Origin of the sequence: Mycobacterium gastri (assembly GCF_002102175.1) — a bacterium.
Lineage (GTDB): Bacteria > Actinomycetota > Actinomycetes > Mycobacteriales > Mycobacteriaceae > Mycobacterium > Mycobacterium gastri.
The window spans coordinates 57,672-110,000 of sequence record NZ_LQOX01000112.1 but is presented as its reverse complement, the minus strand read 5'-3'; the positions used below and the strand labels follow the sequence as shown (position 1 = coordinate 110,000).

26 protein-coding genes (1 of these 26 cut by a window edge) are annotated in these 52,329 nt (G+C 67.8%); 8 read left to right on the top strand and 18 right to left on the bottom strand.

Annotated features, from left to right (window positions below; translation table 11 throughout):
* Positions 1-117 precede the first annotated feature (117 nt).
* Positions 118-537 (bottom strand): nuclear transport factor 2 family protein, encoded by a 420-nt coding sequence (locus AWC07_RS14420; RefSeq protein WP_036416084.1) that lies wholly within the window; start codon positions 535-537, stop codon positions 118-120.
* A 541-nt stretch (positions 538-1,078) separates the two neighbouring features.
* Between AWC07_RS14420 and AWC07_RS14415 the strand changes: the two genes are divergently transcribed.
* Complete coding sequence (locus tag AWC07_RS14415; RefSeq protein ID WP_036416069.1) at positions 1,079-1,963, top strand: D-alanyl-D-alanine carboxypeptidase family protein; 885 nt, start codon at positions 1,079-1,081, stop codon at positions 1,961-1,963.
* 75 nt (positions 1,964-2,038) lie between these two features.
* On the opposite strand, the gene AWC07_RS14410 is transcribed toward AWC07_RS14415, so the two are convergent.
* The 6 genes from AWC07_RS14410 to AWC07_RS29360 all read right to left on the bottom strand — a co-directional run bounded on the left by AWC07_RS14410 (position 2,039) and on the right by AWC07_RS29360 (position 10,875).
* Complete coding sequence (locus tag AWC07_RS14410) at positions 2,039-2,626, bottom strand: TetR/AcrR family transcriptional regulator (RefSeq protein ID WP_036416070.1); 588 nt, start codon at positions 2,624-2,626, stop codon at positions 2,039-2,041.
* A 1-nt stretch (position 2,627) separates the two neighbouring features.
* Positions 2,628-4,436, bottom strand: coding sequence for an N-acyl-D-amino-acid deacylase family protein (locus tag AWC07_RS14405; protein WP_208622420.1), 1,809 nt, complete (start codon positions 4,434-4,436; stop codon positions 2,628-2,630).
* Between the two features lie 76 nt (positions 4,437-4,512).
* Positions 4,513-6,204, bottom strand: coding sequence for a serine/threonine-protein kinase (locus tag AWC07_RS14400; RefSeq protein ID WP_036416073.1), 1,692 nt, complete (start codon positions 6,202-6,204; stop codon positions 4,513-4,515).
* Between the two features lie 59 nt (positions 6,205-6,263).
* Positions 6,264-7,352: a metal-dependent hydrolase family protein gene (locus tag AWC07_RS14395; protein WP_036416074.1), complete on the bottom strand. Its 1,089-nt coding sequence runs from the start codon at positions 7,350-7,352 to the stop codon at positions 6,264-6,266.
* Between the two features lie 7 nt (positions 7,353-7,359).
* Positions 7,360-8,946: a signal recognition particle protein gene (gene ffh / locus AWC07_RS14390; protein ID WP_036416075.1), complete on the bottom strand. Its 1,587-nt coding sequence runs from the start codon at positions 8,944-8,946 to the stop codon at positions 7,360-7,362.
* A gap of 201 nt (positions 8,947-9,147) precedes the next feature.
* Entirely contained in the window at positions 9,148-10,875 is a 1,728-nt protein-coding gene (locus AWC07_RS29360) for a PE family protein (protein WP_085105115.1), read from the bottom strand.
* 1,494 nt (positions 10,876-12,369) lie between these two features.
* Here AWC07_RS29360 and AWC07_RS14375 point away from each other — a divergent pair.
* Positions 12,370-14,091, top strand: coding sequence for a DEAD/DEAH box helicase (locus AWC07_RS14375; protein ID WP_036416080.1), 1,722 nt, complete (start codon positions 12,370-12,372; stop codon positions 14,089-14,091).
* 12 nt (positions 14,092-14,103) lie between these two features.
* On the opposite strand, the gene AWC07_RS14370 is transcribed toward AWC07_RS14375, so the two are convergent.
* The 11 genes from AWC07_RS14370 to sepIVA form a co-directional block, all read right to left on the bottom strand.
* Positions 14,104-16,551, bottom strand: a complete 2,448-nt coding sequence (locus AWC07_RS14370; RefSeq protein WP_051508110.1) for a [protein-PII] uridylyltransferase — start codon at positions 16,549-16,551, stop codon at positions 14,104-14,106.
* A gap of 57 nt (positions 16,552-16,608) precedes the next feature.
* Positions 16,609-16,947: a nitrogen regulatory protein P-II gene (glnB, locus tag AWC07_RS14365; protein WP_036416082.1), complete on the bottom strand. Its 339-nt coding sequence runs from the start codon at positions 16,945-16,947 to the stop codon at positions 16,609-16,611.
* Complete coding sequence (locus tag AWC07_RS14360; RefSeq protein WP_139829702.1) at positions 16,944-18,377, bottom strand: ammonium transporter; 1,434 nt, start codon at positions 18,375-18,377, stop codon at positions 16,944-16,946. Before AWC07_RS14360 ends, glnB begins: the two co-directional genes overlap by 4 nt.
* A gap of 142 nt (positions 18,378-18,519) precedes the next feature.
* Positions 18,520-19,821, bottom strand: a complete 1,302-nt coding sequence (ftsY, locus tag AWC07_RS14355) for a signal recognition particle-docking protein FtsY (protein WP_036419660.1) — start codon at positions 19,819-19,821, stop codon at positions 18,520-18,522.
* A gap of 57 nt (positions 19,822-19,878) precedes the next feature.
* The gene (gene smc / locus AWC07_RS14350) at positions 19,879-23,493 is read right to left on the bottom strand and encodes a chromosome segregation protein SMC (RefSeq protein WP_036419658.1); all 3,615 of its coding nucleotides are present in this window, start codon (positions 23,491-23,493) and stop codon (positions 19,879-19,881) included.
* Between the two features lie 11 nt (positions 23,494-23,504).
* Positions 23,505-23,786, bottom strand: a complete 282-nt coding sequence (locus tag AWC07_RS14345; RefSeq protein ID WP_036419655.1) for an acylphosphatase — start codon at positions 23,784-23,786, stop codon at positions 23,505-23,507.
* Complete coding sequence (locus tag AWC07_RS14340) at positions 23,773-24,186, bottom strand: OsmC family protein (protein ID WP_036419653.1); 414 nt, start codon at positions 24,184-24,186, stop codon at positions 23,773-23,775. The genes AWC07_RS14345 and AWC07_RS14340 overlap by 14 nt, the downstream gene beginning before the upstream one ends.
* 62 nt (positions 24,187-24,248) lie before the next feature.
* The gene (gene mutM, locus AWC07_RS14335) at positions 24,249-25,109 is read right to left on the bottom strand and encodes a DNA-formamidopyrimidine glycosylase (protein WP_036419651.1); all 861 of its coding nucleotides are present in this window, start codon (positions 25,107-25,109) and stop codon (positions 24,249-24,251) included.
* Positions 25,110-25,835 (bottom strand): ribonuclease III, encoded by a 726-nt coding sequence (rnc, locus tag AWC07_RS14330; RefSeq protein WP_036419650.1) that lies wholly within the window; start codon positions 25,833-25,835, stop codon positions 25,110-25,112. It abuts the gene before it with no gap.
* On the bottom strand, positions 25,832-26,425 hold the full coding sequence (locus tag AWC07_RS14325; RefSeq protein ID WP_051508273.1) for a YceD family protein: 594 nt from the start codon (positions 26,423-26,425) through the stop codon (positions 25,832-25,834). Before AWC07_RS14325 ends, rnc begins: the two co-directional genes overlap by 4 nt.
* A gap of 101 nt (positions 26,426-26,526) precedes the next feature.
* Positions 26,527-27,264: a cell division protein SepIVA gene (gene sepIVA / locus AWC07_RS14320; protein WP_036419666.1), complete on the bottom strand. Its 738-nt coding sequence runs from the start codon at positions 27,262-27,264 to the stop codon at positions 26,527-26,529.
* Between the two features lie 323 nt (positions 27,265-27,587).
* On the opposite strand from sepIVA, the gene AWC07_RS14315 reads away from it, so the two are divergent.
* The 6 genes from AWC07_RS14315 to AWC07_RS14290 form a co-directional block, all read left to right on the top strand.
* The gene (locus AWC07_RS14315) at positions 27,588-28,319 is read left to right on the top strand and encodes a thioesterase II family protein (protein ID WP_051508272.1); all 732 of its coding nucleotides are present in this window, start codon (positions 27,588-27,590) and stop codon (positions 28,317-28,319) included.
* A gap of 667 nt (positions 28,320-28,986) precedes the next feature.
* Entirely contained in the window at positions 28,987-30,738 is a 1,752-nt protein-coding gene (gene fadD26 / locus AWC07_RS14310) for a long-chain-fatty-acid--AMP ligase FAAL26/FadD26 (protein WP_036419648.1), read from the top strand.
* The gene (locus AWC07_RS14305) at positions 30,735-36,287 is read left to right on the top strand and encodes a type I polyketide synthase (protein WP_085105114.1); all 5,553 of its coding nucleotides are present in this window, start codon (positions 30,735-30,737) and stop codon (positions 36,285-36,287) included. The genes fadD26 and AWC07_RS14305 overlap by 4 nt, the downstream gene beginning before the upstream one ends.
* Positions 36,284-40,903 (top strand): type I polyketide synthase, encoded by a 4,620-nt coding sequence (locus AWC07_RS14300; RefSeq protein ID WP_139829701.1) that lies wholly within the window; start codon positions 36,284-36,286, stop codon positions 40,901-40,903. The genes AWC07_RS14305 and AWC07_RS14300 overlap by 4 nt, the downstream gene beginning before the upstream one ends.
* Complete coding sequence (locus AWC07_RS14295; protein ID WP_036418270.1) at positions 40,900-47,469, top strand: type I polyketide synthase; 6,570 nt, start codon at positions 40,900-40,902, stop codon at positions 47,467-47,469. The genes AWC07_RS14300 and AWC07_RS14295 overlap by 4 nt, the downstream gene beginning before the upstream one ends.
* Positions 47,466-52,329 carry the 5' portion of a type I polyketide synthase gene (locus AWC07_RS14290; RefSeq protein ID WP_085105113.1) on the top strand. It continues 599 nt past the right edge of the window, so only the first 4,864 of its 5,463 coding nucleotides appear in the window; its start codon is at positions 47,466-47,468; its stop codon lies off the right edge, out of view. Before AWC07_RS14295 ends, AWC07_RS14290 begins: the two co-directional genes overlap by 4 nt.

The following is a 52,329-nucleotide window of genomic DNA, read 5'->3' as shown; positions in this document are numbered from 1 at the left end:
CGTAATCCCTTGCACCACAACATCATCACACGCCACACCGCGCACAGCCGTCAGACACGACCAACAATGGACAGGTTATTCAGCGCGTTCCTAGCCGGGCGCAGCGGGTCGCCACGGTCACAGCACCTTCTGGAATACCTTCGATTCGACGCGGCGCGTCATCCGCCAGCCCTCGGGCGTGCGCACGAATTCGTCGTCGTACCACAGCCCGCAGAACAGCACCTGCTGCTGGTCGCCCGGCAGCACCATCGGATTGAAACAGATCACCCGCGACGACGCGGTGTCGGCGTCGATGCGCACCGAGAGGTTGCCCAGCATGTGGGCGTACACGGGAAAATTCGGCAGCACCTCAGCCAGCCACTTCTTCACCTCGGGATAGCGGCCGTCGATACCGCCCAGCGCGCGGTAGTCGATGTACGCGTCAGCAGTGAACACCTTGTCGAGATCGTCGAATCGGCGCAAGTCGATCGCTGTGGAGTAGTCCACCAACAGTTGCTGGATCTCCAACCGGTCAGAAATTTCGGCCAGGCTCAACACGGTTTGATTCAACACCGCCGACCTGACCGATTTTTCAGCCGGTAGCGATCCACCGCGTCATGGAGTCGGCGAAAGTGGAGATCGGTATCGCCGCGGCGGGTGTCCACTTGCGAAAGAACCGCCTGGCGCTGCAGAGAAGTCAACGTGACCGTAGGTCGCGATCACGGTATTTTCCCAGCACGCGCCGTATTGCCGGGGAGATTATCCGGGCATTACGAAATCAGCGATCGCGGGACTGGCAACGACACTGCTGCTGAGCGGTGTGGCGCTGGCAGCACCTTCAGCCCACGCCGCTTCCGGTGGATGCCCGAGCACCAAGTCGTACCAACAATGGCGCCCGGGTGACCCCGATCCGGAGGGCAGACCCGTGCCCTGGCACGGGAGTGTCCGCCGCGACTATTAGCCTTGGGTGTCCATGACGTTGGCACCGGAGCTTTCTGCTCTTGGCGTGACATGCCGTGGCCGTAGGCATCCCCGCCGACGCGCCGGGGCGCCCGCCGCAGTGGGCGTCGCGCAACACTGGACGATAAACTTTGCGCCCATGCGGAAGCTCATGGCTGCGGCCGCAGCGTTGCTCGCGGTCGCCACCGTCAACGCGGCCGCCACCTCCCCGGTCTCAAGGGCAGATACCGACGTCCAGCCTGCCGGCTCGGTACCGATCCCTGACGGTCCGGCCCAGACCTGGATCGTGGCCGATCTCGACAGCGGACAGGTATTGGCCGAACGCGACCAGAATGTCGCCCACCCGCCCGCGAGCACGATCAAGGTGCTGCTGGCGTTGGTTGCGCTGGACGAACTCGATCTGAACTCGACCGTCGTCGCCGATGTCGCCGACACCGAGGTCGAATGCAATTGTGTCGGCATCAAGCCGGGCCGCACGTATACCGCGCGGCAGCTGCTCGACGCGCTCCTGCTGGTTTCGGGTAATGACGCCGCCAACACACTGGCGCACATGCTGGGCGGCCAGAACGTCACCGTGGCCAAGATGAACGCCAAAGCCGCTGCCCTCGGTGCGGGAAGCACCCATGCGGCCACTCCGTCCGGCTTGGACGGACCCGGCGGCTCCGGCGCCTCGACGGCGCACGACCTCGCCGTCATCTTCCGGGCCGCCATGGCCAATCCGGTGTTTGCTCAGATCACTGCCGAACCCTCGGCGATGTTCCCCGGCGATAACGGTGACCAACCGATCGTCAACCAGGACGAGCTGCTGCAGCGCTATCCGGGCGCGATCGGCGGCAAGACCGGGTTCACCAACGCCGCGCGCAAGACATTCGTCGGCGCCGCTGCCCGAAACGGCCGCCGCCTGGTGATCGCCATGATGTACGGGACGGTCAAACAGGGCGGCCCCACCTATTGGGATCAGGCCGCCAGCCTGTTCGACTGGGGATTTGCCCTCGGCCCGCAAGCCAGCATCGGCGCCCTCTAGGACCGCCGGCCCCGCGAGCAGACACAAAATCGCCCCTCGCTCAGCGAAAAGGGGCGATTTTGCGTCTGCTCGCGGTCACAAGGCGCCGGTCAGCAGCGCGGTGAGCACCGGGATCCGCCGCTCCTCGATCTCCGGCTGTGGCAGAACCCCCTGCACCACGGCGGCTCCGTCGAACACGTTCGTCAGCAGTGCCACGATGACGGGAAACGTCTCCTCCGGGAAGCTCTCAGCACCGGGCAGCGCCCGGGCCGCCTCGTAGATCTTGGCTGAATACTGGCCGAGTTCCTGCTGCAATGTCTCTCTGAGCTTGTCGTCGGTGCGCGCGGCGATCAGCAGTTCGTACAGTACGGCGTTGGTCGGACCGCTGGTGATGTCCCGCAGGATTGCCAGCGCCGATTCTAGCGCCGGCCGGTCGGCCGGTATCTCGGCGACGCGCTTGGTGAACGTCTCGAGCTGACGGCGCAACACCTCCGAAGCCGTGGCCGCCATGAAGTCGCCCATCGTGTCGAAGTGGCGAAACAGTGCGCCTACCGACACCCCGGCCCGCTTGGTGATCACGGCCGCGGACGCCCGGGCGTAGCCCACCTCGATGATGGTGGCGATGCAGGCGTCGAGAAGCCGTCCAACGGTTTCCTCGCGGCGTTGCTGCTGGGTGCGCGCCATCTCAGGCGCCGACCCTGATGGCATTGCGTTCACCCGCTCGCAAGTACCGTCCCGACTGCACGGTCTGCCCGTAACCGTCCCGGAACTGACCCCCGCGGAAGACGACGGCGCCGTTGACCCCGGTTGCGACGACGGTCGCGTCGTTGCGGTTGACCATGCGCCGCAAGCCGCCGTAGAAGGAGGCCTCCGCCTCGTGGTACCCGTCCACCGATTCGTCGAGATGGGCCGGGTCGATCACCACGAAGTCAGCGCGGTCGCCCTGGCGCAGCGTGCCGGCGTTGATGCCGAACCACTCGGCCACTTCACCGGTCAGGCGATGCACCGCGCGCTGGATGGACAGGAATGGCTTGCCGGCCCGGTCGGCGTCGCGCGTCCGCTTGAGCAGCCGAAGCGGGAAGTTGTAGAAGGCCATGTTGCGCAGGTGCGCACCGGCGTCGGAGAAGCCCATGTGGACGCTCGGCTCGGCGGCGAGCTTGTTGAGCTCGTTGGGCCGGTGGTTGGCGACGGTGGTCGTCCAGCGCACGTTGCGTTCGCCGTTGTCCACCAGCACGTCGAGGAACGCGTCGAGCGGATGCAGTCCACGTTCGTCGGCGATCGCCCCAAAGCTCTTGCCGATCAACGATTTATCGGGGCACTCGACGATCACCGCGTCGTGGAAGTCGCGGTGCCACAACGTGGGCCCGAGCTTGATGCGGTCGAACTCGAGCCGGAACCGCCGGCGGTAGGACTTGTCGGCCAGCAATTCGTTGCGTTCCAGTTGTTCACGCAGATGCAGCGCCGCCGTGCCGGCGCCGAATTCTTCGAAGACCGGCAGATCGATTCCGTCGGAGTACAGCTCGAACGGGACCGGCAGGTGCTGGAAGCGCACGCTGGCGCCCAGCAGCTTGTTGAGGATGCGGGTGCCGAGGCCGAAGGTGTGCACGGCCAGCGGCATCGACTTGGCGTCGGCCGACACCAGCATGCTCATCCGAACTCCCTTGCGGCGATTGATGATTCGGCTGCTGGCCAGGAAGAACAGCAGTCCGGTCGCCGGCCTGTCGAGGTCGGGTGCGCTCTGCAGGATCCGGCCGCGCCTGCGCAACACCGAGATGAGCTTGCGCCGCTCACGCCAGGTCGCGAAGGTGGACGGCAGCGCGCGGGACCGGAAACGGTCGCCGTCGAGCTTGTCGATCGCCGCGTCCATCCCGGACATGCCGAGCATTCCGGCGTCAAGCGCCTCGTCGAGCAACCTCGCCATCGTCTCCAGTTCGGCATCGGTGGGCCGAACGGTGGCATCGGTGGCGCGGTCAAGCCCGAGCACCGCCGCCCGCAAATCCGAATGGCCAAGCAGCGAACCCACATTCGGGCCCAGCGGCAGGGTGTCGATGGCCTTGATGTATTCGGCTGCCGTGGACCACGTCCGATTAGTGTCCAGGGCACGGTAGACGAACTCGCGCGGCACCGCTTCGACGCGGCTGAAAAGGTCGGCGGCGTCCTCGGAGTTGGCGTACACCGTCGACAGCGAACAGTTGCCCAGCAGCACCGTGGTGACGCCATGGCGCACCGATTCGCGCAGTCCGGGATCGAGCAGCACCTCGGCGTCGTAATGGGTGTGCACGTCGATGAATCCGGGCACCACCCACTTCCCCGCCGCGTCGATCACCTCCGGGCAGCCGGTTTCGTCCAGCGGCTTGTGGGACACCGTGGCCACTACTCCGTCACGGATGCCCAGGCTTCGGGTCTGCGGCGCGGCGCCGGTGCCGTCGAACCACAGTCCGTCGCGAATGATTACGTCGTAGCTCACAGTTCCTCCGGTTCTTCGAGTTGCCACGAACGTAACATAGATAGTGATCGCTCGCAATCTTTCCGGGCGCGCGCGATTCCCCGCCAAAACGGCCGTCGTAGTCTCAGCGGCCCGGGCCGGACGGCGGCGTGGTCGGCGTTGTGGTTGCCGGCGGGTTTTCGGGAATGGTCACCGGATCCGGCACGTTGACCGCGGGCGGCAGATCACCGCTGCGGCTGGCCACCGCAGGGATGCGGATGACGGCTCCCTGTTGACCGCATTCGTTGCTGTGCACGGTGACCACCATCTCGCCCACGAGATCCCCGACCGGTTGTGGCCGCAACGACAGCACCTGGGTGGTGGCCTGGGTGCTGGCCGCGCCGTTGGGACCGATGCACGCGAACTGCACCGCCTCGGGCCGGGACTTCCACTGGCCTTGGCCGAACTCCAAGACCAGCGGGCGAACACTCGACTTTGCCTGCGTATGGTCGTTGTCGTCGAGCATGGTGGCCGCGGCCAGACAGCCCGTCGGCGTGCACGAAGACCGGATCGCCCACCAGCTGTTGACGTCCGGAGGCTGCGGACTCGGGGTGTAGTCGTAGGTCTGCTTCGAGCGTTGGAGCTCGATTTGGTAGGTGCCGTCAAGGGGGGCCGGCGGGGCGGCCGGGTCACCGGTCGCCGGCATGCTGGATGCAGCGGATGAACTGGTCTGCGGACCGGCAGCCTGAGGATGGTCGCTGGTCGTCTTGCGGCCGATCGCGATGCCGACGGCGAGCAGGCCGACGAGCAGGACGACGACGGCCGAGCCGAGCAGGATCCGGTGGCGTCTGCGCGTGCTTGGTTCTCGCGTTGATTGCGAGAACGCGTCGAGGCGCCGGGCCAGCGCCGCGGCCGCCGACTGCAGCGGGGTGCCGCGCCGTTGCCGTGTCACCGGTTGGGGCGGTGGGGACGGTGGTGCTGCTGGGCTCTGCGGCCAGTCGTAGACCGGGTAGTCGACGACATAGGCCGGTTCGGCAACGGTAGCCGCCGGCCAGGCCGTCGCTGCATCGCCAGCCTCGGGGCGTTGATCGACCGGCATGATCCCGGCCTGCTCGTTGAGCGCATCGGCGAATTCCCGGCAGCTCCCGAAACGGCCGGCGGGGTCGGCGTTGAGCGCCCTGGACAAGGCGGTATCGAGTCGTGCCAGGTCCGGGCGCAGGTCGCTGAGTTTGGCCGGTGCGTCGACCGGTGGTGTGCCGGTGAACAGCTGAAAAGCCGTAGCCGCCAGGGCATACTGGTCGGCGCGCCCGTCGGCCTCGGCCCCCGCCGCCTGAGCCGGCGCGGGCTGCGCTATCCCGAAGTCGCTCAACAGAATCCGCGGCTCACCTGGCCCCGGGCTGGTCACCAGGATGTTGGCGGGCTTGACGTCACCGTGCGACAGCCCCCGCTGATGGGCGTAGTCGAGAGCGGCGGCGGTGGCGCTGACCATGGCGAGCACCTCGCCGATTGGTAACACCGCCGGAAACCGCTCGCGCATCAGCTGCTCGGCGCTGATGCCGTCGATGTAGTCCATCGCGATCCACAGTCGGCCTTCGAACTCGCCGCGGTCGTGGACCTCGACGATGTTCGGGTGATAGAGGTTCGCGGCGACGGCGGTCTCCCGGTGGAATCGCCGGCGGAACTCGGGGTCCGACGACAGGGCGGGTGAGAGAACCTTCAGCGCCGCCCACTGCGCCGAGCGCGGATCCTCGACGAGATAGACCTCGCCCGTAGTGCCCGACCCCAGCGGTCGCACGATTGTGTAGGCGGCAAAGGTCGCGCCGCCGGCCAACGCCATTCCGCGATGGTAACCGCCGCCGCGCCAGCTCGCCCGGCAAGCGTCCGGCTAACAGTCGGTTAACACTTGGCCCGAAACATCTTGCCGCGCAGGATTATCACATCGGGCTGGTTCAGCACACCGGGGCCCTGCCGCGGGTCCTCGACGTAGCACAACAAATCAGCCGATGCGCCGTGGTCCAGGCCGGGCCGGCCCAACCAGCGCCGAGCGTCCCAGCACGCCGCGCCCAATGCATCGGTCGGGCTCATCCCGATCTTCGTGAGGGCCTCGACCTCGTCGGCAATACGTCCATGCCGGACCGTGCTGCCGGCATCGCTACCGGCATACACCGCGACTCCGGCCTCCCGCGCCGCGGCCACCCGTGGGTAGGTGCGGGTATAGAGGTCGCGCATGTGGGCGGCATAGGCCGGGTAGCGAGTCGCTGAATCCGCGATACCCGGGAAGTTTTCGACGTTGATCAGCGTGGGCACCAATGCGGTTTGGTGTTCGAGCATCAGCGCGATGGTGTCGTCGGTCAGCCCGGTACCGTGCTCGATACAGTCGATTCCGGCGGTGATCAGGCCCGGCAGTGCATCCTCACCGAAGACGTGTGCGGTGACCCGGGCCCCGTGCGTATGCGCGGCATCGATGGCGGCCTTGAGCACGTCGTCGGACCACAGCGGGGCGAGATCGCCGGCTTGGCGGTCGATCCAGTCGCCGACCAGCTTGACCCAACCGTCGCCGCGGCGGGCCTGCTCGGCCACCGCGGCCGGCAGCTGCGATTCGTCCTCGAGTTCGGCGCCGAAGCCGGGGATGTAGCGCTTGGGCCTGGCCAGATGCCTGCCGGCGCGGATGATGCGAGGCAGGTCGTGGCGGTCGTCGAGACTGCGGGTATCGGTCGGTGAGCCGCAATCGCGCAGCAGCAGTGCGCCCACGTCACGTTCGGTCTCGGCCTGGGTTGCCGCCTCGTCGAGGGCGATGGCACCGTGTTGCCCGAGCCCGACATGGCAGTGCGCGTCCACCAGGCCCGGCAGGATCCAGCCGGCCCCAGAGGCACCGAAGACGGTGTCGGCGCCGGCGACGGGCTCGGTGCTGATGCAACCGTCGACGATCCACAGGTCGATCGGGGTCTCGTCGGGCAGCGCCAGGCCTCGCACGTGCAGGGGCACGGCGCGGCTACTTCTTGCCGGGGTTGCCCGGGAACTTCAGCTTGGATAGGTCGAAGTCGGCCAGTCCGGGCGGCAGCTCGTCGAGGCCTTCAGGCATGTGCGACAGGTCCGGGAATCCTGCCGGCATACCCGGCATACCCGGCATACCCGGCATACCGAAGGGGCTCTTGACCTTCGGCGGTGTCGGACCGCGGGCGCCCTTCTTGCCCTTCTTGCCGGCCTTTCCTCGGGCGGCCTTGGATTTGCGTGTCGCGGACTTGCGGCCCAGACCGGGGATACCCATGCCGCCGAGCATCGAGGACATCATCTTGCGGGCTTCGAAGAAGCGGTCGACGAGCTGGTTGACCTCCGACACCGTCACGCCCGAGCCGTTGGCGATGCGCAGCCGCCGCGACGCGTTGATGATCTTGGGGTCCGCCCGCTCTTCGGGCGTCATCCCGCGGATGATGGCCTGCACCCGGTCGAGCTGCTTGTCGTCGATCTCGGCCAGTGCTTCCTTCATCTGACCCGCGCCGGGCAGCATTCCCAGCAGCGTGCCGATGGGGCCCATCTTGCGGACGGCGAGCATCTGCTCGAGGAAGTCTTCCAGGGTCAGCTCGCCGGCGCCGATCTTGACCGCGGCTTCCTCGGCTCGCTGGGCGTCGAAGACCTGCTCGGCCTGTTCGATCAGGCTCAGCACATCGCCCATGCCCAGGATGCGGCTGGCCATCCGGTCCGGATGGAAGACGTCGAAATCCTCCAGCTTCTCCCCGGTGGAGGCGAAAAGGATTGGCACACCGGTCACTTCGCGGACCGACAGCGCCGCGCCGCCGCGGGCGTCGCCGTCCAGCTTGGTCAGCACCACACCGCTGAAGCCGACGCCCTCGCCGAACGCCTGCGCGGTAGTGACAGCGTCCTGGCCGACCATCGCGTCGAGTACGAAGAGCACCTCGTCGGGTTCGATGGCGTCCCGGATGGCGGCGGCCTGGGCCATCAGCTCCTCGTCGATGCCCAGCCGTCCGGCGGTGTCGACGATGACGACGTCGAAGTGTCTGGCCCTGGCCTCGGCAAGTCCCGCCGCGGCGACGGCGACCGGGTCGCCGGGTCCGGACTCAGGTGATGCGCCCGGGTGCGGGGCGAACACCGTCACCCCGGCGCGTTGGCCGACGACCTGCAGCTGATTGACCGCGGCGGGGCGCTGCAGGTCGCAGGCCACCAGCAGCGGGGTGTGCCCTTGGCTCTTGAGGCGCACGGCGAGCTTGCCGGCCAGCGTCGTCTTACCGGAGCCCTGCAGGCCGGCGAGCATGATGACGGTCGGCGGCGTCTTGGCGAACACCAGTTCGCGGGTCTGTCCACCGAGGATGCCGATGAGTTCGTCGTTGACGATCTTGACGACCTGTTGGGCCGGATTGAGTGCCCCGGACACTTCGGCGCCGCGGGCGCGTTCTTTGATCCGGTGGACGAACGCCCTGACCACGGGCAGCGAAACGTCGGCTTCCAGCAGCGCCAACCGGATTTCACGTGTCGTGGCATCGATATCGGCGTCGGTCAGGCGACCCTTGCCGCGTAGCCCCTGGAGGGCACTGGTCAACCGGTCGGACAGCGATTCAAACACGCTCGCCAGCCTAATGGTGGGTGGCAGTTGATCGAGGGCCTGGGGGCGGTGCCGCCGGCGTTGGGGCCACAGGCGTTGGTGCCCGACGACGAGGGCGCCAGGGCGTAACAGCCGTCAAGCCGTTCTTTGCGTCAGGGTCCCGGCGCGAACTGTGCGACCCGCGGGCTCGATGGTAGGGGCCGGATCGCCGGCCGGTACTAGCTAGACGGACTGGCCGGCGCTGCCGCGCGCGGGGCCTGCGGCATAAGTGGACCCGCCACCACCGCCGGCGCCGGCGACGCCGCCGTCGCCTCCGCCGTTATCATTGGCATTGCCGGCGGCGCCGTTGCCGCCTGTCCCGCCAGCCGCGCCATCGGCGCCGGGGTCTCCGGCGCCGTCCACGGAGGTACCGGCATTGGCGCCGCCACCGCCACCGCCGCCGGTGCCGGCGCTGATGGCGTTGCCGCCGGCGCCCCCGGCGCCGCCACCGCCGCCGCCACCGCCGTAGATGGTGTTGTTGGTGCCCTTGCCGGTCGCGTTGGCGCCCCCGCCGCCCCCGTCGCCGCCGGTGCCGCCAGCGCCGCCGATGCCGTTGGTTCCGGCGCCTAGGACGTTGCCACCGGCACCGCCTGCGCCGCCCTGGCCGCCGTTGCCGCCGCCCCCGCCGAAGCTGCCGCCACCGCCGGAACCCGCACCGCCGGAGCCGCCCTTTTGGCCGTTGCCCCCGGTGCCGCCCTGGCCGCCTTGGCCGCCGTCGGTGGCGGTGCCACCGGCGCCGCCGGCCCCGCCGTTGCCGCCGCCGCCGCCCTGGCCGCCGTTGTTGCCGTAGGGGGCGCCGTCGCCGCCGACGCCACCGCCGCCGCCATCACCGCCAGCCCCGCCGTTGCCGCCACCGACGCCGCCCACGCCGGCGCCGCCCGGACCGCCCACGCCGCCCTGTCCGCCGTTGGCGCCGGGGCCGCCATTACCGCCGCCGGCGTATACGCCGCCACCGCCGGTGCCGCCGTTACCGCCGGCTCCTCCGTCACCGCCGTGGCCGTTGATCCCCGTGCTGCCCGCACCCGCGGCGCCACCGGCGCCGCCATTGCCACCGAGGCCGCCCTGGCCACTCGCGCCGCCGTCGCCACCCAGACCGCCGACGCCACCACCACCGCCCGTGCCCGCAGGACCGTGCGCCCCTACGAACCCGAATAATCCGCCCGAGCCCCCGGCGCCACTCGCGCCGCCGGCACCGCCGGCTCCGCCGTCACCGCCGTTCCCCCCGGCCGGGTTTTGCCATGGCCATATCCCGGCCCCACCAGCTCCGCCACCGCCGCCTACACCTCCGTGGCCACCTGCGCCGCCGTTCCCGCCCGAGCCCAAAAGACCCGAGACGGCACCGCCGGACCCGCCGTTCCCGCCCATACCACCGGCAAATCCGTTTTGGCCGGCCCCGCCGGCACCACCGGCACCGAACAGACCCGAACTCCCGCCCTGTCCACCGGCCTGCCCGGCTGCCCCGGCCGCACCGTCACCGCCGTTGCCGACCAAGAACCCGCCCGGCGCACCCGACTGCCCTGGCGCTGCGCCATTGGCGCCGTTGCCGATCAACGGGCGCTGGAACAAATAAAGGGTGGGCGCATTGATTGCGGCGAGAAGGTCTTGCTCGAGGACCTGCAGCGGCGACGCATTAGCCGCCTCGGTCATCGCGTACAACAAACCCCCGCCGCTCAACAGCTGGACGAATTGCTCATGAAACAGCGCGGTCTGCGCGCTGACCGCCTGAAACCCTTGCCCCAAATCGCTAAACACCGCCGCGATCGCCACCGACACCTCATCGCCGGCCGCGGGCAGCAGCTGCGTCGTCCCGACCGCTGCCGCAGCGTTAGCCGCTCTGAGTGCCGAGCCAAGGCTGTTCAGATCCGCGGCCGCCGCCGCTGTCGTCTCGGGGGCTATTGCTACGTACGACATCGGCGGACTTCCTTTACCTCAGCAATATCATCCGCACCATTACGGTGGGGCAAGCACACTTTGGGCGTAGCGTACAACGGCCTATCGAAATTTGGGAAGGCTTTGCTATTTACTTTTTCGCGAAGATTTAAGCCGCCATCGATGCTGTTGGGTCACACGGACCAGGTGACGGATACATGGCGGCGACAGCAAACTCCGGTGCGTGCCGACCGCAGTGAGCTGATCACTGTGATGACAACGAACTGCCCTTTGTCACAAGACCTTTCGGGTGTTACCTGTGTGGGATCACCATGTGCTTCTCCGACCTACACTTTATTGCGCAACAGCATATGTCGACTGCGGTACGGACGTGGGCACTTTGTTAACATCAATGACAACGACCACCAGTCATAAAGGGCCCATCATGCAATGTAAAGTACTTTTACGGCGCTCATTAAAGCTGAACGCTTGTACTATTTCTCTACGTACGGCGCTCTACTTGACATCGTCCCGTAGCTCGTAAATACGCCAGAATTAGTTGTTAGCTACTAGCCGGGCTATCAAGCCTAGTCGGGCGACAATACTGGCCTCACCATCGAGCCCCGTGGAGAGCGCCAGCCCCGCGAAGCGGGGCGCAGCAGCTCACCACCATCGAGTCCCGCGCCGCGATATCTAAAACACCGCGGCGACACGCGCGAGCAGATCGCGGTGACGTAAATCTCGGTGAGCGCGTCCGGCCCAATCGAGGTGGCCGAGCTCAGCCGGGCGGCTCAGGAAAGAAGCGCTCTGGTCCGGCCGTCGTTGCGCGAGCCAACTCCCAGCCTTTCCTGCGGGATGTGAATCGCTCTTTGGGCATTTCTTATCCCCGACAACGACGGAGCCTTCAGCGCCGTCGCTGGGTAACCAAACGCCAAGCGTGGCCCCGTCGAGGCCAGCAGGTAAAACTCACGATGCCGTAGGGGCATCCCCAGCGGTTCGCTGCGGGTTAGTCCCAAAGGCTCGGGACTGCTGCCGTCGGGGTGATTAACGCGGAATCCGCGGCGGCCGGCGGTATCGCCCCGACGGCAACGGCCGCGACGACCGCCGCGACGGACAACGCGCGCATCATGGAGGCCGATTTTCGCCGGTTATTCGTCTTCGCACCAGGATCTTCGGACGGGGCCCGGGTGCCCGGCAACCGTACGCCCGCCAACCTTCACACCGACACACGCTTCACAGATGTGGAAGCGAAATCTCTCACCAGCGCAGCGGTCGGCCCGAGGAACACGGCGAGCTGATCCGGAAGTGACACCATGTCGCGACTGCACCGAAAAGCGTTGCCATGCTAGATTTCACACTCGCCGCCCAGCCGCATTGACCCGACCCGGAAGACTTTCGTCGCGCCCGCCGGTGTGCCGACAACGGCTCCCCGCGTGTTGTGCCGCAACATGCCACCACGTCGGGTGGGCGTGCGGAGCCATGTGACGGCGTGAACGTGAACCACCACGCGCGGGTGAGCATCGGGGGGAGTGTTCGATGCAGCAGGTCAGTCACTCCGACGGCGAAAGCAGTCGGCCGTTGCGGGGCTGGCAGCGCCGGGCAATCGTGAAGTACCTGGCCGCCGAGCCGCGGGATTTTCTGGCCGTGGCCACCCCCGGATCGGGCAAGACGACGTTCGCCCTGCGGATCGCGGCCGAATTGCTGAGCCATCGGGCGGTGGAGCAGCTCACCGTCGTGGTGCCCACCGAACATCTGAAGATCCAGTGGGCACGGGCCGCGGGACGGCACGGGCTGGCCCTGGATCCCAGGTTCACCAACTCCAACCCCCGGACCTCATCGGAGTACCACGGCGTCGTCGTCACCTACGCCCAGGTCGCTGCACATCCGACGCTGCACCGGGTGCGCACCGAACAACGCAAGACCCTGGTCGTTTTCGACGAGATCCACCACGGCGGCGACGCCAAGACCTGGGGCGACGCCATCCGGGAAGCGTTCGGCGACGCCACGCGCCGTCTCGGCCTGACGGGCACACCGTTCCGCAGTGACGACAGCCCTATCCCGTTCGTCAGCTACGCGCCCGACGCTGATGGCGTGCTACGTTCGCAAGCCGACCACACCTACGGCTATGCCGAAGCCCTTGCCGACGGCGTGGTCCGGCCGGTGGTGTTCCTTGCCTACTCCGGGCAGGCGCGCTGGCGCGACGGCGCCGGCGACGAGCATGAGGCGCGCCTGGGTGAGCCGTTGTCGGCCGAGCAGACCGCACGGGCCTGGCGCACGGCGCTGGACCCTGCCGGCGAGTGGATGCCGGCGGTCATCATGGCCGCCGATCAGCGGCTGCGTCAGCTGCGCGCCCAGGTGCCCGACGCCGGCGGCATGATCATCGCCTCGGACCGGACGGCGGCCCGAGCCTATGCCGGGTTGCTGACCAAGCTGACGTCCGAAGCGCCCACCGTCGTCTTGTCCGACGATCCCGGATCCTCTTCCCGCATTGCGGAATTCGCCTCCAACACCAGCCGGTGGCTGGTCGCCGTGCGGATGGTTTCCGAAGGTGTCGACGTGCCTCGCCTGTCGGTGGGCATCTATGCCACCGGCGCCTCGACGCCGCTGTTCTTCGCGCAGGCGGTTGGCCGGTTCGTGCGGTCACGTCGACCCGGCGAAACCGCGAGCATCTTCTTGCCGTCGGTTCCCAGCCTGCTGCAGCTGGCCAGCGAGCTGGAGGCCCAGCGCAACCACGTGCTGGGCAAGCCGCACCGGGAATCCGGCGACGATCCGCTCACCGGTGATCCCGCCACCAGGAAACAAACCGAACCGGGCGAAGCCGGCTTCACCGCACTGGGAGCCGACGCCGAATTGGATCAGGTCATCTTCGACGGATCGTCGTTCGGCACCGCCACTCCGGCGGGAAGCGACGAGGAGGCCGACTACCTCGGCATCCCCGGGCTGCTCGACGCGGAGCAGATGCGCGCCCTGCTGCACCGCCGCCAGGACGAGCAGCTGAAAAAGCGCGCCCGGCTTCAGCACGGGGCCTCGCCATCAGTCCCCGCCCAGCCAACCACCACCCACGGCCAACTCCGCGAGCTGCGCCGCGAGCTCAACAGCCTGGTGGCGATAGCTCATCACCGCACCGGCCGGCCGCACGGCTGGATCCACAACGAACTTCGCCGCCGCTGCGGCGGCCCGCCGATCGCCGCGGCAACCCGCGAGCAGCTCAAGGCGCGCATCGACACCTTGCGCCAGTTGAACTCCGAGCGGGCTTGACCGGGGGGCGGGTCAATCGCCGACGGGCTCGTCGACCAGCACGTCGGCGGGGGTACCCAGCACCGCCGACAGCTGCTGCTCGACCGCGGCGGGTATGTCGGACTCTCCGGGAACCGTCACGCAGAAAACGTCGGCCGCGGTCGACCCGAACGTGTTGACCTTGGCCCACCGGATATCTGCGCCCGCGCGCTCCAGAGCGTGCGCGAGCAGCGCGAGCAATCCCGGTCTGTCCATGGCACGAACCTCCAGGATCAGCTGACGGGAGCTGGCAGATTCCAGCCACAGGATGCGCGGCGGCGCGGCCGAACGCGTGACCGGCACTCCGGCCACCACTTCACCGGCTCGCTCGGATGCGAAACTGCTGGCCTCGCTGTCCCGCTTTTCCACCATGGCCAGGACGTCGACGTCGCCGCCGAGGGCACCGACGAACTGCTGGCGCAACAGTTCGGCCGCCGGCGGCGAACCGAACAGCGGGGACACCACGAATTCAGTGATCGCAACGCCGTCGTGGCTGTTGACCGCCGCCGAATGGACGCCCAGCGAATTCAGCGCCAGCACGGCAGCGGCTTTGGAGACCAATCCCGGCTGGTCCGGGGCGACCATCACCACCTGGTACATCCGCGCGCTGTCACCGGGCGCGATCTCCACGTGCACGCCGTGATCGGTGGCCAGCGAAAGATAGTGCGGGGCAAGGGGCTTCGCCTGCGGCAGGGCCTCACCAGCCATCACCATCCGGCAGCGTGACACCAGTTTGTCGACCAGCGACGCCTTCCAGTCGCTCCACACCCCCGGGCCGGTGGCCTTCGAGTCGGCTTCCGTCAAAGCGTGGAGCACCTCGAGTAATTGCGGGTCCCCGCCCAGGGCCTCGGACACACCCTCGATGGTCTTCGGGTCGTTCAAGTCGCTGCGGGTGGCTACGACGGGTAGCAGCAGGTGATGACGGACCAGCTTCGAGAGCACATCGACGTCCGTGGACGGCAGACCCAGCCGCTCGCCGATCTGCATGACCATTTCGGATCCGAGGACACTGTGGTCGGCGCCCCTGCCCTTCCCGATGTCGTGCAGCAGTGCACCAAGCGCCAGCAAATCGGGTCGAGCCACTCGGGTGGCCAGCGGCGCGGCATGGATGGCGGTCTCGATCACATGACGGTCCACGGTCCATTTGTGGGCAACATCGCGGGGCGGGAGGTCGCGAATACTGCCCCATTCCGGCAACAATCGGCCCCACAACCCGGTGCGGTCGAGCGCTTCGATAGTCCCCACCGCGGTGGGGCCGGCCAGCAGCACCACCAGCAGGTCGTCCAATACCTCACGCGGCCAGGGCGTCGGCAGCTCCGGAGTGCAGGTGGCCAGTCGGCTCAAGGTCGCGGCGCCGATGGGCAGTCCGGTGTCGGCCGCGGCGGCGGCCACTCGCAGCGTCAGTCCGGCATCGCGTTCGGGTTGAGCGTCACGGGCGAGCACGATTTCGCTGGCGTACTCGACGACGCCCTCGTCCAGCGGTCGCCGCTTCGGCCGGTGCCGTAATGCCGAGATGCCCCGCCGCGGCAACGCGTTGGCGGCGGTGCGCAGCCCGGTTTCGGATTGGTAGGCGATGGTGCGGCCGGCGCCGGACAGCATCCGGGCCAGGTCGAAGCGGTCGCCGAAATGCAGGGCCGCGCTGATGTCGTCGGCGTGCTGGGCCAGCAGCAGATCGTGTCCGCGGCCCGATACCCGGTGCAGTTCGGTGCGCACGTTGAGCAGCGTGAGGTAGGCGTCGTCCAGCGAACCTACCGGCAGGCCCGGAGCGGCCATGCCGTGGCGGTCGATGAGCTGGGCTATCGCCAGCGCGTTGAGCAACTGCACGTCGCGAAGGCCACCGCGACCCGATTTGAGGTCGGGTTCGGCGCGGTGGGCGATGCGGCCGTAACGCAACCAACGGTCGTGCGTTATTTCGACGAGTTCGTCCATGCGCGAACGTATTCCGCTGCGCCATTGCCGGCGCACGCCTTCGATCAACCCGTCCGAAAGGCGCTTGTCACCGGCAATGTGACGGGCTTCCAGCATGCCCAGGGCGGCCACCAGGTCGGAATTGGCCACACCCAGCGCGTCGGGAACCGTACGCACACTGTGGTCGAGCCGAATGTTGGCGTCCCACAACGGGTACCACAGCTTGTCGGCGACCTCCCCCAGCATCTCGGCAGGCTTGCCGTCGTGCACCAGCAGCAGGTCCAGGTCGGAATGGGGCAGCAGCTCGCGTCGGCCGAGTCCGCCGACCCCGACGATCGCGAAGCCGCTGTCGTCGGTGACCCCGATTTCTGCGGCCTTGGCGGTCAGCCAGGACTCGTGCAGCTCCAGCCAGGCCTGCCGCAGCTCCGCAGGATGCGGTGCGCGCTGGTCGTCGGACAGCAACTGGCGCCGCGCGGCGACCAAATCGCTTGCCGGGCAGGCAGTTCCGAATTGGTCGCGCTGGTCGGGTGTCATCCCGGGCCGGGCCGGCGCCAGCCCGTCCCAAATCGGTTCAGCAACGCACGGCGACCCTCACAGCGCGTCGGACCCGCGTTCACCGGTGCGTACCCGCACGATGGTGTCCACGGGGCTGACCCACACCTTGCCGTCGCCGATCTTGCCGGTGCGCGCCGCCCGGACGATGCTGTCGACGACCTTGTCGACAATGGAATCGTCGACGACGACTTCCACCCGGACCTTGGGCACGAAATCGACGGAGTATTCGGCGCCCCGGTAGACCTCGGTGTGGCCCTTCTGCCGGCCGTAGCCCTGGATCTCGCTGACGGTCATCCCCAGGACTCCAGCGTCCTCGAGGCTGGCCTTGACGTCGTCGAGGGTGAACGGCTTGACGATCGCGGTGATCAGCTTCATCTCGGCTCCGCCTCCACTTTCTCGCTCACTCGCTCTTCCTGGCCGTTAGGCGAACCCAGCGCCGGGCCTGGACGGGGAAGAACCGAACCGCTGGTGACCGCGAAATCATAGCCGCTCTCGGCGTGCTCAGCCTCGTCGATGCCCGCATATTCTGCCTCCGCACCCAGCCGCAGTCCGATGGTGTACTTCAGGATAAGAGCCAAGATAAGCGTGACGACGCCAGAGTAGACCAGAACGCTGAACGCGCCGACCGCTTGCCGTTCCAACTGGGCGAACCCGCCGCCGTAGAGTAACCCCTTCGACACCCCGGCCACGCCGTTGATGGCCACGCTCTCGGGCGCGGCCAGCAGACCGATCAGCAACGTGCCCACCAGACCGCCGACCAGGTGTACCCCGACAACGTCCAGCGAGTCGTCGAAGCCCAGCTTGAATTTCAGGCCGACTGCCAGCGCACACAGCACACCGGCCACCGAACCGACCACCAATGCGCCCAGAACGTTGACCGACGAGCAGGACGGGGTGATGGCGACCAGTCCGGCGACGATGCCCGAGGCCGCGCCCAGCGTCGTGGCCTTGCCGTCGCGGATGCGTTCGGTCAGCAGCCAGCCCAGCATGGCCGCGGCGGTCGCGGCGGTGGTGGCGATGAATGTCGACCCGGCGGCGCCGTTGGAGCTGGTCGCCGACCCGGCGTTGAATCCGTACCAGCCGAACCACAGCAGCCCGGCCCCGAGCATCACGAACGGCAGGTTGTGCGGCCGGAACAGCGTCGTGGGCCAGCCCTTGCGCTTGCCCAGCACGATCGCCAGCATCAGGCCGGCCACACCGGCGTTGATATGGACCGCGGTGCCGCCGGCGAAGTCGATGGCGTGGAGCTTGTTGGCGATCCAGCCGCCGTGTGCGGAGGCGAACTTGTCGAACGCGAAAACCCAGTGCGCCACCGGAAAGTAGACGAACGTCGCCCAGAGCCCGGCGAACGCCAGCCAGGCACCGAACTTGAGCCGGTCAGCGACCGCACCCGAAATCAAGGCCACTGTGATGATCGCGAACATCAGCTGGAATGCGACGAACACGGTGGCCGGCAGGGTGCCGGCCAGCGGAATATTCACCGCCGCGGTTTGCGTCGCGGGATCGGCGGCCACCGCGTTGCCACCGATCAGGCCTTTCAGGCCCCAGTATTCGGTCGGGTTGCCGGCAATGTTGCCGACGTCGTTGCCGAAGGCCATCGAGTAGCCGTAGAGCACCCACAGCACGGTGACGACGCCCATCGCACTGACGCTCATCATGAGCATGTTCAGCACGCTCTTGGCGCGCACCATGCCGCCGTAAAAGAAAGCCAGGCCGGGCGTCATCAACAGCACGAGCGCGGAACTCGCCAGCATCCAGGCCGTATCGCCGGTGTTGGGAACACCCATGATCGGGAATTGGTCCACTCGCTATCACCTCCAGTCAGCGTTGGGAGGGCCCCAGGACTATGACTGGCGACCTGATCCAGAACCATGCGCAGTAGTTGTTGCGGCGATGGTGCGGTGATGTTTCGTGAGGATTAACGTAAAACTTGCTGTGTAAGAGCTGCTAGCCGAGCAGGGCGTCGACGAAGGCGGCCGGTTCGAACGGCGCCAGGTCGTCGGGGCCTTCGCCGAGCCCGACCAGCTTGACCGGCACGCCAAGCTCCTGTTGGACGCGGAAGACGATGCCACCCTTGGCCGTTCCGTCCAGTTTGGTGAGCACCACGCCGGTGATGTCGACGACTTCGGCGAAAACCCTGGCCTGCGCCAGTCCGTTCTGCCCGATCGTGGCGTCGAGCACCAGCAGCACCTCATCAACAGCAGCGCGGCGGGTGACCACGCGCTTGACCTTGCCGAGTTCGTCCATCAACCCGACCTTGGTGTGCAGCCGGCCGGCGGTGTCGATGAGCACGACGTCGGCACCGTGGGCGATGCCCTTGTCGACGGCATCGAAGGCCACCGATGCCGGGTCGGCGCCTTCGGCCCCACGCACCACCTCCGCACCCACCCGGGCCGCCCAGGTCTGCAGTTGATCGGCCGCCGCGGCCCGGAAGGTGTCGGCCGCGCCGAGCACGACGCGCCGGCCGTCGGCCACCAGCACCCGCGCCAACTTACCAACGGTGGTGGTCTTGCCGGTGCCGTTGACACCCACGACCAGCAGCACCGAAGGATGGTCGGCGTGCGGCAGCGCCCGGATCGAGCGGTCCATGGCCGGCTGCAGTTCTTTGACGAGGACGTCCCGTAGTACGGCCCGGGCATCGGCCTCGGAACTCACATTGGCGCTGGCCAGCCGGCTGCGCAGCTGCGACACCAGCGACGCCGTGACCACCGGGCCCAGATCGGCGACCAGCAAGGTGTCCTCGACGTCTTGCCAGGAGTCCTCGTCCAGGTCACCGCCGCCGAGCAAACCCAGCATGCTGCGCCCGAAGGCGTTCTGCGACTTGGCGAGCCGCCCGCGCAGCCGCTCCAACCGCCCTTCCGGCGGCTCGATGGCCTCAACTTCCGGCGCTGCGGGCGGCGCAAGGGTCGCCGGTTCGGGCTCAACTTCGGGCTCGACTTCGGGGAGATGGACATCGGAGATGGTGCGTTTGACCGCGTCGCGCGGGACGGTCGCATCGTCGCCGACTGCGGGCAGTCCGCTCGTGTCGATCCGATCGGCCGGTTCGACCGTCTCGACAGCCGACGGCGTCTGGCTAAAGATGATGCCGGACGACGCGGTGTAGCCACCCGAACGGTCGATTACGCCCGGTGTCGGCTGGGTCGACAGGCGGATTCGGCGACGGCGGTAGCGCACCAGGCCGATGACCAGCGCGGCGATGACGACCAGGGTGGCGACGACCGCAATGGCGATCCACAGACCTTCCGACACACTGACATCCTTCCAGGGGCATACCGGGGCGCCCGGACCCTACGCTACGGATCACCGTCAAGAAGAATTGGCGACCAGCTCATCGAGCTGCTGACCCCGCATTCGCTGCGAGATCACGGCGGTGATGCCATCACCTTGCATGGTCACGCCGTAGAGGGCATCCGCGACTTCCATCGTCGGCTTCTGGTGCGTGATGATGATGAGCTGAGAACGGTCGCGCAGTTGTTCGAACAGGCCGAGTAGCCGGCGCAGGTTGGTGTCGTCCAGGGCGGCCTCCACCTCGTCCATGATGTAGAACGGCGACGGTCGGGCCCGGAAGATCGCCACCAGCATCGCGACCGCGGTCAGCGCCTTCTCGCCACCCGATAGCAACGACAGCCGGGTGACCTTCTTGCCCGGCGGACGGGCTTCCACCTCGATGCCGGTGGTCAGCATGTCGTCGGGCGCAGTCAGGCGCAGCCGGCCTTCGCCGCCGGGGAAGAGCGAGCCGAACACGGCCCGGAATTCGCGTTCCACGTCGACGAACGCGTCGCTGAAAACCTGCAGGATGCGGGCGTCGACGTCGGCGACGACGTCAAGCAGGTCCTTGCGGGCGGCCTTGACGTCCTCGAGTTGGGTGGACAGGAAGTTGTAGCGCTCCTCCAGCGCCGCGAACTCCTCGAGGGCCAGCGGATTGACCCTGCCGAGTTCGGCCAGGTCACGCTCGGCGCGTTTGGCCCGACGCTCCTGGGTAGCGCGGTCGAACGGCATCGGCGCGGGCGCTACCACCTGCTCCCCGCGTTCGCGGGCCTGCTCGAACTCGGCCATCTCCAGCTCCGTGGGCGGCAGCGGAACCTCGGGACCATACTCGGCGATCAAGTCGGCCGGCGCCATCCCGAACTGCTCTAGCACCAGGTGTTCGAGCTGCTCGATCCGCATTGCCGCCTGGGCATCTGCCACCTCGTCGCGGTGCAGCGAATCGGTCAGCTTGGCCACTCGCGCACTCAAGGTGTTGGTCTCTTCGCGAACCGCCGCCATGGCCGCCGACCGCTCCCGGCGTTCGGCGGCGAGCTCGTCACGCAGTTGCGACGCCGCGTCGACCACTCGGTTCAACCGCGACGCCAACAGTCGCCCGGACTCGGCGACGGCCGCCGCCACCGTAGCCGAGCGCTGTCGCGCTTCCAGCGCCTGCTGGGCCCGCAGCCGCGCCTCCCGTTCGGCCGCAGCGGCGCGGCGCAGCGAATCTGCCTTTCCCCGAACGGCATTGGCGCGTTCCTCGGCGGTCCGCACCGCCAATCGCGCCTCCACTTCAACGGCTCGCGCACTTTCGGTCGCGGCCGCGATCGCCTGCCTGGCTTCGGCCGTGCTGGGCTCGGCCGCCTGCACGTGTTGGGTCTGTTGGGCGTTGCGCAGCCTGGTCTCGAGCTCAACGACCTCCTCGAGCGCCTGCGCCCGCCCGGCTTCCAGTTCCTCGCGCTGCCGCAGCAGCCTGGTCCACTCTTCCTCGGCCGCACGCGCGTCCTGACCGAGCCGGCCCAGCTGCTCGTAGGTCGCCGAAATGGTGGCGTCGGATTCGTTGAGCGCGGCCAACGCCTGGTCAGCCGAGTCCTGGCGAGCCGCTTGTTCGGTCAGTGCGCCGGACAGCACCGCACTCAGGTGAGCCACCTGCGCCTCGGCCGCGGCCAGCTCGCTGCCGGCCTTGTCGATCTCGGAGGTGATCTCCAGCGTGCTGGGCTTGCGGTCGGACCCGCCGCTCACCCAGCCGGCTCCGACCAGATCGCCGTCCAGGGTGACGGCTCGCAGCTGAGGCCGAACTGCCACCAGATCCAGCGCTTCGGCCAGGTCGTTGACCACCGCGACGCCCGCAAGCATCGCGGTGATCGCCCCGCGCAATCGCGGCGGCGCCTCGATCAGATCCAGTGCCCACCGCGCGCCGCCAGGTAGCTCCGGGGCCGGGTGGTCCGGAGCCGGCCAGTCACTCAACACCAGCGCCGCCCGGCCGCCGTCGGCTTGTTTGAGCGCGCTGACCGCGGCGCGGGCGGCGCCGAGGCCGTCGACGGCCAGCGCGTCGGCGGCTGCTCCCAGCACCGCTGCCAGCGCGGCCTCATAGCCCGGGCGGACCTTGACGAGCTGGGCGATCGGCCCGAGAACACCCGCCCCGCCGTGGTTGCGGGCAAGCCAGGCCGCGCCGTCCTTGCGGTCCAGCCCCACCGAGAGGGCGTCGATGCGGGCCCGCAGCGACGCCACCCGGCGTTCGGCGTCGCGCTCGGCCACCTGGAGTTCGGCCACGCGCTGGTCGGCGAGCCGCAACGCGGCCACCGTCCGCTCGTGCTGCTCGTCCAGGCCGACCTCGCCCTGGTCCAATTCGCCGACGCGGTTCTGCACGGCTTCGAATTCCGCGCGAGCCTGCTGAGCACGCGCGGCGGCCTCTTCGATCCGTTCGGACAGCCGCGCAACGCTGTCGTCGATCGACTCCACGCGTGCCCGCATGGTCTCCACCTGCCCGGCCAGCCGCGCCAGGCCCTCGCGCCGGTCGGCCTCGGCGCGAACTGCCGCCAGATGGGCGCGGTCGGCCTCGGCCGCTTGACGCTCCCGCTCGGCCAGCTCGGCGCGGGCGGCATCCAGCCGGGTGCGCGCGGCGGCCAGCTCCGCCACCAACCGCCGTTCGGCGGCGGCCACCTGCTCGGCCTCGGCTTCCAGCTCCTCGGGTTTTCCGGGGTCGGCGTCGGCGCTGGTCAACGGCTCGACGTCGAGATGCTGAGCGCGCTCCTTGGCGATGCGTACCGTCGCGCCCACCCGTTCGGCCAGGGCCGACAGGCCGAACCAGGTGTGCTGTACCGTCTCGGCCCGTTGGGAGAGCTCGGTCAGCGCGGCCTCGTGTGCGGCCAGCTCCTCGGCGGCCACCGACAGCCGCGCGGCGGCCTCGTCATGTTCGCGGCGCATCGCGTTCTCGGCGTCCAAGATCGCTGCGCGCTCGGCGCGCCGGCCGACCAGGTCGTCGGCGGCCAGCCGCAGCCGGGCGTCGCGCAGGTCGGCCTGGATGGTCGCCGCACGCCGGGCGACTTCGGCTTGGCGGCCCAGCGGCTTGAGCTGGCGCCGCAGCTCGGTGGTCAAGTCGGTGAGCCGCGCCAGGTTCGCCGCCATCGCGTCCAGTTTGCGCAGCGCCTTCTCTTTGCGCTTGCGATGTTTGAGCACGCCCGCGGCTTCTTCGATGAAGGCCCGGCGCTCCTCGGGCCGCGACTGCAGGATCTCGTCGAGCTTGCCCTGCCCGACGATCACATGCATCTCGCGGCCGATGCCGGAGTCGCTCAACAGCTCCTGCACGTCCATCAAACGGCAACTGCTGCCGTTGATTTCGTATTCGCTGGCGCCGTCGCGGAACATCCGCCGGGTGATCGACACCTCGGTGTACTCGATCGGCAGCGCGTTGTCGGAGTTGTCGATGGTGACGGTGACTTCGGCCCGGCCCAGCGGGGCCCGCGACGAGGTGCCGGCGAAGATGACGTCCTCCATCTTCCCGCCGCGCAGCGTCTTCGCGCCCTGCTCCCCCATCACCCACGCCAGCGCGTCGACGACGTTGGACTTGCCGGAGCCGTTGGGCCCGACGACGACGGTGATGCCCGGCTCGAACCGCAGAGTCGTCGCCGCGGCGAAGGATTTGAAGCCCTTCAGCGTCAGACTCTTGAGGTACACGAGCAGCCAGATTACCGCTCGCTGAACCCGGCGATCCGCTCCGACGCCTCCGACCAGTCGGCGACCACCTTGTCAACGCGCCCGGGGGTGGCGCCGCCCCGCAGCAGCCGCAGCAACTGCTCCCCCGACTCACGCGGCCCCTGGGCGACCACCAGCACGCGGCCGTCGGCCTGGTTGGCCACGTAACCGGTCAGGCCAAGCTCCAGCGCCCGGCAGCGGGTCCACCAGCGGAAACCGACGCCCTGGATCCGGCCGTGCACCCAGGCGGTCAGCCGCACGTCAGGAACCGACATCGGCGACCTCGACGTTGACGGTGGTACCCGACTTCAAGGTGCGCCCGACGGTGCATGCCAGGTCGATGGCCCGGTCGACGACCAACAACACGCGCTCCTTCTCCTCGGCAGCCAGTCCCGACAGGTCGAGCTCAAGGATTTCCTCGAGCAGCGGGTAGCGCTCCTGGTCGCGATCGGCCGCACCCGATACCTTGATCACCGCCTGGTAGTCGTCGCCGAGGCGACGGGCCAGCGGCTGATCACTGGACATGCCGCTGCACGCGGCGAGCGCGATCTTCATCAGCTCACCGGGGGTGAACACCCCGTCGACGTCTTCGGAGCCCACGAGCACCAGCGCGCCGCGCGAGCTGTATCCCGTATAGCGGCGAGTGCCCGTGCGTTCTACCCACAGTTCCGTCATGGCTTCTTTGTACCGGTTCGTGCCGGGGCGTCCTCGCGCCGAGTGACGCCGACCTCGATACGCTAACGCCGCGGCCGCGGCTGGCATCGCGGACAGTAGAACGACGAGCGGTTCATGAACTTTTCGCGGCGAATCACCGCACCGCAGCGCCGGCAGTTCTGGCCGTTGCGGCCGTAGGCGTCCAGCGATCGGTCGAAATAGCCCGACTCGCCGTTGACGTTGACGTACAGCGAATCGAACGACGTCCCGCCCTTGGCCAGCGCTTCGCGCATCACGTCGTCGGCGGCATCCAGCACGGCGCGCAGCTGCCGGCGGGTCAAGGTGGCGGCGATCCGGGCGCCATTCAGCCGGGCCCGCCACAGCGCTTCGTCGGCGTAGATGTTGCCGATTCCGGAGACCACCTGTTGGTCCAGCAGCTGGCGCTTGAGTTCAGAATGCTTGCGCTGCAAGACCTTCACAACGGCAGCGGCATCGAAGCGGGGGTCGAGCGGGTCGCGCGCCAGGTGGGTGAGCGGCGCCGGAACCACACTGCCGTCCACGGTTACCAGATCGGCAAGCAGCCATCCGCCGAAGGTGCGCTGGTCGGCAAAGCTCAGCACGGTTCCGTCGTCGAGCAGGGCGGAGATCCGGACGTGGTCGGAGCGCGGGACTGCCCCCAGCAACATCTGTCCGCTCATGCCCAGGTGCACCACGAGTGCGCTGTCGGGGTTACCCGGGCTATCCAGCGTCAACCACAAGTACTTGCCGCGCCGGTCGGTTCCGGTGATTCGCGCGCCCAGCAGCCGCGCCGTCAGGTCGGCGGGTCCGGCCTGGTGGCGGCGTACCGCCCGGGGGTGATGAACCCGAACCGCGGTCATCGTCTTGCCCGCCACATGGGCCGCTAAGCCACGCCGCACCACCTCGACCTCAGGTAGTTCGGGCATCTAGAGCGAAGGTTTCCCGGCGGGGTCCAGCACGTCCAAAGCCTCGAGTGTCTTATAGGCGGCTGACGCGGCTTTCTGCTCGGCTTCTTTCTTGGAGCGACCCATACCCGACCCGTACTCGGCGTCCATCACGACGACCACCGCGGTGAACTCCTTGTCGTGGTCCGGGCCGGTGGAGGTGACCAGGTAGGACGGGGTGCCCAGCCCGCGCGCCGCGGTCAGCTCCTGCAAGCTGGTCTTCCAGTCCAGCCCGGCACCCAGCGTCGCCGCCGCGTCCAGCAATGGTCCGAACAACTTCAGGATCACCTTGCGCGATACCTCGATACCGTGCTGCAGGTAGATCGCGCCCAGCAGCGATTCCATCCCGTCAGCCAGAATGCTGGACTTGTCGGCTCCACCGGTGTTGGCCTCGCCGCGGCCCAGCAGCATGTGCACACCGAGGCCGTTGTCCGACAGGTTGCGCGCGACGTCGGCCAGCGCTTGGGTATTGACCACGCTGGCCCGCAGTTTGGCCAGGTCGCCTTCGGAACGGTCGGGGTGGCGGTGGTAGAGCTCGTCGGTGATGGTCAGCCCGAGGACGGCGTCGCCGAGAAACTCCAGCCGCTCGTTGGTCGGTAGCCCGCCGTTCTCGTAGGCATAGCTGCGGTGCGTCAACGCCAGCGACAGCAGTTCATCGGAGAGGTCGACACCGAGCGCGTCGAGCAGACTCTGCCGTGACGCCGTCACCGCTCACCTCGATCCGCGGCATCGGGGCGTTGCGCCGTGACGATATCGGCCAGCTTCGCCCACCTGGGGTCGATCTGGTCGTGGTGATGGTCGGGGTCGGTGTCCAGCACGACACCGCACTGCGGGCATAACCCGGGGCAGTCGGGCCGGCAGACCGGGGAAAACGGCAGTTCCAGGCCGACCGCGTCGATGATCGACTGCTCGAGATCGATCTTCTCGTCGACGACGTGCCCGACCTCGTCCTCCTCGGTGGTGGCCGCGGTGGTGCTGCCGGGATAAGCGAAAAGTTCGGTCAGGGCAACCTGTACCCGGCCCTGAATCGCGGTCAGGCAGCGGGAGCACTCCCCGGTCGTGGGGGCGGTAACAGTCCCGGTGACCAACACTCCCTCCGATACCGACTCCACGCGCAGGTCCAGGGCCAACGGGGCACCTCGCTGGATGGCAATCAGCTCCACGCCGATGCGGGTGGGGCTGTCCACGGTGTCCTGCACGGTGAACATGGCCCCGGGGCGACGCCCCAGCCGAGCGATGTCAATCGCCAGCGGCGCGGTCAGACGCCCGTGGGCTGTCCGGCTGTGCTGCCTCGCCATAGGAGAGATCCTACGGCGCGCGCCGGGCTCTGGCGGGAATCCACCGCCTGTCGCGCCGAACCCCACCCCCCGCGGCGGACCCTGCTGCGGCGGGAACTCGACTAGCGCGTTGCGTAGTCGTGCGTGCCGGCAGCGGTGCGAAGCTGATGGCGGCCTCGTCCGACGGAGCGCAGTGTGCCGTTGAGCATTTCTTCGAATTCGGCAAGCTTGGTGTCCACATAGACGTCGCATTCGCCGCGCAGCCGGTCGGACTCGGCGTGCGCCGTGTCGATGAGGCGGGTGGCCTCCGCAGTGGCCGCCTGCACGACCTCGTTCTGCGACACCAGGCGCTGCTGTTCCTTGATGCCCTCTTGCACCGCCTTCTCGTAGGAGATGTTGCCGCTTTCGATCAGTCGATCGCATTCGGACTTGGCCCGGCTGATGCTGGCCTCGTACTCCCGTTTGGCTGAGGCGGCAATGCGCATCGCCTCCTCCCGGGCGTCCGCGACCATCCGCTCACTGTGCTGACGCGCTTCACCCACCATTCGATCGGCCTGGGATTTCGCATCGGACAGAATCCGGTCCGCCTCCGCGCGGGCATGGTTCAGCATCGAGTCCGCCTCGGTGGTCGCCGCGGAAACCATCGAGTCGGCATGCGCTTTTGCGTCGTGCAGCATCGAATCACGGGCGTCGAGCACGTCCTGCGCGTCATCGAGTTCGCCGGGGATCGCGTCCTTGATGTCGTCGATCAGCTCGAGCACGTCGCCGCGTGGTACCACGCAGCCCGCGGTCATCGGCACGCCGCGGGCTTCTTCGACAATTGCGCTCAATTCGTCGAGCGCTTCAAAGACTCGGTACACGACCATATCCTCCCGGCATCCCTGCATGACTTTGTTGTTACCAGTGTGCCTGTTGTTATCCCTGTGACGCCGGTGGTGACGTCGGTGTGTCGGCCTGTTTCCCGGCTTCAGCCGACACCGCGGGCGCCCGCCGATCCCCCGACGCAGCCCGGGCTGGCACGGTTTCCGTGCGCGACGGCCGCGATGTCATCGCTACCTCGGTGCCGTCGGTCATACGGGTTCCCGGCGCCGCCGTTGGTCGAGGTTGGGTGAGGTTGGGTGAGGTTGGGTGACGTTAACCGACGTCGATGTGCACGTTCGGTGGGCCACGGTAGGGTGGCGCCGTGCACGCCCGCTCGAACGACGGCAAAAACCCTACGCTGTATATCTTCCCGCATGCCGGTGGAACCGCAAAAGACTATGTCGCATTCTCTCGCGAGTTTTCCGGTGGCCTGAAGCGAATAGCTGTCCAGTACCCGGGACAGAACGACCGGTCGGGCCTGCCGCCGCTGGAAAGCATTCCTGGCCTCGCCGACGAGGTGTTCGCGATGATGAAGCCGACCGCCCCGATCGGCGATCCGGTCATCTTCTTCGGTCATAGCATGGGCGGAATGCTGGCCTTCGAAGTGGCATTGAGGTTTCAATCAGCCGGTTACCGCATCCTCGCACTGTTTGTGTCGGCCACGTCGGCACCGGGCCATATCAGATACAAACAACTCCAGGGTTTCTCGGATAACGAGATGCTGGATTTGGTAGCCCGGGCCACCGGCACTAATCCGGATTTCTTTGCCGATGAAGAATTTCGGGTGGGTGTGCTACCAACATTGAGAGCCGTCCGCGCCATTGCGGGTTATACCTGTCCGCCCGAGACAAAACTATCGTGCCCAATTTATGCATACATCGGGGACAAGGATTGGATTACGACCCGAGAAGACATGGAGCCGTGGCGTGACCGAACGACGGGCGAATTCGCGATCCGTGTCTTCCCAGGGGATCATTTCTATCTCAACAACAATTTGCCAGAGCTCGTAGGAGACATCGAGGACCGCGCACTCCAACAGCTCCACAAAGCTTAGCTGCGACAAACCTGGCCGGCACCGTACGCGCCAGCGGTGTCATTCCTGGCGCCTTGTTGCCGAAGTTCGCCCCCGCTCGGCGCCGGAGCCGGCCCGGATGCCGCGTCGCCGGCGTATGCCGACCCCCGGGCCGGCCGGCCGACCGACCGCCGCGCGCCCGCTGGCGCATCACACCGGGGCAAGGCTGTGAACTTTGTCACAACGAGACGCCGGTCCCAAAGTGCTGGCACCTGCGTGCCAGAATCGAGATACCAACTCTCACTGCACTAGTCATCTGTCACTGATGTACCAAATGTCACATCTACCACCCCAGCTCACGGCGGACTCCCTGGTACAAAGGCTTAATACAGGTCGGAACGGTGCGATAGCAGGCGGTAGCATTGGCGGTCGCTGTGGGGAAAGTGTGGATTTTCCAAATACTGCCCGTACCCGTCCCGAGAGGTGGTTACCTTACGTAGACCGACTAGTCGTATGGGGAACGGGGTCATTCCGGGGGCGGTCAGCATGGGCACGCCGGTGTGCTTCGACGGCAAAAGCTGCCTCCTCGTCATAGCGGACTAGTCAGCTCAGACCAGCGGGTTCCACGATGCTGGTCAGTCGCACTGTGCCAGTGATTCACAGGTGCAGCACACAATCAAAACCGACAAGCCGATGGGAGTTAAGTGCGATGCCGGTGATCGACTCTTCTGTCCCTGCTTTGCTGAAGCAGCGGGCGGATCAGCACGCTGACACCACTGCGTATACATTCATCGACTACGGATTGGATCCGAAGGGGTTCGCTGAGACTTTGACGTGGTCGCAGGTGTACGGCCGTGCCTGCACCATCGCTGAAGAGCTCAAATTGTATGGGTCACCGGGTGATCGCGTGGCTATTCTGGCGCCGCAGGGTCTGGAATATGTCATTGCATTTCTCGGCGCCCTGCAGGCCGGATTTATCGCAGTTCCGCTCTCCACGCCGCAATATGGTATTCATGACGATCGCGTGTCCGCGGTATTGCGTGACGCCAACCCGGTCGCGATTCTGACGACGTCGTCGGTCGTCGCCGACGTCACGAAATACGCGAACGCGCACGACGGACGGCCCGCGCCGTTCGTCATCGAGGTCGATCTGCTTGATCTGGACTCGCAACGTCAGCTCGCGACGCCACCGCAGCTGTCGACCGGGGCGGCTTACCTGCAATACACCTCCGGTTCGACTCGCACGCCGGCCGGTGTCATCGTGTCGCACAAGAATGTCATCGCCAACGTGACACAGAGCCTCTATGGCTATTTCGGCGGTCCCGAAATGCCGATCGACGCGGTGCTGCTGTCGTGGCTGCCCTTGTTTCATGACATGGGCCTGATTCTTGGAATATGCGCGCCACTGGTCGCGGGCCGAAGCGCGGTCTTAATCAGTCCGATGTCGTTCTTGCGCCGGCCGGCCCGCTGGATGCAATTGCTTGCCACCACCGGAAGCTGCTTCTCCGCGGCACCGAATTTCGCCTTTGAATTGGCTGTGCGGCGGACATCCGACGAGGACATGGAAGGGCTCGACCTCGGCAATGTGGTCGGAATCGTCAGCGGCAGCGAGCGCATCCACGTGGCCACCGTGAAGCGCTTCACCGAGCGTTTTGCCCGCTACAACCTCAGCCCCACGGCCGTGCGACCCTCCTACGGGCTCGCCGAAGCGACCCTCTACGTGGCGGCTCCCGAGCCGGGCACCGCGCCCAGGACCGTTCGTTTCGACTACGGACAGCTGACCGCCGGGCAGGCCAGGCGCAGCCGAACCGACGGGCCGGTCGGCACCGAACTCATCAGTTACGGTTCGCCGGACCCGTCGGCGGTGCGCATCGTCGACCCCGAGACCAAGATCGAAAACCCGCCGGGGACGGTCGGCGAGATCTGGCTGCACGGTGACCACGTCGCGTTGGGATATTGGCGCAAACCGGAGCAGACCACGCGCACGTTCAACGCCAAGTTGGTCGATCCCGCCCCGGGGGCGCCCGAGGGACCGTGGTTGCGGACCGGAGACCTGGGCGTCATCTCCGAGGGCGAACTGTTCATCATGGGCCGCATCAAAGACTTGCTGATCGTCGACGGCCGCAACCACTACCCCGACGACATCGAGGCGACGATCCAGGAGATCACCGGTGGCCGCGTCGCGGCGATATCCGTCCCGGACGACATCACCGAGCAACTGGTCGCAATCATCGAGCTGAAGCGGCGCGGAGCGTCGGCCGAAGAGGCCATGCGCAAGCTGCGTTCGGTCAAGCGCGATGTCACCTTTGCGATCTCGAGGTCCCACAGCTTGCGCGTGGCCGACCTGGTTCTGGTCTCCCCCGGCTCGATTCCGATCACCACCAGCGGCAAGATCCGCCGTTCGGCCTGCGTCGAAAGGTATCGCCGCGACGGCTTCAAACGCCTGGACGTGAGCGCATGACGGCGAGTATCAATGACGAAGCCGACCTTCGCCATTGGCTCGTCGACTACTTGGTGACCAATATCGGCTGTACCCCCGATGAGGTCGATCCCAATCTGTCGCTGGCCGATCTGGGCGTGAGTTCGCGTGACGCGGTGGTGCTGTCCGGAGAGTTGACCGAGTTATTAGGCAAAACCGTATCCCCGATCGACTTCTGGGAACACCCGACGATCAACGCCCTGGCCGCATATCTCACCGCGCCCGAGCCCGATTCCGAGTCCGACGCGGCGCTCAAGCGCCCCGGTCGAAGCTCGCTGGAAGAGCCGATCGCCGTGATCGGCATGGGGTGCCGGTTTCCCGGGGGGATCACCGGCCCAGATGCGTTGTGGGAGTTTCTTTGTGACCGCCGTTCGGCGATCGGGAAGGTCCCCGACGAACGGTGGGAACAGTTCGACGACGGCTCGCCGGAAGTGCGGGCACTGCTGGACCGCACCACGCGGTGGGGCTCATTCCTGCCCGACATCGACGCATTCGACACGGAATTCTTCGAGATATCCCCCAGCGAAGCCGACAAGATGGACCCCCAGCAACGACTGCTGCTGGAAGTGGCCTGGGAAGCGTTGGAACACGCCGGAATTGCGCCCAGCGCGCTGCGGCGCTCGCAGACGGGAGTATTCGCCGGGTCGTGCTTGAGCGAATACGGCGCTATTGCCTCCACCGATCTGTCGCAGGTCGACGGTTGGAGTAATACCGGCGGCGCGATGAGCATCATCGCCAACCGCCTCTCGTATTTCCTCGACCTGCGCGGCCCGTCCGTGGCGGTGGACACCGCATGCTCGTCGTCGCTAGTGGCGATCCACCTGGCCTGCCAGGGCCTGCGGACGCAGGACTGCAACCTGGCCATCGCCGCCGGAGTGAATTTGTTGTTGTCCCCGGCCGTATTTCGCGGCTTCGACCAAGTCGGTGCGTTGTCGCCCACCGGTCATTGCCGCGCCTTCGATGCGGCCGCCGACGGTTTTGTGCGCGGCGAAGGCGCCGGGGCGGTGGTGCTCAAGCGGTTGACCGACGCGCAACGCGACGGCGACCGCGTACTGGCGGTGATCTGCGGATCGGCGGTCAACCAGGACGGCCGCTCCAATGGGCTGATGGCCCCCAACCCCGCGGCCCAGATGGCCGTGCTCCGCGCGGCCTACACCAACGCGGGGATGCAGCCCAACGAAGTCGACTTCGTCGAAGCTCACGGCACCGGAACCCTGCTGGGCGATCCGATCGAAGCCCGCGCCCTGGGCACCGTGCTGGGCCGCGGACGCCCCGAGGACGCTCCCCTGCTCATCGGTACCGTCAAGACCAATCTCGGACACACCGAGGCCGCGGCCGGCATCGCCGGTTTCATCAAGACGGTGCTTGCGGTACAGCATGGCCGGATTCCGCCGAACCAGCGTTTCGAAAGCCCCAACCCACACATCGCGTTTGCCGACCTGCGGATGAAAGTCGTTGACACGCTGACGGAATGGCCGGAGACAGGCCATCCGCGGCGCGCTGGTGTGTCGTCATTCGGCTTCGGCGGTACCAACGCGCACGTGGTGATCGAACAGGGCCAGGAAGTGTCGCCGCCACCTGAGCACGGCCCGGCTCCGGCGGTGTCGACTCTGGTGGTGGCGGGTAAGACGGCGCAGCGGGTGGCCGCGACGGCAGGGGTGCTGGCCGACTGGATGGCGGGCCCCGGCGCGGCGGTGCCGTTGGCCGACGTCGCCCACACCGTCAATCATCACCGGTCCCGGCAGGCCCAGTTCGGCACCGTCGTCGCGCGTGACTGCGCGCAGGCGGTAGCCGGATTGCGTGCGCTGGCCGCCGGTCAGCACGCCATTGGTGTGGTCGGCCCGCAGGAGGGTTCACCGGGGCCGGGCATCGTGTTCGTCTATTCCGGTCGCGGCTGGCAATGGCCCGGCATGGGCCGCCAACTACTGGCTGACGAGCCCGCTTTCGCTGAGGCCATCGCCGACCTGGAGCCGGTATTCGTCGAACAGGCCGGCTTTTCGCTGCGCGACGTGCTCGCCAATGGCAAGGAACTGGTCGGCATCGAACAGATTCAGCTGGGCCTGATCGGCACGCAGCTGGCGCTGACCGCGCTGTGGCGCTCCTACGGAGTGCAACCCGACGCGGTGATCGGCCACTCGATGGGCGAGGTGGCCGCCGCCGTGGTCGCCGGAGCGCTGACACCTGCCGAGGGCTTGCGGGTGACCGCGACGAGGTCTCGGCTGATGGCGCCGTTGTCCGGGCAGGGCGGCATGGCCCTGCTCGAACTCGACGCCACCGAGACCAAGGCGCTCATCGCCGACTACCCGCAAGTGACCCTGGGTATATACAACTCGCCGCGCCAGACCGTGATCGCCGGTCCCACCGGACAGATCGACGAATTGATCAACCGGGTGCGGGCCCGGGATCGGTTCGCCAGTCGCGTCAATATCGAAGTGGCCCCGCACAATCCGGCCATGGATGCGCTGCAGCCCCTGATGCGTTCGGAGCTGGCGGATTTGAGCCCGCAGACCCCGACGATTCCGGTCATCTCCACCACCTACGAAGACGTCGACACCCGCCCGGTGTTCGACGCCGAGCACTGGGCCACCAACATGCGCAACCCGGTGCATTTCCAGCAGGCCATCGCGCGGGCCGGCGGCAACTACCACACCTTCATCGAGATCAGCGCCCACCCGCTGCTGACTCAGGCCGTCATGGACACATTGCGCAGCGCCCAGCACGGAACTCGATACACCAGCATCGGCACCCTGCAACGTGACGGTGACGACACCATCACCTTCCGCACCAACCTCAACACCGTCCACACCGACCACCCACCGCACACGCCACACCCGCCCGAGCCGCACCCGACCATCCCGACCACTCCCTGGCAGCACCACCGCCACTGGATCACCACCAAACGCTCGGCCCACGTTGCCGGTGTGGCTCCCGCGGCGGGCACCCTGCTCGGCCAACACACCTCGGTCCTGTCGAGTCCGCCGTCGCACCTCTGGCAAGCCAGGTTGGCACCGGATGCCAAGCCGTACCGGGGCCGGTATCGATTCCACGGGATCGAACTCGTCCCAGCCTCGGTCGTGCTGCACACAATGGTCTGCGCCGCAACAGAATTGGGCTACCGCTCGCTGACCGACATCCGATTCGAGCAACCCGTTTTCGCCGACCAGCCGCGACTGATCCAGGTGGTCGCCGACAACCTGTCGATCAGCCTGGCCTCGATTCCGGCTGCCGAAGCCTCGTCGAATCGGTGGACACGGCATGCGACAGCGCGACTTTCGTCGTCACCGCCGGGTTCGGCCCTTCCCGGCAACGGACACCACCCTCAGAATGTTCGCGGCGACGAGATTCCCGACGTTGCAGCGCTGTTCGCCGTCCATGGCGTCGACGGCCTGCCCTTCACCTGGTCGGTGGATTCATGGACACCGGAAGCCACCGGGCTCACCGTGGGGATCGATCTTCCCGAGGCACTGCCCGAGGGCTTGACCGCACCGCTACTGGACGCCGCAGTGCACGTCGGGGCGCTGGCCGACGACACCGACCCGCGGCTCCACGTGCCGGCCGCCATCGAGCAGATGTGGTTCGGCGACCCTGTCGGGGCGCCGCGCGCCTCGGTGATGCTCACCCGAACCGCTCGCGACGGCGACGGGATCACCGTCGATGTCGACATCACCGCCCCCGGCGACGCAGCCAGCATGTCGATGCGCTCACTTCGCTACCGGGCGCTGGACTTCGGCGACGGGCAACCGGCCGCCGAGAGCACCGACGCCCGGAGCTTCGTGCACACCATCGACTGGCAACCGCGCGCCGATGTCGTTGACGCGCAAGCCCACCCGGCACCCGGTCGGGTGACCGGGCCGCAGCCCGTCGCGGTGATCGGTGATGACGGTGCTCCGCTGCGGACACATCTCGAGAACGCCGGATACCCGCCCGCAGCGGTATCGGATGCCCGTTATCTGCTTTACGTCGCGGACTTTCACCCGGCAACCGCCGACGAGACCGACATCGACTTCTCCGTGCGGGTCACCGCCGAAATCGGCACTCTGGTAAAGACTTTAGCGGTACGAGATGCCGGTGAGCCCGCCTCGTTGTGGATCGTCACCCGCGGAGTCCACGAATCGGTGACCCCGTCGGCGCTGCGCCAGAGCTTCCTGTGGGGCCTTGCGGGTGTCATCGCCGCCGAACATCCCCAGCTGTGGGGTGGTCTGGTCGATCTCGCGGCCGACACGGACCTGGACGAATCCGCGCCGATACTCGTCGATCTGCTTGCGGCACCGAGCAAGTCGATCCTGGTATCACGAGACGGCGTGGTACTGGCCCCCGCCCTGGCGCCGGTGCGCGGCCAGCCGGTGCGCCCGTCTATGCAGTGCCGGCCCGATGCGGCCTACCTCGTCACCGGCGGGATGGGAGCGCTGGGTCTGCTGATGGCCGAGTGGCTCGCCGATCGCGGCGCCCGTCGTCTGGTGCTGACCGGTCGTACCCCGTTGCCGCCACGGCGGGACTGGGAACTCGACACCCTCGACGCCAGCCTGCGAACGAAGATCGACGCCATCCGTGCGCTGGAAATGCGCGGCGTGACGGTGGAAGCCGTCGCCGTCGACGTCGGATGCCGCGACGACGTACAGGCCCTGCTGGCCAAGCGCGATCGGGACGGAGCCGCGCCGATCCGCGGGATCATCCACGCCGCGGGCGTCACCAACGATCAACTGGTGACGCAGCTGACCGACGATGCGGTGCGACAGGTCATGTGGCCCAAGCTCGCCGGCAGCCAGGTGCTGCACGAGGCGTTCCCGCCCGGCAGCGTGGACTTCTTCTTCCTGACCGCGTCGGCTGCAGGGATATTTGGTATACCGGGACAGGGTTCGTACGCGGCCGCCAACTCCTATCTGGACGCGTTGGCACGGGCCCGCCGCCAACAGGGCTGCCACACCATGAGTCTGGACTGGGTTGCCTGGCGGGGGCTGGGTTTCGCCGCCGACGCCCAGATCGTCAGCGACGAGCTGCAGCGCATGGGTTCGCGCGACATCACGCCGTCGGAAGCTTTCACCGCGTGGGAATACGTCGACGGCTACGACGTCGCGCAAGCCGTCGTGGTGCCGGTGCCCTCGCCGGCCGCCGCGCCCGGGTCGATCGATGCGGCCGCGCACCTGAAGCCGGCGCAGGACTGGTCGCAGATGTCGGCCACCGAGGTGCGCACCGAGCTCGAGAAAGGACTGCGCGGCATCATCGCCGCCGAACTGCGGTTACGGGAAACAGAACTGGACACCGACCGACCGTTCGCCGAACTGGGGCTCAACTCGTTGATGGCGATGGCGATTCGGCGCGAAGCCGAGCAATTCGTCGGGATTGAGCTGTCGGCGACCATGCTGTTCAATCATCCGACGGTGGCATTGCTGGCCCAGTACCTCACCAAACTCGTCGCGCCACAGCAGGATTCGGCCGCCGATGAGATGGCCGCGTTATCCGCCTCGGCGGGAAGTGTGTTGGACAGTCTGTTCGACCGGATCGAATCGACCTCGACCGAGGGCGAAAGGTGATACGCACCGCCTTCAGCCGGATCTCCGGTATGACCGCACAGCAACGCGCCACGCTGGCCGAGGAGTTCACCAAGATCTCCCGGATCGCGGTGGCCGAGCCCGTCGCGGTGGTAGGGATCGGCTGCCGGTTTCCCGGCGGCGCAACCGATCCGGACAGCTTCTGGGACTTGCTGGGTGACGCGCGCAACGCGATTTCGCGGGTACCGGCCGACCGGTGGGACGCCGACGCGTTCTACGACCCCGACCCGTTGACACCGGGCCGGATGACCACCAAGTGGGGCGGATTCGTGCCCGACGTCGCCGGCTTCGACGCCGAGTTTTTCGGCATCACCCCGCGCGAAGCCGCCGCCATGGACCCGCAGCAGCGGATGCTGCTCGAGGTGTCCTGGGAGGCCCTCGAACATGCCGGCATTCCACCGGATTCGCTGGCCGGCACTCGAACCGGCGTCATGATGGGGGTCTATTTCAACGAATACCAGTCCATGCTGGGCACCAGCCCGGAAAGCGTGGACGCCTACAGCGGAACCGGAAACGCGCACAGCATCACGGTGGGTCGTATCTCGTACCTGTTGGGGCTGCGCGGTCCGGCGGTGGCGGTGGACACCGCGTGTTCGTCGTCGTTGGTGGCGCTACACCTGGCCTGCCAGAGCCTGCGGCTGCGCGAAACCGACTTGGCGCTGGCCGGCGGCGTCAGCATCACCCTTCGCCCGGAGACCCAAATCGCGATATCGGCCTGGGGATTGCTGTCCCCGCAGGGCCGGTGCGCCACGTTCGACGCGGCGGCCGACGGGTTTGTGCGCGGCGAGGGCGCCGGCGTGGTGGTGCTCAAGCGGTTGACCGACGCGGTGCGCGACGGCGACCGGGTGCTGGCAGTGGTGCGCGGCTCGGCGGTTAACCAGGACGGCCGCTCCAACGGGGTGACTGCGCCGAATACGGCGGCCCAGTGCGACGTGATCGCCGATGCGTTGCGATCCGCTGACGTCGCACCCGAAAGCGTGAACTATGTCGAAACCCATGGAACCGGCACGGTGCTGGGCGATCCGATCGAGTTCGAGGCGCTGGCGTCGACATACGGCGGGGGCGAGGGTTCGTGCGCGCTCGGGGCGGTGAAGACCAATATCGGGCATCTGGAGGCAGCGGCCGGGATCGCGGGGTTCATCAAGGCCGCGCTGGCGGTGCAGCACGCCACGATCCCGCCGAATCTGCATTTCTCGCAATGGAATCCAGCCATCGACGTCGCGCCGACGAGGTTTTTCGTTCCCACCGAGAACACCGCGTGGCCGGCCACCGAAGGTCAGATCGGGCCGCGGCGCGCGGCGGTGTCGTCGTTCGGACTGGGCGGGACCAACGCGCACGTCATCATCGAGCAGGGTACCGAACAGATTCCGGTATCGGGTCGCGGCTCTGACACCGACACCGACACTGAGGTGTCGACGCTGCTGGTGACCGGCAAGACGCCGCAACGGGTGGCGGCCACGGCGGCCGTGCTGGCCGATTGGATGGAGGGCCCGGGTGCCGAGGTGGCGCTGACCGATGTGGCCCACACCCTGAATCACCACCGCGCCCGGCACCCCAAGTACGGCATCGTGGTCGCCCGGCAGCGTGCCCAGGCGGTGGCCGGGTTGCGTGCCCTGGCGGCCGGGCAGCACGCCACCGGCGTGGTCGGCCCCCGGGACGACTCGCCCGGGCCGGGCACGGTGTTCGTCTACTCCGGACGTGGATCGCAATGGGCCGGGATGGGTCGCCGATTGCTCGCCGAAGAGCCCGCTTTCGCCGCTGCGGTGGCCGAATTGGAGCCGGTTTTCGTCGAGCAGGCCGGCTTCTCGCTGCATGAGGTCATCGCCGGTGGTAAGGAACTGGTCGGCATCGAGCAGATTCAGCTGGGCCTCATCGGCATGCAGCTGACCTTGACCCAGCTGTGGCGCTCCTATGGGGTGCAACCCGATTTGGTCATCGGCCACTCCATGGGCGAGGTGGCCGCTGCCGTGGTCGCCGGAGCGCTTACTCCCGCCGAAGGATTGCGGGTGACCGCCACCCGCTCGCGGCTGATGGCGCCGCTGTCCGGGCAGGGCGGCATGGCCATGCTCGGCCTCGATGCCGCCGAGACGGAAGCGCTCATCGCTGACTATCCGCAGGTGACATTGGGGATCTACAACTCCCCGCGCCAGACCGTCGTCGCCGGGCCCACCGAGCAGGTCGACGAATTGATCGCCCGGGTGCGCGCGCAGAATCGTTTTGCCAGCCGGGTGAATATCGAAGTCGCCCCGCACAATCCGGCCATGGACGCGCTGCAGCCCCAGATGCGTTCGGAACTGGCCGATTTGGCGCCGCGCACACCGACCATTCCGATCATCTCCACCACATACGAAAACCTGGCTACCCCACCGGCGTTCGATGCAGAGCACTGGGCCACCAACATGCGCAACCCGGTGCGGTTCCAGCAAGCCATCACCCAGGCCGGGACCGGTCACCACACCTTCATCGAAGTCAGCGCGCACCCGCTGCTAACTCAGGCCATCACCGACACGCTCGAAGCCGCGCGCCCGGAAGGCAGCACGGGCACCTTCGCGAGTATCGGGACGCTGCAACGTGATACCGATGACACCGTCACGTTCCGCGGCAACCTCTGCACTGCCCTGGACCACCCACCGCAGACCCCGCACCCGCCGGAGCCGCACCCCGCCATCCCCAGCACCCCGTGGCAACACACCCGCCACTGGATCACCGCCGCGGCGGGCGCCGAACGTCCGACTCCCAACAAGGTACCCGGACAAGTGCACTCCGGAAACCGGGCACTCGACGATTGGTGCTACGAGCTGACCTGGCCGGCCTGCCCGGCATCGGAGGCCGACCCACCGAGCAGCGCGCGCTGGCTGGTGGCAGCCGACGACGAACTGTGCACCGAGCTGCGCCGTGTCGCGGGTGCGGATTTCCGGGTCGAGATCCTGCCGTTGACCGCACTCGCCGACGACGGCGACCTGAGCGCGCTGCTGGAAGCCCTGCCCGCGCCCGACCATGTGCTCTACGCGCCGCCGGTCACCGCCGACCCACTGGACGTGGGACAGGCCTACCGGGTTTTCCATGCAACCCGGCGGCTTGCCGCCGCGATGAGGGCCAGCAGCTCACCGGCGAAGTTGTTCGTCGTGACCCGCAATGCCCAGCCCGTCGCGGAGGGGGATCGGGCCAACCCCGCGCATGCGGTGCTGTGGGGCCTGGGTCGCTCGCTGGCCCTGGAGCATCCCGAAATCTGGGGCGGACTCATCGATCTCGACCATTCGACGCCGGCAACGCTGGCCGTGCGGCAGGTGCTGGCCGCAGTCCGGGGCGCCGACGAGGAGGATCAGGTCGTGTACCGGCTGGGTGCCCGCCACGTGCCCCGGCTGCGGTGGCGGCCGGTGACCGCCGAAGCGGTCACCCTCAATTCCGAGGCCAGCCAACTGGTGATCGGGGCTACCGGCAACATCGGGCCGCACCTGATCCGCCAGCTCGCCCAGATGGGCGCCGCGACCGTCGTCGCGGTATCCCGCAACCCCGGCGACCGGCTGCACGAGCTGGCCGAAAGCCTTGCCGCAGTTGGCAAGAACCTCCTCACGGTTGCCGCGGATGTGACCGACGAAGGCGCCATGACGGCGCTGTTCGACCGGTTCGGCGCCGACTTGCCGCCGCTGGAGGGCATCTACCTGGCCGCTTTCGCCGGCCGGCCGGTCTTGCTGGACGAGATGACCGACGATGACGTCGAGGCCATGTTCGCGCCCAAGCTGGACGCCGCGGCCCTGTTGCACCGGCTGTCGGTGACGACGGCGGTGCGCTATTTCGTCCTGTTCTCCTCCATCTCAGGCCTGACCGGTTCGCGGTGGTTGGCGCACTACACCGCGACCAGCGGCTACTTGGACGCCCTGGCGTATGCGCGCCGTGTTATGGGCCTGCCGGCCACCGTTGTCGATTGGGGATTGTGGAAATCCCTGGCCGATGCCGAACACCAGGCCAATCAGGTCAGTATGGGATCGGGGCTGCTGCCCATGGACGACGAGGTCGCCATCGGGGCACTGCCGCTGGTGATGAACCCGGCAGCCGGGGTTCGCACTGCCGTGGTAGCCGCGGATTGGCCGCTGCTGGCGGCGGCCTACCGCACCAGGGGATCGCTGCGTATCGTCGAGGACCTGTTGCCGGCGCCGGAAGATGTCAGGTTGCCGGAAAGCGAATTCCGCCAGGCCTTGCGCAAATGTCACCCGGAACGCCGAGGGGACATGCTGTTCGACCACGTCGGCGCATTGGCCGCCGCTGTGATGGGCATGCCCGCCATCCAGACGCTGGACCCATCGGCGGGCTTCTTCCAACTCGGCATGGATTCGCTGATGAGCGTCACGCTGCAACGGGGGCTGTCGGAAAGCCTCGGCGAGTTCCTGCCCGCATCGGTGGTTTTCGACTATCCGACGGTGTACAGCCTTACCGACTACCTGGCCACTATCCTGCCCGAGCTCATCGAAGCAACGGAGGCGACCAGCGCGGCAACAGCAGCGGTGACACCCGACCAGCCGGACCCCGACACCTACGACGAACTCACCGAAGATGAGCTCCTGGAACAGCTTTCCGAACGACTAAGGGGAACGCGATGACCGCCGCGACACCGGATCGCCGAGCGATCATTACCGAGGCGCTGCACAAAATCGACGACCTGACGGCGCGCCTGGAACTTGCCGAAAAGTCCAGCACCGAGCCCATCGCGGTGGTGGGCATGGGATGCCGGTTCCCGGGCGGGGTGAACAACCCCGAACAGTTCTGGGAGTTGTTGTGCGACGGCCGAAGCGGCATCGTCCGGGTTCCCGCCCAGCGGTGGGATGCCGACGCCTTCTACACCGACGACCACACCGTACCGGGGACCATCTGCAGCCGGGACGGGGGATTTCTCACCGACTGGCAGCCCGACGAATTCGACGCGGAGTTCTTCTCGATCTCCCCCCGTGAAGCCGCGGCCATGGACCCCCAGCAGCGGTTGTTGATCGAAGTTGCCTGGGAAGCGTTGGAGAACGCGGGCGTGCCACCGCATTTGATCCGCGGTACCCAAACCTCGGTATTCGTCGGCGTCACCGCCTACGACTACATGCTGACATTGGCCGGCCAGCTGCGCCCCGAAGAGCTCGACGCTTACATCCCGACCGGGAACTCGGCGAACTTCGCCGCCGGACGGCTGGCCTACATCCTGGGTGCTCGCGGCCCCGCGGTGGTCATCGACACGGCCTGCTCGTCGTCGTTGGTGGCGGTGCACCTGGCCTGTCAGAGCCTGCGTTCGCGGGAAAGCGACATGGCGCTGGTCGGTGGGACCAACCTGTTGCTCAGCCCCGGACCGAGCATCGCGTGCTCGCGTTGGGGAATGCTGTCCCCGGAAGGCCAGTGCAAGACCTTCGATGCGTCCGCCGATGGATACGTCCGCGGCGAGGGCGCCGCGGTGGTGGTGCTCAAGCGGTTGGACGACGCGGTGCGCGACGGTGACCGCATCCTTGCGGTGGTGCGCGGTTCGGCGGTCAACCAGGACGGCGCCAGCAGCGGGGTGACCGTCCCCAACGGGCCCGCCCAACAAGCACTGCTGCGCACCGCATTGACGTCGTCCAAATTAGAAGCTGCCGACATCGACTACATCGAAGCCCACGGGACGGGAACTCCCTTGGGCGACCCGATCGAACTCGACTCGCTGAGCAAGGTTTTCAGCGAGCGGGAGAGCTCACCTCCGTTGGTGATCGGCTCGGTGAAGACCAACCTGGGTCACCTGGAAGCCGCGGCGGGTGTCGCCGGATTCATGAAAGCCGCACTCGCCGTGGGCAACGGCTACATTCCGCGGCACCTCAACTTCCGGCAGTTGACGCCGCATGCCAGTGCGGAAGCGGCTCGGCTGACCATCGCGGCCGACGGCATGGCGTGGCCGGAAACCGGCCGGCCGCGGCGCGCGGGCATCTCTTCATTCGGTGTCAGCGGGACGAACGCACACGTGGTGATCGAGCAGGCGCCCGCCCCGGCGGCCGTTACGCCGCACGGCCCGACTCCGGCGGTGTCGACGCTGGTGGTGTCGGGAAAGACGACGCAGCGGGTGGCCGCGACGGCATCGGTGCTGGCCGATTGGCTGGAAGGCCCCGGCGCCGGGGTGTCGCTGGCCGATGCCGCGCACACCCTCAACCACCACCGGCCCCGGCACGCCAAGTTCGCGACGGTGGCGGCCGTGGATCGGGGCCAGGCGGTGGCGGGGTTGCGGGCGCTGGCCGCGGGTCAATCCGCCCCGGGCGTGGTAGCTCCCCGGGAGGGCTCGGTGGGGCCGGGCACGGTGTTCGTCTACTCCGGACGTGGGTCCCAGTGGGCCGGAATGGGCCGCCAGCTGCTGGCCGACGAACCGGCCTTCGCCGCCGCCGTCGCCGAACTGGAGCCGGATTTCGTTGCGCAGGCCGGGTTTTCACTTCAGGAGGTAATTACCGGCGGCAAGGAGCTGGTCGGCATCGAGCAGATCCAGCTCGGGGTGATCGGCATGCAGCTGGCGCTCACCGAGCTGTGGCGCTCCTACGGGGTGCAACCCGACCTGGTGATCGGCCACTCCATGGGCGAAGTGGCCGCCGCGGTGGTCGCCGGCGCGCTCACCCCGGCGCAGGGCCTGCGGGTCACCGCCATCCGGTCGCGGCTGATGGCGCCGCTGTCCGGGCAGGGCACGATGGCGCTGCTCGAACTCGACGCCGCCGAGACCGAAGCCCTCATCGCCGACTACCCCCAGGTGAGCCTCGGGATCTACGCATCACCACGCCAAAGCGTGATTGCCGGACCGCCGCAGCAGATCGACGCTCTCATCGAGACGGTGCGCCAACGGGGCGGCTTCGCCACCCGGGTCAACATCGAGGTGGCCCCGCACAACCCGGCCATGGATGCGCTGCAACCCCAGATGCGTTCGGAACTGGCCGATCTCACCCCGCGGCCGCCGACCATGCCGATCATCTCCACCACCTACGCCGACCTCGACAGCCAACCGGTTTTCGACGCCGAACACTGGGCCACCAACATGCGCAACCCGGTGCGTTTCCACCAGGCGATCACACGCGCCTTCGACGGCCCGGGCGGCCCGCACCACACCTTCATCGAGATCAGCGCACACCCGCTGCTGACCCACTCGATCAGCGACACCCTGGCGAGCACGCATCACAACGCCGAGTATCTGAGCATCGGCACGCTGCAACGCGACACCCACGACACCCTGACGTTCCACACCAACCTCAACACCACGCACACCACCCGCCCGCCGCAAACCCCGCACCCGCCCGAACCACACCCCGTACTGCCCACCACGCCGTGGCAGCACACCCACCACTGGATCAGCGCCACTTCGCACTCCGGGTCCGCATTGCACCGGGCAGGCATCCACCCGCTGCTCGGCGTCGGCGTCACCGACCCCACTAACGGCATCCGCATTTGGGAAAGCGAGCTCGCCCCGGATCTGTTGTGGCTCGGCGATCACGTCATCGACGATCTCTGCGTGCTGCCGGGAGCGGCCTACGCCGAGGTCGCGCTGGCCGCCGCGACGGAAGCCTTCCCGGTCGAGCACGACGGACCCGAGCGGCCCTGGATGATCTCCGAGCTCGACCTCCACCAGATGCTGCACGTGACCGAAGGCACCGTACTGGTCACCACGCTCACCGGCGACGAACAACGCTGCCGGATCGAAATCCACTCTCGCAGTGGGTCTTCGGAATGGACAACCCATGCCACCGCCACCGTCGCGCGCACCCAATCGGTGGCGCCGCCGGATCACAAGGCACCACGTGCGGCGGTCGGCGACACGGCGGACGAACTCGATCCCGACGAGCTGTACCAGCGGCTGCGCGGCGCCGGCCAACAACACGGACCGGCGTTTCAAGGCATCGTCGGACTCGCCGTCGAGCAATCCGGCGCGGCCCGCGCCGACGTGCGGCTACCCTCGCCGGCCAGACCGGGTTCCCGCGACTTCTTGCTGCATCCGGTCATGATGGATATCGCGTTGCAGACGCTGGGCGCCACCCGGATGGCCACCGACCTGGCCGGCGGGCAGACCGCCCGGAAATCCTTGGTGGTGCCGGTACGTTACGCGGGCGTGCATGTGTACGGCGAGGTCACCCGCGGCGTCCGCGCCGTCGGCACTCTCGCCGCCCGCGAGGGTTCGGACCGGCTGGTCGGCGAAGTCGTCCTGACCGATCCGGATGGCCTGCCGCTGCTGGTCATCGACGAGGTCGAGATGGCCGTTCTTGGATCCGTCAGCGGTGCAACCGAACTCATCCAACGCCTGTTCACGTTGGAGTGGGAGCCGGCGCCGCTGACCAAAGCGGCCCCGGTATCCCCGGGCCCGGACCGGCTGTTGTTGATCGGTGACCCTGCCGCGGCCGACCCACTGCTGCCCGCGTTGCGGTCGTCGCTATCCGACCGTACCGAGGTGGAACTGATCTCGCCGCACGACGAGGCGGCGCTGCGCGCGACGATCACCCGATCCGGCTCCGGGTGGGACGGCATCGTCATGGTCTGTCCCCCTCGCAGCGTCGACGAATCGTTGCCCGACGACGCTCAGCTGGAGCTGGCGCGGACGCGCACCCTGCTGATCGCGCGCGTGGTGGAGACCGTGACGCGGATGGGCACCCGTAAGAGTCCGCGGCTGTGGATCGTCACCCGCGGCGCCCAACAGTTCGATCCCACCGACTCGGTCACGTTGGCGCAGGCCGAGTTACGTGGAATCGCCCGGGTGTTGACATTCGAGCATTCCGAACTCAAGACCACACTCGTCGACATCGAACCCGAAGGCACCGGCTCACTGGTCGGCCTGACCGCGGAGCTGCTCGCCGGGTCGGACCACGACGAGGTCGCCTACCGCGACGGACAGCGCTACGTCAACCGGCTGGTGCCCGCGCCCACCACGGCGAACGGTGATCTGGCCGCCGAGTCCCGGCGCACCGTCGTGAACCTCGACCGCACCGGGCCTTTGGGCGGAGCTGTCCGGCTGCAGATCGACCAGCCCGGCCGGCTGGACGCGCTCACCGTCCACGAGGTGAAACGGGCTAGGCCGCAGGGCGATCAGGTCGAGGTCCGGGTGGTCGCCGCGGGACTCAACTTCAGCGACGTGCTCAAGGCGATGGGCGTGTATCCCGGGCTCGACGGGGCTGCGCCAGTGATCGGCGGCGAGTGCGTCGGCTACGTGACCGCCGTCGGCGACGACGTAAGGTCCGGGGAGGCCTCGGTCGAGATGGGGCAGCGCGTCATCGCCTTCGGTCCCGGCACATTCGGCACCCACGTGGGCACGCTTGCCGATCTGGTCGTCCCCATCCCCGACACGCTGCCCGACAACGAGGCGGCCACGTTCGGCGTCGCATATCTGACCGCCTGGCATTCACTGTGCGAGGTCGGGCGGCTGGCCCCGGGCGAACGGGTGCTCATCCACTCCGCCACCGGCGGCGTCGGCATGGCCGCGGTCTCGATCGCGAAAATGATCGGCGCCCGCATCTACACCACAGCCGGCTCGGACGCCAAACGCGACATGCTGTCCAAGCTCGGCGTCGAGTACGTCGGCGACTCCCGCGGTGTGGACTTCGCCGACGAGATTCTCGAGCTCACCAACGGCTACGGGGTCGATGTCGTGCTCAATTCGCTGGCCGGAGAAGCGATTCAGCGTGGCGTGCAGATCCTGGCGCCCGGCGGCCGCTTCATCGAGCTGGGCAAGAAGGACGTCTACGCCGACGCCAACCTGGGGCTGGCGGCCCTGGCCAAAAGCGCGTCGTTCTGCGTGGTAGACCTCGACCTGAACCTGAAGCTGCGACCGGCAAAGTACCGCCAACTCCTGCAACACATCCTGGAGCACGTGGCAGCCGGTCGCCTGCCGGTGCTGCCCGTCACCGAATTCAGCCTGCGCGACGCGGCCGACGCATTCCGGCTCATGGCCTCCGGCAAGCACACCGGCAAGATCGTCATCTCGATACCGGATAGCGGCAGCATCGAAGCAGTCGCGTCGCCGCCGCCACTTCCCCTGGTCAGCCCCGACGGCGGCTACCTGATCGTCGGCGGCATGGGCGGTCTCGGCTTCGTCGTCGCCCGCTGGCTGGCCGAACAGGGCGCGGGATTGGTTGTCCTGAACGGACGTTCGGCTCCCGGCGACGAGGTCGGGGCGGCCATCGCGGAGCTGCGCGCCGCGGGTCACCGGATCGAGGTGATCACCGGCGACATCGCCGAACCCGGCACCGCCGACCGGCTGGTGCAGGCGGTCGAAGCGGCCGGCTTCCGGCTGGCCGGTGTCCTGCACAGCGCGATGGTGCTGGCCGACGAAATCGTGTTGAACATGACCGATTCGGCCGCCGCGCGGGTTTTCGCCCCGAAGGTCGCCGGCAGCTGGCGGCTGCATCAGGCGACGGCGTCGCGGGACGTCGACTGGTGGCTCACCTTCTCCTCGGCCGCCGCGCTTCTCGGCACACCCGGGCAGGGCGCCTACGCCGCAGCCAACTCGTGGGTCGACGGCCTGGTCGCGTACCGGCGCTCCCGGGGACTGCCCGCGGTCGGAATCAACTGGGGCCCATGGGCCGAGGTCGGTCGCGCCCAGTTCTTCGCCGACCTGGGTGTGTCGATGATCACCGCCGAGCAGGGCCTGGCCGCGATGCAGGCGGTGCTCGCCGCCGATCGGGCGCGCACCGGTGTGTTCAGCCTGGACGCTCGGCAGTGGTTCCAGTCCTTCCCCGCCGTGGCTGGGTCGTCGTTGTTCGCGAAGCTGCAGGAGTCGACGGCGCCCGAGCGAAGCGGCGGCGGCAAGGTCCGGGCGCAGCTGGACGCCCTCGACGCGGCCGAACGCCCGGGCTACCTGGCGTCGGCGATCGCCGGCGAGATCCGCGGCGTGCTGCGTTCGAGCGATCCGATCGACCACGACCGGCCGTTGGAGACGCTGGGGCTCGATTCGCTGATGGCCCTGGAATTGCGAAACCGGCTGGAAGCAAGTCTGGGCATCACCTTGCCGGTCGCGCTGGTGTGGGCCTACCCGACGATCACCGACCTGGCGGCCGCCTTGTGCGAACGCATGGACTATGCACCGCCGGCCGCCGCGCAGCAGACCGCTGACGCGGAACCCGAACTGTCTGACGAGGAGATGGACTTGCTCGCCGATCTGGTCGAAGCCAGCGAGCTGGAAGCTGCCGCACGAGGTGAGTCATGACCAGCCTGGCAGAGCGCGCGGCGCAACTGTCGCCCAACGCCCGGGCCGCCCTGGCTCGCGAGCTCGTCCGCGCCGGGACGGCCTTCCCCACCGACATCGCCGAGCCGGTTGCGGTGGTGGGCATCGGTTGCCGCTTCCCGGGGAATGTGACTGGGCCGGAAAGCTTTTGGCAACTGCTGGTCGACGGTGTGGACACCATCGGTGAGGTACCGCCGGATCGGTGGGACGCGGACGCGTTCTACGACCCCGACCCGTCGGCGCCCGGGCACATGACGACGAAATGGGGCGGATTCGTTTCCGACGTCGACGCTTTCGACGCCGACTTCTTCGGCATCACGCCCCGCGAAGCCGTGGCGATGGACCCGCAGCATCGGATGCTGCTCGAAGTGGCCTGGGAAGCGCTCGAGCACGCCGGTATCCAGCCGGATTCCCTGAGCGGCAGCCGAACCGGCGTGATGATGGGGCTGTCGTCGTGGGACTACACGATCGTCAACATCGAGCGCAGAGCCGACATCGACGCCTACCTGAGCACCGGAACGCCGCATTGCGCGGCGGTGGGCCGGATCTCCTACCTGCTGGGATTGCGCGGTCCGGCCGTCGCCGTGGACACCGCGTGCTCGTCGTCGTTGGTGGCGATCCACCTGGCCTGCCAGAGCCTGCGGCTGCGCGAGACCGACGTCGCACTGGCCGGCGGGGTGCAGCTCACCTTGTCCCCCTTCACCGCGATCGCGCTGTCCAAGTGGTCGGCGCTGTCGCCGACCGGTCGATGCAACAGCTTCGACGCCAACGCCGACGGATTCGTACGCGGCGAGGGCTGCGGTGTGGTAGTGCTCAAACGGCTGGCCGACGCGCTGCGCGACCGGGACCGGGTACTGGCGGTAGTCCGAGGTTCGGCAACCAACTCCGACGGCCGCTCCAACGGCATGACCGCACCCAACGCGCTCGCCCAGCGCGACGTGATCGCCTCGGCGCTGCGGCTCGCCGACGTCCCCGCCGACAGCGTCCAGTATGTCGAAACGCACGGCACCGGAACAATATTGGGTGATCCCATCGAGTTCGAGTCGCTGGCGACCACGTATGGCCTTGAAGGCCAGGGCGCCGGCTCGTGCGCGTTGGGCTCGGTCAAGACCAACATCGGTCACCTGGAGGCCGCCGCCGGGGTGGCCGGATTCATCAAGGCGGTGCTGGCGGTCGAGCGCGGACAGATTCCGCGCAATCTGCACTTCACCCGGTGGAACCCCGCCATCGACGCGTCGGCGACCCGGCTGTTCGTGCCGACCGAAACCGCCCCGTGGCCCGCGGCGACCGGACCGCGCCGTGCAGCGGTGTCGTCGTTCGGCCTCAGCGGGACCAACGCGCACGTGGTGCTCGAGCAAGGCCCGGACCAGGCGCCACCGCCCGCCGTCGAAGCACCCCCCGTCACGACCGTGACGGTATCGGGCAAGACGGCGCAACGCGTAGCCGGCATGGCCGCGGCGTTGGCCGACTGGATGTCCGGGCCGGGCGCGGCGGCATCGCTTGCCGACGTGGCGCACACCATCAACCATCACCGGCCCCGGCACGCCAAGGTCGCCACCGTGATCGCGCGTGACCGCGCCGAGGCTGTCGCAGGATTGCGGGCGCTGGCGACCGGACAGCCGCGGGTCGGTGTGGTGGGTTGTGATCAGCGTGCTGGCGGGCCGGGCCGGGTATTCGTGTACTCGGGTCAGGGTTCGCAGTGGGCCGGGATGGGCCGGCAGTTGCTGGCCGACGAACCGGCGTTCGCCAAGGCGATAGCCGAGCTGGAGCCGGTATTCGTTGCCCAGGTTGGCTTTTCGTTACAACAGACACTATCCGCGGGCGACGAGGTGGTGGGCATCGACCGCATCCAGCCGGTGCTGGTCGGGATGCAGCTGGCCCTGACCGAGTTGTGGCGGTCCTACGGCGTGACACCCGATGCGGTGATCGGGCACTCGATGGGCGAGGTGGCCGCGGCGGTCGTGGCCGGCGTATTGACGCCCGAGCAGGGCTTGAAGGTGATCGCCACCCGGTCGCGTTTGATGGCCCGGCTGTCGGGTCAGGGCGCGATGGCGCTGCTCGAACTCGATGCCGATGCCACCGAGTCGCTGATCGCCGACTATCCGCAGGTAACGCTGGCGGTGTATGCGTCGCCGCGTCAGTCGGTGATCGCCGGGCCGCCCGAGGCGGTGGACTCGATCATCGCCGCGGTTGCCGCACAGAATCGGCTGGCGCGACGCGTCGAGGTCGACGTGGCCTCCCATCACCCGATCATCGACCCGATCCTGCCCGAATTGCGAAGCGCACTGGCGGATTTGGCCCCGCAGCCACCACGCATCCCGATCATCACGACCACGCGCCTAAGTGACGAACACTCACACCCGGTGATGGATGCCGACTATTGGTCGGCCAACCTGCGCAACCCGGTGCGATTCCACCAGGCCATTAGAGCCGCAGCCGCCGACCGCCACGGCTGCCATGCCTTCATCGAGATGAGTCCGCACCCGGTGCTCCTGCACGCCATCACCGAAACCCTGGAGGGCGCCGGCGACCAGATCGTCACGGGGACGATGAACCGCGACCACGACCAAACGCTGTTCTTCCACACCCAACTCGCCACGGTCGGAGCGACCACCCCGGACGACGCCAACGGGCGCCTCGTGGACGTACCGCCCACACCGTGGCAGCACAGCAGATTCTGGGTCACGGATCGATCCGCGATGTCGGAACTGGCCGCCACCCATCCACTGCTCGGCGCCCACATCGAGATGCCCAGCGGCGGAAACCATGTGTGGCAGGCCGACGTCGGAACCGACGTATCCCCGTGGTTGGCCGATCACAAGGTGTTCGGCCAACCGATCATGCCGGCCGCGGCGTTCGCCGAGATCGCGTTGGCGGCGGGCACCGAAGCGCTGGGCGTATCCGCCGACTCGATCGGCATCACCCAGTTCGAGGTCGAGCAGATGCTGCCCCTCGACGGCCACACCCAGCTGACCACCCAGTTGATTCGCAACGGCGACAGCCAGATTCGGGTCGAGATCTACTCCCGCTCGCCCAACGGCGACTTCCGCCGGCACGCCACGGCCAGGGTCGAACCAGCACCGCCCGACGCCGTGCGCACCCACCCGGATGCACACCGTTCTTCCACCGCGCCAACGGTGTCGCCCGCCGATTTCTATGCCTTACTTCGTCAAACCGGTCAACACCACGGTCCCGCCTTCGCGGCGCTGAGCCGAATATCGCGTTTATCCGACGGTTCCGCCGAAACCGAGATCACCCTTCCCGACGAGGCTCCGCGGCACCCCGGATTTCGGCTGCATCCGGCCATGCTGGATACCGCCCTGCAAAGCCTGGGTGCCGCAATACCCGACGGCGAGGTCGCGGGGTCAGCCGAAGCCAGCTATCTGCCGGTGTCCTTCGACAAGGTTCGGGTCTACCGCGACATCGGCCGCCACCTCACATGTCGCGCGCAGCTGGCCAACCTCGACGGCGGCGGCGGCAAGCTGGGCAACATCGTGTTGATCGACGACACCGGGCAGGTAGCCGCCGAAATCGACGGCATCTACCTACGCCGCATCGAGCGCCGGGCGGTGCCACTGCCGTTGGCGCAGAAGATCTTCGACGTCGAATGGATCGAAAGCCCGATCGCCGGAGACCTTGCCCCCCAGGCCGCGCAGCCGGCGCCCGGCAGTTGGCTGGTGCTCACCGACGCGACCGCGGACAGCCAAACCCAGCTGATGGCCGACCAGTTCATCGAGCGGTGGCGCTCGGTGCGGCGGGTGCTCACCGCCGATCTCGGGGACGAACCGGCAATGCTGGCCGCATTCGCGGAAACCGCAGGCGATCCGGACCACCCGCCCGTCGGCCTGGTCGTCTTCGTCGGCGGTGCCTCGTCCGGATTGGACGACGGGTTGACGGCAGCGCGAGACCGGGTGTGGTCGATCACGACCGTCGTTCGCGCCGTCGTCGGCACCTGGCACGGCCGATCACCGCGGCTGTGGCTGGTCACCGGCGGCGGGCTGCCCGTTCACGACGACGAGCCGGGAGCCCCCGCAACGGCGTCCTTGAAGGGTCTGGTGCGCGTTCTCGCCTTCGAGCATCCCGATATGCGCGCCACCCTGGTCGACCTGGACGGCACACCAGACCCGCTCGCCGCGCTGACCGCGGAACTGCGGGATTCGGGCAACGACGATGTGATCGCCTGGCGGGGTGACCGCAGGTTCGTCGAACGCCTGTCGCGCGCCACTTTCGATGCACAAGCGGGTCACCCGGTGGTCCGCCCCGGAGCCTCGTACGTCGTCACCGGTGGTCTCGGCGGACTCGGGTTGGTGGTCGCCAACTGGCTGGTTGACCGCGGCGCCGGCCGGGTGGTGCTCAATGGCCGCAGCGAACCCACCGACGACCAGCGCCAGGCCTTGGCCGCATTGGAAGCCCGCGCCGACATCGTGATCGTCCGCGGCGACGTCGCAGCGCCGGGCGTGGCCGAACGTCTCATCGAGGCAGCGGGACAAGCGGGGGCGCAATTACGCGGTGTCGTGCACGCCGCCGCGGTCATCGAAGACAGCCTGGTGTTCTCCATGAGCAGGGACACCCTCGAGCGGGTATGGGCACCCAAGGCGGCCGGAGCACTGCGGATGCACCACGCCACCGAGGGCTGCCAGCTCGACTGGTGGCTCGGATTCTCCTCCGTCGCTTCACTATTGGGCTCTCCGGGCCAGGCGGCCTACGCCTGCGCCAGTGCCTGGCTCGACGCGCTGGTCACCTGGCGCCGAGCATCCGGCCTGCCGGCGGCGGTGATCAACTGGGGGCCGTGGTCAGAGGTGGGTGTCGCGCAATCCCTGGTCGGCAGCGTCCTTGACACCA

What these genes read in the sequence shown, in the direction of transcription:
- glnB (WP_036416082.1), bottom strand. Translation starts at nt 16,947, where the DNA reads ATGAAGCTGATCACCGCGATCGTCAAGCCGTTCACCCTCGACGACGTC.
- AWC07_RS14410 (WP_036416070.1), bottom strand. Translation starts at nt 2,626, where the DNA reads ATGGCGCGCACCCAGCAGCAACGCCGCGAGGAAACCGTTGGACGGCTT.
- AWC07_RS14370 (WP_051508110.1), bottom strand. Translation starts at nt 16,551, where the DNA reads ATGACACCCGACCAGCGCGACCAATTCGGAACTGCCTGCCCGGCAAGC.
- AWC07_RS14340 (WP_036419653.1), bottom strand. Translation starts at nt 24,186, where the DNA reads ATGACGGAACTGTGGGTAGAACGCACGGGCACTCGCCGCTATACGGGA.
- AWC07_RS29360 (WP_085105115.1), bottom strand. Translation starts at nt 10,875, where the DNA reads ATGTCGTACGTAGCAATAGCCCCCGAGACGACAGCGGCGGCGGCCGCG.
- AWC07_RS14375 (WP_036416080.1), top strand. Translation starts at nt 12,370, where the DNA reads ATGCAGCAGGTCAGTCACTCCGACGGCGAAAGCAGTCGGCCGTTGCGG.
- fadD26 (WP_036419648.1), top strand. Translation starts at nt 28,987, where the DNA reads ATGCCGGTGATCGACTCTTCTGTCCCTGCTTTGCTGAAGCAGCGGGCG.
- mutM (WP_036419651.1), bottom strand. Translation starts at nt 25,109, where the DNA reads ATGCCCGAACTACCTGAGGTCGAGGTGGTGCGGCGTGGCTTAGCGGCC.
- AWC07_RS14415 (WP_036416069.1), top strand. Translation starts at nt 1,079, where the DNA reads ATGCGGAAGCTCATGGCTGCGGCCGCAGCGTTGCTCGCGGTCGCCACC.
- AWC07_RS14305 (WP_085105114.1), top strand. Translation starts at nt 30,735, where the DNA reads ATGACGGCGAGTATCAATGACGAAGCCGACCTTCGCCATTGGCTCGTC.
- AWC07_RS14295 (WP_036418270.1), top strand. Translation starts at nt 40,900, where the DNA reads ATGACCGCCGCGACACCGGATCGCCGAGCGATCATTACCGAGGCGCTG.
- AWC07_RS14325 (WP_051508273.1), bottom strand. Translation starts at nt 26,425, where the DNA reads ATGGCGAGGCAGCACAGCCGGACAGCCCACGGGCGTCTGACCGCGCCG.
- AWC07_RS14345 (WP_036419655.1), bottom strand. Translation starts at nt 23,786, where the DNA reads ATGTCGGTTCCTGACGTGCGGCTGACCGCCTGGGTGCACGGCCGGATC.
- AWC07_RS14400 (WP_036416073.1), bottom strand. Translation starts at nt 6,204, where the DNA reads ATGGCGTTGGCCGGCGGCGCGACCTTTGCCGCCTACACAATCGTGCGA.